Raw genomic sequence first — 57314 nt, 5'->3', positions numbered from 1 at the left:
CAGGTAGCCATCGCCCAGCTGCGCCTGCGTATGCCGGTTCCCAAGGTGAAAGGCACAGCGTAATAGAGTGTGGGCATCGGGGCAGCGCACCAGGTAAGTCGGTTCAGGCGCGGCCACGATCTGCACCACCTGTGCATCGGGTCCGGTCATCAGGTCGCCATGACGTAGCACCGTGCCGCGCACGGTAAAGATGGCTGCCTCTTCGCCGGTGGACAGGGTGGCGCGCAGCCGGCATTTTTCACGCTGGTCATAGGGCAGCACCAGTTGTGCGGCGATGGGGCGGCTATCGCCCGGCCCCAGTTTGGTATGCAAGGTCAGCACAGTGTCTCCTGCTTAAAATAGAAAATAGCGCTGCGCCATCGGCAGCACGGCAGCCGCTTCGCACACCAGCAGCTGGCCGTCGGCGCGCACGGCATAGGTTTCCGGGTCCACTTCCATCTGCGGCGTGGCGCCGTTATGCACCATGTCGCGCTTGCGCAAGCCGCGCATCTGGCGCACCGGGATCAATGTCTTGTTCAGCTTGAGCTGGTGGCCGATATCGAGGTCGTAGGCCGCCTGCGAGACAAAGGTAAACGACTTTTTCAGGCCGCCGCCAAACGCGCCGAACATCATGCGGTAGTGCACGGGCTGCGGCGTGGGAATCGAGGCGTTCGGGTCACCCATCTGCGCGGCGGCGATCATGCCGCCCTTTAAAATCAGCGAAGGCTTGACGCCGAAAAAGGCCGGCTTCCACAGCACCAGGTCGGCGATCTTGCCCGCTTCGATGGAGCCCACCACATGCGAGATGCCATGCGTGATGGCCGGATTGATCGTGTATTTGGCGATGTAGCGCTTGGCGCGGAAGTTGTCGCTGCGGGCCGTGTCGGGCGCCAGCGGGCCCCGCTGCACCTTCATCTTGTGCGCCGTCTGCCAGGTGCGCAGGATCACCTCGCCCACCCTGCCCATGGCTTGCGAATCTGACGACATCATGGAGATGGCGCCGATATCGTGCAGGATATCTTCGGCGGCGATGGTTTCGCGGCGGATGCGCGATTCGGCAAAGGCCACGTCTTCGGCGATCGCCGGGTCCAGGTGATGGCACACCATCAGCATGTCCAGGTGCTCGTCCAGCGTATTGACGGTGAACGGACGGGTCGGATTGGTCGACGACGGCAGCACATTCGATTGGCCCACGGCGGCGATGATGTCGGGCGCATGGCCGCCGCCCGCCCCTTCCGTATGAAAAGTGTGGATGGTGCGGTCCTTGAAGGCGGCCAGCGTATGTTCCAGGAAGCCGCCTTCGTTCAGGGTGTCGCTATGCAGCGCCACCTGGATATCCATGCGCTCGGCAACCGACAGGCAGTTGTCGATGGCGGCCGGCGTGCTGCCCCAGTCCTCGTGCAGCTTCAGGCCGATGGCGCCCGCGCGTATCTGTTCTTCCAGCGGTTCGGGCAGGCTGACATTGCCCTTGCCCATGAAGCCCAGGTTCATCGGAAACGCATCGGCCGCCGCCAGCATGGCGTGCAAGTGCCAGGGCCCCGGCGTGCAGGTGGTGGCGGCCGTGCCGGTGGCCGGCCCCGTGCCGCCACCCAGCATGGTGGTCACGCCGCTCATCAGGGCTTCCTCGATCTGTTGCGGGCAAATGAAGTGGATGTGCGTGTCGACCCCGCCTGCCGTGACGATCAGGCCTTCGCCGGCGATGATTTCGGTGGCGCCGCCGATGACCAGGGTTACGCCGGGCTGGATGTCCGGGTTGCCCGCCTTGCCGATACCGAAGATCAGGCCATTCTTCAAGCCGATATCGGCCTTTACGATGCCCCAGTGGTCGAGGATGACGGCGTTGGTGATGACGGTGTCCATGACGTCGGCGGCGCAGCGCTGCGACTGCCCCATGCCGTCGCGGATCACCTTGCCGCCGCCAAATTTCACTTCTTCGCCATAGGTGGCGTAATCATGCTCGATCTCGATGAACAGTTCCGTGTCGGCCAGGCGGATGCGGTCGCCTTTGGTGGGGCCAAACATTTCGGCATAGGCGCTGCGCGGTATGCTGGCCATTTCAAGCCTTCCCGGCCGGTTTTTCCTTCAGCTTGCCCATTACCTGGCCATTGAAGCCGTACACCTTGCGGTCGCCGGCCAGCGCCACCAGCTCCACCGTGCGCTGCTGGCCCGGTTCGAAGCGCACGGCGGTACCGGCCGCAATATTGAGGCGCATGCCATAGGCGCGCCAGCGCTCGAAGGACAGCGCCGGATTGACTTCGAAAAAGTGGAAATGCGAGCCGACCTGGATCGGGCGGTCGCCCCGGTTGGCCACCACCACCGTGGCCGTGGCGCGGTCACTATTGAGACCGATTTCGCCTTCTTCCAATTGATATTCACCGGGGATCATGCTGGCTCCTTTATTGTTGACTTGGTTGACATCAAACGCGTGCAAAGCATCACGGTATCGGCTGATGCACGGTCACCAGCTTGCTGCCATCGGGGAAGGTCGCCTCCACCTGGATATCGGGGATCATTTCGGCGACGCCCTCCATCACGTCCTCGCGCGACAGCATTTGCGCGCCGTCCGACATCAGCCGCGCTACCGACTTGCCATCGCGCGCCCCTTCCATGATGGCCGCGCTGATGAACGCCACCGCTTCCGGATAATTCAGTTTCAAGCCGCGCGCCAGGCGCCGCTCGGCCAGCAGCGCCGCCGTAAAAATGAGCAGCTTGTCTTTTTCGCGTGGACTCAGATCCATAGTTCGTCTTTCTTTTGTCAGGTATTCCAGATGCGGGGCACGACGGCCACGCGCCCCATGATGGCCGGCCGCAGCAACTGCCAGGCAGCCAGCATGGCGCGGCGCGCGGCCTCGCTATCGGTCCCCAGCAGGCGCACGGCCACCAGTGTTTTGATGTGCGTCACGCCCAGGCGCGCGCCGTCCGGCACGGCAATGGCGCGCAGCGCTTCGATCACGCTGTTTGGCACCGGTCCGCCAACGGCGATCAGGGTGGCGCAGACGCTGTACCCGTGCATGCCCAGCGGGCTGGCCATCAGCGGGCCGTCCGCCGCCAGCCGTCCCTGTTCCCACCACAGCAGCTTGCCGCCGCGGCGTATCTGCGTATGCTGGCTGATGCTGCCGCTAGTGAACGATTCGCCCGAAGCGCTGCGGCCCAGGCAAATAATGTCGCAGCCGATATAGCAGGCGTCCGGCGCCAGCTCGACCTCATGGCGCAGGCGCACGCAGGCCTGGTCAAAGAAGATGCTTTCTTGCGGCAGCCACTCGATGGCCGCCCCTGTCCCCGCGCGCAGCACGATGTGCTGGCCCGAGACATGGCCATTGGCGCGGTACCACTTGGCCGCGCCGGGCGACGTGAGGAAAGCATGGGCGCCCTCGCCCACGGTGGCCTGCACGGCCAGCTGGTCGCCGCCCACCACGCCGCCGGGCGGGTGGACGATGATGGCGTGGCACACGGCGCCGCCTTCCGGGTACAGGGCTTTTTGCACCCGCAAGGGACCGCTGTGACGCCGCTCGACCAGCCGGCTGACGCCACCATCCCGCAGCGCAAAGCCCAGGTGCAGGCGCGCCTGCCAGGCGCTGTGGGCGCTGGTCTCAGGCGGTACGGCAAGGCTGGCGGTAGAGCAGTCGGGCATGAAGTCCATCGCTAGATGACAAAGCAACAAACTAGCCTAAGCAGGATGCATGCCAGAGAGATGGCTGGGAATCAGCGGCGGGGCCGTGAGAATGCTGCACCGTGGCGTGGCAGGCGCACCCTATTGGTGCATTTGCCACGCCTCAGGGGCGAGGGATGATTCAGGGAGCCGCCAAAACCGCATCACGGTAAGGTCCCTTGCCGCCAGCGGCAATGAAACGGTCGATGCGGCGCGCCAGCACGGGCAGCGGCACCGAACCCAGCTCCAGCACCGTGTCGTGGAAGGCGCGGATATCGAAATGCTCGCCCAGCGCCGCTTCAGCCTTGCGCCGGCCTTCGAGGATGGCCATTTCGCCCAGGTAGTAAGACAGTGCCTGGCCCGGCCACGAGATATAGCGGTCGACTTCCGTCTCGATTTCATGCGGCGACAGCGCCGTATTATCGTGCAAATACGCCTGCGCCTGCGCGCGCGTCCAGCCTTGCGCATGGATGCCCGTATCGACCACCAGGCGCGCCGCGCGCCATGCCTGGTAACTCAGCATGCCGAAGGTTTCATAGGCAGTCTCATAGATGCCCATCTCGGCGCCCAGGCGTTCGCAGTACAGGGCCCAGCCTTCTCCATAGGCGGAAATATAGGCGCGGCGGAAAGCTGGCCGCCCCTGCTGTTCCAGCGCGATCGGCATCTGGAACGCGTGGCCGGGCGCCGATTCGTGCAGGGTCAGGGCGGGCATGCTGTACAGGGGCCGCGACGGCAAGTCGTAGGTATTCACCAGATAGATGCCGGGGCCGCCGCGGGCCGAGGTGTAATGGGGCGCCTGCTCGGGGGGCACGGGAACGATGGCGAAGCGCTGGCGCGGCAGATAGCCGAAATACTGCGCCGCCCTGGCGTCGAACTTCTTGGCGACCCAGGCCGAGCGCATCAGCAGCTCTTCCGGCGTGCGCGCATAAAACTGCGGATCGCTGCGCAGAAAGTGCAAAAAGGCGGCAAAGTCGCCCTGGAAGCCCGTCTGGACAATCGTCGCTTGCATTTCGGCGCGGATCTTGCGCATTTCCTGCAGGCCGATGGCGTGGATGTGCGCGGCGCTCAGGGTGGTGGTGGTAAATTCCGTGATCTTCGACTGGTAATACGCTTTGCCGTCCGGCAGGCTCTCGGCCGCCAGGGTCTGGTTCGCGCCCGGGATGTACACGTCGCGCATGAAGGCCAGCAGTTCGGCATAGGCCGGCATGACGGCCTCGCGTATGGCCTGCGTGGCGGCGGCCCGCAAGGCCGCCTGCTGCTGCGCCGGCATGGCAGCCGGCAGCTGGCGCAAGGGCTGGTAAAACAAGGTCGCTTGCGGATCCAGCGCCTGGGCCACCTGCGCCAAGGCCTGTTCGCGCCCGGCCAGGGTGACTTGCGGCGGCGTGAAACCACGCGCCAGGCCGGCGCGCAGATTGGCGATCTGTTCGCGGAAATAGCGCGGCACGTCGTTCAACTGCGCGATATAACTGCGGTACTGCGCCTCCGTGCGGCGCGGCTTGCGGGCAATGTACGCCAGGTCGTTCCAGAAGGCCGTATCGGCATTGAGCGGCTTCTGGTATTCGCGGAAGCGCTGCTCGGCCAGCAAGGCGCCCACCTGGGCATGTTACACCGCGTAGTTGATCCTCTCTTCCTCGCCCAGGCTGGCCACGTCGAGTGCATCGAGCCGCGCCAGCACATCGGCCCAATAGGCGCGCCGGGCTTCCTGGGTAGCCGGGTCCACATGCGGTAGCGAGGCGTCGTCATCGCTATCCTGCGCCTGGCGCCATGCCCATTCGGCGCTGTAGATGTGCCGGAACTGCGTTTCAGTGCTGGAAGATGCGGCTGTAGCGGCGCTGGCGGCGCCGCCCAGCAGAAGGCAGGCGCAGAACAAGGCAGGAGCGAGTCTTTTCACGGTTTATCTGTCGAGTCGAAAAGAGCCAGCATAGCCGTTCACGTCAAGGCCAGCATCCTTTTTTCGCGCAGCAGCGCCGTGAACGCTTGCGCCGCCAGGGGACGGCTGAAGTAATAGCCCTGCATTTCGTCGCAGCCATGCGCAGCCAGGAAATCGACCTGGGCCCGCGTTTCCACGCCTTCGGCGATCACCCGCATGTCGAGGTGGTGCGCCAGCGAAATGACGGACAGGGCGATGGCCGCGTCGCTGCTGCTGGTGGTGACGTCGTCGACAAACGACTTGTCGATCTTCAGCACGTCGATGGGAAAGCGCTTCAGGTAGCCAAGGCTGGAGTAGCCCGTGCCAAAGTCGTCGAGCGAAATGCTCACGCCGATATCCTTCAGGCGCCGCAAGGCCGCCACTGCCTTGTCCGGGTCGCCCATCACCGTGCTTTCCGTGATTTCGATCCCCAGGCAGGCGGGCGGTATGCCGTATTTGCGCAAGGTCGCCTCGACGAACGGCACCGTATGGTCTTGCGCGAACTGCTTGCCGGACAGGTTGACGGCCACCTTGATGCGGCCCAGGCCCGCATCGTGCCAGCTGCGGATTTGCGCGCACACGCTTTCCAGCACCCACTCGCCGATCGCGGTGATCAGGCAATACTCTTCGGCCAGTGCGATGAACAGGCCAGGCGGCACTTTGCCCAGCACCGGATTCTCCCAGCGCAGCAGGGCTTCCGCCCCCAGCATGGCCCCAGTACGCAGGCAGATCTGGGGCTGGTAGTGCACATCGAATTCATCGCGCGCGATGGCGCCGCGCAGCTGCTGCTGCATCGCCAGCCTGGCGCGGATATCGCTGCCCATGCGCTCGGTGAAGAAGGCGTAATGGTCGCGCCCCGTTTCCTTGACGCGCACCAGCGCCGTATCGGCGTGGCGCAGCAAGTCATCGAGGCTGTCGCCATCGGCCGGACACATGGCGATGCCGATGCTGGTGGTGAGCGCCAGGCGGTCGCCATTGACGCTCAGTTCACCACGCAAGCCGGCCAGGATGGTTTGCGCCAGGGCCAGCGTGCGCCCCAGCAGCGCATCGTCCTGCAGCAGTATCTGGAATTCATCGCCGCCCTGGCGCGACACGGTATCGCCGTCGCGCACGCAGCCGGTAAGAAAACGCGCCACTACCTGCAGGGCCTTGTCGCCCACGGCCTGGCCATGCGAATCGTTGATGTTCTTGAAGCGGTCCAGGTCCAGGCACATCAGCACCAGCTGCTGGCCATCGCGCCCGGCCTGCGCGTGCGCCTGCGTGAAACGCCGGGCCATCAGTGCGCGGTTGGGCAGGCCCGTCAGCGCATCGTGATAGGACAAAAAATCGATCAGGTGCTGTTCGGCCTTGCGCTCGCTGATATCGAGGAACACGCCCACGTAGTTGATGACGGCGCCCCCCACGTCAGGACCGTGGACCGTCGATACGCTGAGCAGGCAGGGATAGGTGTCGCCGCTCTTGCGCCGCGTCTGCACTTCGCCCGACCAGCCGCCGCTGACGCGCAAGCCCTGGCGCATGGCGTCCAGTACCGTGGACTGCGTATCGTCGGCATGCAGCGTCAGGATATCCAGGCCCCGCACTTCCTGCGCCGCATACCCGGTGATGCGCGTGAAGGCGGGATTGGAGGCGACGATGATACCGGCCGGATCGGTGATCAGGATGGCGTCCTGGGTGGCGTCGAACACTTGCGCGGACAGGCGCAGCAATTCTTCGTTGGCGCGGCGTATCTGCACTTCCTGGGCCAGTTCCGCCGTACGTTCAAGCACGCGCCGTTCCAGGCTGGCCCGTTCCTGCGCCAGCTGCTTTTGCGCCCGGCCCAGGCGCACGTGGGCGTCGGTGCGGGCCAGGATTTCCTCGGCCTGGAATGGTTTCGCGATAAAGTCGACGGCGCCCAGCGCAAAACCGCGCACCTTGTCGTCCGTGTCATGCTGGGCCGACAGGAAGATCACGGGCACCTGGCGCAATTCGGGCGATGCCTTCAGGCGGCGGCATACTTCAAAGCCATCGAGGCCGGGCATGCGCACGTCGAGCAGGATCAGTTCCGGCGGACGCGCCTGGGCCGTCCACAGGGCCAGCTCGCCGTTCGGCGCCTGCCGCACCGTATAGCCGGCGCCGCCCAGCAAGTCGCCGAGCAGTTTCAGCGACGCCGGCGTGTCTTCGACGACCAGTATTTCGCCCTTCGTGTTCGCTTCCGGAAAATCGCGATGCATGTAGCAGTTCTCTCCGCTTTGGATGGGGCGCAACGGCGGGCCGTCGGCCGGATAAGGCAGTACTTTGCAGTGAACTACATACCATCATCATAATCTTTATTGCAATAAAGCACCATCCATCCCTTGCATTTCAGGCAGCCTTTCCATCAATCCGATGTTGGCAGCCCACACTCCCGGCGTCTCGAGCAGGGTGCACAACTGGCGGTACTGATGCTGTTCCAGCATCGCCTGCAGCGGCGCCACCAGTGGCTGCGCCGGCGGCGGCAGGATTTCCAGCAAATGCGCCAGCTTGTCCAGGTTCAGTTCGCGCAAGGCCATCAGCAGCGCGCTGCGCTCGTCCGGCGTCAGCACGGCCAGCTCGTGCGCCTGCAGCGGCTGGCGGCTTTCCGCTGCCGTGGCAGGCGGCGTGGCGGCGGGCGCAGATGCAGAAGCCTCGGCCGCCTGCACGGGGATGCTGAAGCGGAAGGTGGCGCCCTGCCCCGGCGTCGATTCCAGGGTCAGCTCGCCTTTCATCAATTGCACGAATTCGCGCGAAATGGCCAGGCCCAGTCCCGTGCCGTCTTGCGGCCCGGCGCTGTCGGCTTGCACGAAGGGTTCGAAGATGCGTTGCTGGTCTTGCATGGCGATGCCGATGCCCGTGTCGGCGACGGCAAAGTGCAAGCGCCATGCGTCGCCATGCAGATGCTCCAGTTGCTCACCGCGCACGCGCAGGGTAACGGTGCCGCTGCCGGCGAACTTGACGGCGTTCGACATCAGGTTCAGCAGCACCTGGCGCAAGCGGGTGGCGTCCAGCCACGCGGCCGGCGGCACGCCAGCGCAATCGAGGCGCAAGGCCAGGCCCTGCTGCTCGGCGCGCATGCCCAGCATGTCCATCACTTCCTGCAGCAGCGGCGCCAGCGCGGCCACCTCGGCTTGCGTCGACAGCCGCCCTGCCTCGGCCTTCGACAGATCGAGTATCTGGTTAATCAAGGTCAGCAAATGATTGCCCGAACGGTGGATGATCTCGAGCTTGCGTTTTTCATCGGCCTGCATGTGGGGCGAGGCCGCCAGCAGGCCTGAAAAGCCGATCACGGAATTCAAGGGCGTGCGCAATTCATGGCTCATATTGGCCAGGAAGGTGCTCTTCGCGCGGTTCGCCGCCTGCGCCTGGCTGACAGCCACCGACAGCGCGCTGGTGCGCTCGGCCACCAGCTCCTCCAGGTGGTGGCGATGGCGCAGCAATTCCAGTTCCGCCTCGCGATGCGCCGTGATGTCGTAATTCGAGCCCACCAGGCGCATCGCCTGGCCCGCGCCGTCGCGGAAGATGACGGCGTCGATCCTGATGTAGCGGATGCTGGCGTCGGGCCACACGATGCGGTATTCATGCGCGAATACCTGGCCGGAGAGCAGCGCCGCAGCGATGGCTTTTTCCGTCGCCAGCACGTCTTCGGGCACCATGGTGGCGCGCCAGATCGCCGATGGCCGCATGCCGCTGGCCGGGTCAGCCTTGAACTGCGCATACATCTGCTCGTCCCATTGCAGCTCGTCGGCCGTCACATTCCAGTCCCAGATACCGATGCTGGCCGCGCCGGTCGCCATCTGCACCCGCTCTTCGCTGCGCTGCAAGGCCCGGTAGCGGCTGTCGAGCAGGGACACCATGTCGCGGATGGAGCGGTACAGGGCGCGCAGCTCGCCCAGGAACCAGGCCTTGGGCGGCGTGTCGGCCGCCTCGCCCTGCCCTGCCTTGACGCCGGCCGCGTACTGGCCGATGGCCTTCAAGGGCTTGAGCAGCAGCCGCCACATCAGCAGCCAGATGCTGGCCACCAGGATCACGTCCAGCGCCACGATCATGGCGCCGATGGCCAGCGCGCGCTGGCGCAGCTGTGCGTGCAGCAGGGCCGGCGACGCATACACGGCCACGCCGCCAATCACCTGCCCGCCCAACGTCACCATGCGCCGTTCGACCAGCAAACCGGGACCGTCGGGCGGCGCAGCCACGCTGTCAAAACCGCCATTGGGATTGCGGCGCAAGACCAGGGCTTCCTTGCCAAGCGCCGGCGTCAGCGCGCTGGCCACCAGTTCGCGGTTGCCCAGGGTGCTGCGCATGATCGCCAGCATCTGCCTGTCGTCCAGGTTCCACAGCGGCAGTTCCACGGCCACGGCCAGCTGGTCGGCGCTCACCGACAGGCTTTGGTACAACTGCTGCCAGCGCTGTTCGCGTTCGGACTGGTAAAACAGCACGGCAAACACCAGCAACAGCAGCGTGACGACAAACGTCAGCGCCACGCTGACAGCCAGCACGATGGATACACCACCGTAGCGCCCCTCTTTTTCCGCTGCCATGCCCATGCTGTCCTTTGCCTGTTGCCGCGCCTGTTATCCGTTCCACCGGCATGCAGCATGCACGGCACTGATAATTATCAACATAATAATGTCAATTCGATAGGCAAGTCCATGACTTCGGCATTTTCCCAGGTCAGATCTTCACTGATCAGCAGTCGCACTGATGCCAAACAATTCCAGCCTCAGGCCGTGGATGCCGGACGGCACATAGATTGCAATTGCCTGGGCCTTGATCATGGCATCGTAAATGCTGCCCTTGTTTTCAATCGAAAAATAATAGGTATTGGGCCGAACAGGCACTTCGGCCGGGACTTGTGCCATATGCCGCAGCTCGACACCGGGCAGCGCTCGCGCCAGTAGCAGCTCGATATTGTCTGGCGATGAAATCTTGAATTGCAGCGGTACCGTGGCGACCAGTTCCAGTGCCGGCATATCGGCGTTGACAGCAAGGCAAAGCTCGGTCTGCCGATCGATACGGCTAGCCTCGAGAAAACCATGATAGTGAGTGCTTTTCTGCGTATCGTTAGTCAGGGCGATCGGGAAATAGCGCGACAGCAGTACAGTATCGATCAAGTCCCGGATGATGGCGTCGAGTTTGCCAAAAGCTGGCGCCACATCTTCATGGCGATAGACAGGCAAGTCGCTCAAGCTGTATTTTTTCGAAAAGGTCATCAGGCCGCCAGCCAGTGTCATCAGTTGTTCAAACAAATGTAGAGGGTGATGGCGCCGATAAGCAGCGCAATGGCTCAGTATGGCGCTGGCGCTACTCAATGTGTTCAGCATCCAGAACGAGGAAATGTCGCCGCTATGGAATTCAACCGTGTTTTTACCGGGCTGCCGATGGCGGCTGTACAGCGCTTCTATTTTTGCGCCCATGCGCTCAAGCAAGGAATCGAGCATGGTCTGCAACGCCGGCTCCGCGCTGATGCTCAAACCAGGCGCAATGAAGGAAGTATCAATGTCGAAACTGCCGTTGCCGGCGCGACGCAAGCGTACCAAGGGAATCGCAAGATAATCCTGCAACGGGTCCAGTTGCGACAACAGGCGCACGCGTTTCTTCAGGTAGGCCACCTCGATGCTGACCGCTTCGCTATACAGATCAGGTGTCTCGATATCAGCCTGAACATAGCGCGCGCCAGAAGCGGACACGTTTCCGCCATGCGCCCGCATGGCGGGCAAGGCCGCATAAAAGGTAAAACCATGTTCGCTTGACGGCAAGGCGGACAGGTCGACTGCGCCGGGCAACACATCGCCGAGCGGCGCCTCGTACATCTCGCCATCCTGGAATACCAGTGACATCGTATCGGCACGCAAACTATTGTTGGCCAGGGCATCCATATTCCAGTTGATCGTTTGCACGCCCCACAGATGGGGATTAATCAGGGAGGCCAGGCGTTGCAACCGCGCTTCATGATAGCGATCCAGTTGCTGGAATTGCTGGGGGCCGATGGCCAGCCCTTCCGACCATAATAGTTTTGATGGCAAACTCATTGCACTCTCCGTTGTGGGCTGGGGTTTCGCTGCCTTGCCAGTCTGAAGTTGCCAGTTTAGAAGTCTTTGATATTGCGCAGCATCCCTATGCAATTATTTGCGCAACCGCAATTTACCGTGGCGCAGACGCTCCGATACTGGCCTCTTCGCAGCTTTACCCGCCAGGAGTAGACCATGACCCATTATTGCGCGCCAGAAACACGTGATGCCACGCAGCGTGGTAGCAAGCACTAAATGGACGACTTGCTGCCGTATTTCGAGCGGGAACTGGTCATGCTGCGGCGACACTGCCGGGAATTCGCCGACCGCTATCCCAGGATTGCAGGCAAACTGCAAATGTCCGGAGAGGCCTGCGAAGATCCGCATGTGGAGCACCTGATCGAATCAGTGGCCATGCTGGCGGCACGTATCTCGAAACGGCTGGACGACGATTACCCGCAATTTACCGAAGCCTTGTTCGAAGCCTTATTTCCGCATTATCTGCGGCCATTTCCCTCCTGCGCCATCGTGCACCAGGATATGCCAGCGCCTGGTGCGGGCGCACTCCACCTTCCGGCCAGTAGCGAACTGGACTCGGCTCCGGTGCACGGCGTACGCTGCCGCTTCAAGACGGTCTACGACATTGCAACAGGAACATCCATCCTCGAGCATGCGGGTTTCAACGCCATGCTCAAGGCGCCTGCTGGCGTGCGCCTGCCAACGGCGGTCAGTTCTTCGCTCAGCATTGTCATCCGGCATCTTGATGCGCCACCGGCATGCCTGCGCGTTTTCATCAATGGCGAACCATCATTTGCCGCCGCCCTGCGCGACGCCTTGTTCATGCGCACCACCTGCGCCTTCATGGAAGCTGAAGCAGGAGCGTGGATTGCCCTGCCGTCCGTACCGTTACAACCCGTCGGTTTTGCCGAGACAGAAGCCTTGCTACCATTTGGCGCGCGTTCGCAGCCCGCCTATCGCGTCCTCGGCGAATACTTTGCCTACCCGGAAAAATTCAATTTTTTTGATATCGATATCGCTGCGCTCAGCGCTTTCCTGCCTGCTGGCTGCCGGAGTTTCACATTGCATCTGGGCATGGCGGGCTTGCGCCCTGATTCCGATATTGCGCGCATGCTATCGAGTATTTCCAACGCGAATCTGCTACTCGGCTGCAGCCCGGTGGTGAACCTCTTCCGCCAGAGTAGCGTACCGATTGCCGTCACGCGTCAAAAGACCGACTACGCCGTGCTGGCCCATGCCACCCACGCACATGGCTACGAAGTTTTTGGCATCGATACCGTCCATCTGCTGCGCCAACGCGGAGGCGATAGCACGCTGACCGAATTTCGTCCGCTGTATAGCTTGCGCCATGGCGAAGGGACGGCACACCACTACTGGATATTACGCCACGACGGACATCTTGCCGAAAAAAGCCCTGGCCACGAGAAAAAGATCACGCTGGTCGATCGCGACTTCAATCCCCTCATACACGAAAAGGCCAGCCTGTCGCTTGAACTGACATGCAGCAACCGGGATTTACCGCTGGCACTCAAATATGGCCAGCCACAAGGAGATCTGCAACCCTGCAACGGCGGCACCGCATTGCGCCTGTTGCGCCGCCCCAGCCCACCGCGCCGTTTCGCACAAGGTTTTGGGCTGCACTGGCGCCTGATTTCCCATTTGACACTCAACCACCATGCGCTGACACAAGAAGGATTGCCTGCATTGCGCGAAATGCTGACGCTGTATGACCTGGCCCAGTCGGCTACATCACAAAGGCTGATCAACGGTATCGCCGCGCTGACACATGTGCCGACCACGACCTGGCTACGCCACCGGCGCGGCACCTCGCTGGTGCACGGCGTCGAATTGCGCATGACGCTGGACGAGGAAGCCTTTGTCGGCAGCAGCATGCATTTGTTTGTCCAGGTGATCGATCACTTTCTTGGACTGTATGTCCAAATCAACAGTTTTATCGAGTTAATCGTGCTGTCACTGCAAAGCGGAGAGGAATTGATCCGATGCAAGCCAAGAAGCGGACTGCAGAATCTGGTGTGATCCAGCACCTGCTCGCCGAACCATACCGCTATCAGTTTGTACAGGCGGTGCGTATTGTGCTGCGCTGGCTACGCCAGCATGATGTGGCCGCTGAACAAGCTTTTAGCCAGGTACTGCGTTTTGAAAACAGCTTGTCGCTGAGTTTCCCGGCCAGTGAAATCGCAGGCCTTTCCTATGCGGAAAATGGGCAGATCACCGTGACGCCAGCGTTCATCGGGCTTCTGGGCGTCAGCGGCAGCTTGCCCCTGCACCATTCAGAACGCATTGCAGCCTATCGGTATGTCACAAAAGATGATGGCGTATCGGCTTTCCTCGGTATCTTTTCGCACCGCATGGTAGTGCTGTTCTGCCAGGCCTGGGGCAAATACCGCCTGGAAGAGGCGCTCGACACCCAGGCCAGGGATGATCAGTTGCCATTGCTGATGGCGCTGGCCGGTGTCCAACGCCATGCCCTGCCAGTGACCAGCGAAGATGGCGCCGTAAGCCGGGACGTGGCGGCCTGGTATGCAGGACTGCTGCGCAGCCGCCCCGTCTCCGCGCAGGCAGTGGCGCGCGTGCTGGCCGAATACTGCGGGGTAGCAGTTGAACTGGAACAATTTGTTGGCGGCTGGGACACTCTGCCAGCAAACCGGCGCAGCCTGCTGGGCAGCAAAAATTTTACCCTGGCGCGCGGCGCCACCCTGGGCGTGCGGCTGTGGCGCCATGACATGCGGGTACGGCTCAACATCGGCCCCTTAAGCCCGGCCGAGTTGCAACGCTTCCTGCCGCGCGGCGCTGGCGCCATAGCACTGGCAAGAATGCTGGCCCTGTTTGGCCTGCCTGATTTGCAATATGAAGTGCGGCTGGCATTGCATGCCCCCTGCATCACCGCCATGGTCTTGCATCCCCGCCCGTCAGAACGCTATCGGCTGGGATGGACTACTTTCTTGCCGGACGCGCAAGGCCAGGTACGCAATGCCTGCGTGCGCTATCTGCTGCAGCACACTTGCACATCACCTAGCTGAAAACGAGGAAACCATGAAACATCAGGGACGCGGCGTGATCCGGCTCGGCGACCAGACCGATCACGGCGGTAAAGTCACCAGCGCATCGTCTGGCACGACCGTGATGGGGCTGACGGCGGCACTGTCAGATGACATGACCTTTTGCCCCAAGTGCAAAGGCAGTTTTGCCATCAAGCCTGACGGCGCCGGCGCAAAACATATGGGCAAGCCATACGCCTACGATGGCGACGCCACCGCTTGCGGCGCGCATCTGAAAACATCGCTGTAAGGGAGGCTGGCAATGACTGTCACCACGCCCGAAGCGCTATCCGTACTCAATTTCGCTACACAAGAGCAGCGTTTGCTGCGGCTGGACTTTCCGCGCGATGACGGCCCCGACGGCGCCATCCTGCTGGTCAATTCACTCACGGCCAGGGAAGACGTGTCGCGCGATTTCCGCTTCGAAGCCGAACTGCTGTCCGACAATGCGCATATCGCACTCAAGGCCATGATGGGACGCATGGTCACCATTTCCCTGGTGCGCGACGATGGAACGCTGCGCTACTTTAACGGTTATGTGGGCGAATTCAGCCTGCTGCGCGCCGACGGAGGTTTTGCCTGGTACCGCATGGTGCTGCAACCCTGGCTCGCCTTTGCCAGGCTACGCCAGGACAATGTTTCGTTCCATGGCCAAAGCGTGATGCAACTGACCGAAACGACTTTTGGCCACTATGAACAGCGCGACTGGAAAACCGCCATCTATGACGATGACCCGCAACTCACCTGCGCCAACCAGCACAACGAAACCGACTACAACCATCTGCACCGGCGCTGGGAGGCGCTGGGCCTGTATTACTGGTACGAACACCGTGCTGATGGGCATACCCTTTGGCTGGCAGACAACAGCACCCTGGCAGACGTGATCGAGACAGCGTCAGGCGACGGCGCCATCCACTTTCACTCCGAATCGGGTTCCATGGAAGACGATGGACTGAAACAATGGCAAGCCGTGCGGCGGCTGGGGTCCGGGCAGTTGACACTGGCCAGTTTCGACTACAAGAATCCGCAGCCACGCCTTGCCACCGGCCATAGCCTGAACCGCCAGGGCGACGTGTTTGGCCACGAATGGTATGAAAACACGGGCGCCTACGGTTATGCCAACCTGGATGAGGGCGAATCGCTGGCGCAGCGCCGCATGGAAGAAAGCGACCACCTGCGCCAGTACTTCGGGGCGGAAGGAAATCACCGCAGTATCCAGGCCGGACGCTGCTTCCGGCTCGACGGGCACTTCAGCGCCGAGGAAAAACGCTATCAAGCGGGACAGGAACGCCCGGAAAATATTGCCGAACGCGAGTATCTGATAGTGTCCGTCGAGCATATCGCCAGCAACAATTATCAGGCTGACCACAAAGCGGCATCGCATTACGCCAACACCTTGTGCTGCGTACGCAAGGATATACGCTGGCGCCCAGGCCGCCATTACAACAGTGCGCCGTGCATCGTCGCTGGCGTACAGACGGCGCTGGTAGTCGGGCCCGCTGGCGAGGAAATCCACACTGACGCACTGGGACGTATCCGGCTGCAATTTCACTGGGACCGGCTTGGTGAATTCGACGAGCGCAGCTCACCGTGGATACGGGTCATGATGCCGATGGCCGGCCCGCAAATGGGCCATGTCGCCCTGCCCCGCGTCGGCCAGGAAGTGGTCGTGCAATTCCAGGACGGCAATATCGATCACCCCATCGTGATCGGCGTGGTCTATAACAGCCGCAATATGCCGCCATGGCAATTGCCGCAGCAGCGCGCCCTGTCCGGCGTGCGCAGCCGCGAACTCGGCGCCCGCAGCGCCAATCACCTGGTACTCGACGATACCCGGGCGTCCATCCAGGCTCAGCTGCGCAGCGAGCACCAGGATAGCCGTCTCTCATTGGGCAACATCACGCGCATCGACGACAACGCCGGCCGCAAGGAGGCGCGTGGTGTCGGTTTTGAATTGGCCAGCAATGCCTGGGGTGCGCTGCGCGCCGCCAAAGGCATGCTGATCACGACGGAAACACAGGCCGACACCATCAAACAGTTGGCGGAAACCCTGGCGCGGCTGGCGCAGGCGCGCCAGTTACAAGAAGGGCTGGCCGCCATGGCCGTGAGCGCGGGCGCCCAGGACAGCGCCGAACAACAAGGCAGCGTCGCTGAAGCGATCAAGCATCAGAACGCCGCCATCAAAGGCAGCGGCAAGGAGTTTCCGGAATTGTCGGAGCCGCACCTGGTGCTGGCCAGCCCGGCCGGGATCGAACTGAGCACGGCGCAATCGGTGCACCTGGCCGCCAGCGAACATATAGCGCTCAGCAGCGGCAAGAGCATCTCGCTTGCCAGCGGCGACAGCGTCTTTGCCAGCATTGCCAAGACCTTCAGCCTGTTCGTGCACAAGGCTGGCATGAAACTGATCGCCGCCAGCGGCAAAGTCAGTATCGAAGCACACAGCGACGAGGTGGAAGTCATTGCCAAAAAAGTCTTATCACTCATCAGTGAAGCGGACTGGGTCAATATCAAAGGCAAGAAAGGCGTACGCCTGCACGGCGCCAGCCACATGCTGGAAATCAGCGACAAAGTGCAATTCTTCACCTCATCGCCCGTGCTCTTCAACGGCAACCTGGAAACCCTGGCGCCGAAAAGCGTGTCGCAGGAATTCAATGAACGGCCGCATAGCAGTTTTGACCAAGCCGTTCGCCTGCTACAAGTAGACGGCACTCCTGCAGCGGATATTGCTTTTGAACTGATACGTGAGGATGGCAACACGATCAGCGAAAAAAGTACGACTGCCGGTCTGACACCGATACAAAAAGGTGACGGAATGGACAGCTACACGATTCGTTATAAAGGAGAGTTGCCATGAAAGATGACGATAAAGACTTGAATGAGCACGACAACCATGAAGGGGAATTCCGGCAAACTGTTGGGGGCTGGGCCGAATATACCGTCAATTTAACGGAAATCTCCGATACGGCCCGACACGACGTCACCATTCCACCAGGAAAATTAATTCCGATCATCTTCCTACCGGGCGTGATGGGTAGCAATTTGCGCATGAGCAAGATAAGTCAAGATGAATTAAAAAGGCCAGATAACAGATCATGGAGACCTGACGATATGGTCGACAAATCCGGGAAGTTCAATGTCGCGACAGGAAATGGCTTAGGTGGCTGGTTTAGCAACGCCTCACCAAAAGAGCGTCAATTAATATTTAATCCAAATGAAACAGAAGTTGAATACTATCAATATACGAGCAACAATAATAAATTTTTCCCTGATGGTGATGTCAGCAAATATTCAAATACGCGACATGACAATATTCCCCATAATTTTCCAGGAGTGGAACCGCTAATATGTATTAGCAAAAAGAAAAATGCAATCGTTGATGCAAAAAAAAGACCCAACTCGACAGAACGGTTTGTTCCTCCAGAAATCCGTGAAACACCGGCGCATATTGCTCGATGGCGTGGGTGGAGTGAAGTTTTATTCGCGGGAGCATATGGAGATATGCTCATAAAAACAGAGTTCTTCATGAATAACATAGTAAAAAAAGGAAAAGTTCTTCCCCACTGGACATATGATAAATCTGACGATGATTATTACAGAAATTCATACAATGAACAGCCTTACCCCGATGTCGCCAGGCTAATCATTAAGAATCCTAAAGATTTTGGTGCCTCGTCAGGAGAGCCAATAAATGATGATGAAATGAAAAAAATTTCCCGGTGCTGGTATCCGGTTCACGCAATGGGCTACAACTTCGTACAGAGCAATGCCGTTTCAGCAAAAATCATCGCGGAACGCATACGCGGACTAGTAAAAGGATATCAAAAGTGTGGATTCAAATGTGATGAGGTGATTATCGTCACGCACAGCATGGGAGGACTTGTCGCTCGCGCACTTATCCATCCTGACTATGGAAATATGTTGAACGACAAAGACGTAAAAATATTGGGCATCTACCACAACGTCATGCCAACCATCGGCGCCGCCAGTGCCTATAAACGTATGCGTTTCGGTTTTCAAGAAAAAAGCGGCCCCATAAACACGCTGGCTGCAGAAGTGCTTGGCATTGATGGTAAACATGCCACCGCGATTCTGGCCAATGCTCCCGCCCCGCTGGAGATGATGCCGGGGGTGGCATATGGACAAGAATGGTTGAAGGTTGTCGATGCAAAGGATCAAGTACTGTGGAGTTGGCCACGCGGTAAAGAAACAGCACTGGACAGTATCTATTTACAACCAGCCCATGCCTGGTGGCGTTTGATTAACCCGGAATGGGTGAATCCGGGAAACGTATCAAATGAAAAAGGGGGAGGTTTGGAAAATGTAAAAATAAGACTAAAAGATTCTACCATTTTTCTTCAATCAATAGAAAAAACTTTTCACCCAAACACATACGCAAGTTATTGTGGTTCAAAAGAACATCTTAGCTATGGTGAAATTATATTTAAAGTCACTGAAGGTCTTTTCAGTACTTTCTACAATTCATTAAAAAAAACAGATATACCCTCACCGGAAAAATGGAAATTACTTAGTGATGACGCCAAAGGAATTATTTCAGTTCAGGCCGGAACAAAGATATTGAAATTAAAACTACAAGCTGCCAGTGCTCCTGGGGACGAAACCGTTCCTTCAACTCGTTCTGCTCAGCATATTATTGGGAAACTTTTTTTTCATGGTGATAAAAAAGGAAGCGGATATGAACATCAAAATAGTTACGCCGATCCGAAAGTTCTATCATCAATGCTATATTCGATTGTGCAAATTGCAAAAACAGCAAAATGGATATAGAAAAATAAAACCATATAAATCAATATTTCACATTTTAATATTTATTATTTCTACAATCGCATTGCAATCATGCAATAAACATTACGAGTATACGGAGAATGCCGTGCCAAAACCAGTAAAAATGAGTAAAAAACTGGAAATTTTATTTTCAAAAACGAAATTATTATGCTTTGGCCGTTACTCCTTAAATGTACCAGAAGAAACCCAATTAATTATTGGGAGCTCCACAATTGATACCATAAAAGGCAACAATGAAACAATAAAAAAACAAATTCAAAGAGATATTGAAAAAATAAAATTTGAAAATAATACTGCTGACATAGTATACAATGAAAAAGGGCCGGTTGAAAATAGCTGGCAATTTAGATATTACAGCAGTGAATCTGCCAAGGAATATAAGCTTCTCATCTTCCGAACTTTTATCAACAAGGGAGATTTTATATTTATAGTAGGTGATGCCCTTCGCGATGGAGAGAACGAGGCCATGACTGCCGCCAGACAGCTCTTTATAGCCAACAATCTCCGCTTGCGCGACCCGCAAGAGGTTCCCATCGAGCCAGGTTTATGCTTCGAACATGGCTTCATGAAAGAAAACTTATACCGCGATCAGGAAATAGACAACGCAGGTCTTTATTTGCCCAGCATGCCCGACGTGACTTTTTCCATCAGTTCAAACAAAGATGCCTATGGCGATTATCCACCGGCCCAGTTTGAGACAGAAATGCGCGAAGAGTTATCTTTGCTCAAGCGCATACAGGGTGCAAAAGACATACAAGGCAGCAGCTATCCCAAACGCACCCTGCTGCGCGAAGGCAAGCGCGATGTGCAGCATTGGCATGGCGAAGAATCGCTGATACGCCGCACCGACGGCGTGCATGATTTTGAGTGGGTACTGGTGGGCACGCCACGCGATATCGCCAATCCCTCCGCTTTGGAAGTCAAGATGTACACCAAGGTTGAACACAATACAGTCGGCGCCGCCCAGGCTGCATCGCTCAGCGATGACGAGGCGGTAGCCTTGTGGGACAAGCTGCTATCCGGCCTGAAATTCCGCGTCAAGGTGCCGGGCGCGCCACCGGGTTCCTACTACATCGATCCGGACAAGCCAGCACCGGCCCTGTAAAAGCGTTTTTCCCGTTATCTCTTGGCCAATATCAGCCAGTTGCGTTAGCATGACCTTTTGCTTGAAATAAAACGATGACCATCAGTTTGCGCCCCGCCCTTGTTTCTGACATCGATACCTTGTGGGCCTTGCGCACGGAGGCCGTGCGCTTCGGTTGCGCCACGCACTATGCGCCGGAACAGATCACCGTGTGGACAGCCTCGCCCGTGCCGGCCGCCTACGAAACCATGCTGGCCGAGGGTGGTGGCATCGTGGCCATGCGCGATGAGGTGATTGTGGGCTACGCCATGCTGGACCTACATAAACACGAGGTCGATGCGGTGTTTGTCGATCCTGCCCGAGCAGGGCTGGGCATCGGCAAGCGCCTGCTGGCGGCGCTGGAGGCCCTGGCGCGCGAGCGCGGCATAACGCGCCTGCATTTGTCTGCGTCGCTCAATGCCGTGCCGTTTTACCGGGCGGCCGGTTTTATTGCCTTGCGCGATGAAGCCTACGCGCATCCCAGCGGCATCAGTTTGGCCAGCGTAGTGATGGAGAAAATGTTAGTACCAAGCTGACAGTGCTCAGTCGGGTTCCCAGTCGATCACATCCGGCCTGGCGCCGCCCGTTTCAAAAAACTTCAGCAGCGCCAGCTGTGCCAGTTCCACCTCGATGCACCAGGCAGACGGATATTCATCGACTTGTCCATTGGCCAGCCAGTAGCTGCACACGCCGTCGTCCTCATCATCGCCGAGCGAGTGAAAACTGCTCTCGTCCTGGCCGCACAGATACATCAGCCAGGCATTGCCGCCATTGCGCAGCAGGCACAGGGCCGGGCCTTGTTCGGGATTCACTGCCATGGTCAGCCACAGTTCGCATTGCGCCAGGTTGCACGCCGCTGCCAGCGCCTGCTGTAAATCGGCAAGATTCACCACGGCATGCGCCTCGCCGTGCAGATTGAGTTCCATCATCATGCCTTGCCACCACTCAAGTCCGCCGTTGCTAACGCCGTACTCAGATACAGCTTGCCGCTGAGTTCCTTCAGCAGGCTGCTCTGGCGCAAGCGGTCCATCACGGGGCCTTTCACTTCGGCAAGATTGAAGCTGATGCCGCGCTGGGCCAGGGTCTTGTTCAGCTCGCCCAGGCCCAGCAAGGCCGTGCTGTCGATCTGGTTCACGGCCGACAGCACCAGCACCAGGTGGCGCGCCGTCGGATGGCCGCGCAACTCTTCTTCGATGCGTTCCGTCACGGCTTCGACATTGCCAAAGAACAGGCCGGCGTCTATGCGCAGCAGTAACAGATCAGGCAAGGTGTGCGCTTCGTAGCGTTCCACGTTACGGAAATGTTCGCTGTTCGGGATACGGCCCAGCACCGCGATATGCGGACGGCTGGCGCGCCAGATCAGGGTGCCCATCGACAGCAATACGCCGATCACCACGCCCGCTTCCACGCCTAGGACCAGCACGCCGGCCGTGGTGGCCAGCAGCGCCAGCGCGTCGCTGCGGTCGTAGCGCCAGGCCAGTTTCAAGGTGCCCCAGTCCAGCAGGCCGGCCACGGCAAAGATGATGGTGGCGGCCAGCACGGGCAGCGGCATCAGGGCAAGCCAGCCGGTAGGCGCCACCAGCGCCAGGGCCAGCAAGGACGCCGTGATGATGCTGGCCAGCGGCGTGTTGGCGCCCGCCTGGAAGTTGACGGCCGAGCGCGAAATGGAACCCGTCACAGGAAAACCGCCGGACAGCGCGCTGGCCACGTTGGCCGCGCCCAAGCCCAGCAGTTCGCGGTTGGTCTGCAGCTTTTCACCGCGCTTTTGCGCCAGCGTCTGCGCGGCGGACATGCTCATCAGGAAGACGATGAAGGCGATCAGCAAGGCGGGCGACAGCAAGGTACGCCAGTGCGCGCCAGAGGTGGCCAGGTTCAGCGACGGCAAGCCGTTGGGCACGTGGCCCGTGGTTTGCACGCCCATATGGTCGAGACCGCAATAACGCACCAGCACGATGCCGGCGATCACCAGCAGCATCGGCGCCAGGCGCGCACCCACGTCGGACGCCGTCGCCCCCAGGCCGCAGCGGCGCAAGACTGCCGACAGATAGCGCTTGGCCAGCCACAGGAAAACCAGGCTGCACAGTCCCAGCACCAGGCTGGGCAGATGCCAGTGCGGCACGGTGGCGCCCAGCAGCGGCGTCAGCTGGCCCCAGATAATCAGGATGGCGGCGCCATTGCTGAAACCGCTGATCACGGGGCGCGACAGGAAACTGGCCATGAAGCCCAGGCGCAGCAGACCGCACAGCAGCAACACCAGGCCGCTGATGAAGGCCAGTTGCGCGGCCAGCACCACATGCAGGGAAGAGCCGGGATCGGCCAGCGGCGCCAGCGCGGCGGCTGTCATCAGGGAAACGATGGCCATCGGGCCCACCGATTGCGTCATGCTGCTGCCGAACACGGCATACAGCACGGGCGGCAAGATACTGGCATAAATACCCACCACGGGCGGCAGGCCTGCGACCAGCGCATAGGCCATGCCCTGCGGCACCATCATCATGGCCACCACGATACCGGCGGTGATATCCCCCGCCAACAGAGGACGCCGGTATTGCCTGAGCCAGAGCAGCATGATGTGATCCCAAAATCTGAAAACCGAAGCCTATCATGCGCGGCGTCCGGCTGACAGGGTAATCAGCTTGCCAACAGTTGCGTGCGCACCGCTTCCATGATTTCTTCCGAAAAAGCGGCGTCGTCCGTCGAGCGGGCCAGCACCATGGCGCCCACCAGCGCGGAAAAGGTGGTGATCGCTTGCCGGCGTTTTTCTTCGGGCGAGCCTTCCGGCATCAGCCCTGCCAGCAAGTCGAATTGCTGGCGCGTGGTGGCCGTAAAGGCTGGCCGCGCGCTGGGCGAGCTGCGCGCCACATCGACGCCCATGGTGGGCGCCGGGCAAGCCACGCCGGGAGTATCGCGCGATTGTGCACTCAGATAATGGTTGACCAGCTTGGGCAAGGCTTGTTGCGGGTCTTGCTCGATTCTAACTTTCCAGCTTTCCAGGGATTTCTTCAAGGCAAGCTCGCACGCCTCGATCATCAAGTCTTCCTTGGAGGCGAAATGGCCATAGAAGCCGCCATGCGTCAGACCCGCGTTTTTCATCAGGTCGGCCACGCCGATGCCGTCATAGCCTTTTTCGCGGAATAACTTCGCCGCCACCTCGACGATGCGCTCGCGGTTGAGCGCCGCCTGTTCCCTGCTCACTTTCATGACTGCCTCCTGCAATAATGTCACTCATCATATATCTTTTCCGCTGATTTTTCCACTCTGTTAGCAGGCGCACCGTAGACCAGCCACCCCGCCGCGATACTGACCGTTCGTATTCAGGGAGGCCAGCATGAGTGAAAACAAATCCATCGGCAATCTGCAGCGCAGCATCCAGCAGGAACAGGACCGCAAGGACCAGCACGATGCAGGTAGCAGGCACGAGGACAAGGCAGCCGTGCAAACCAGCGCGCGCAGCCAGCCCGGCACACCGCTGCCGAAGCAGCAACTGGCCAAGCCGGGCATCGAGGCGCAGATGTCCCTGAAGCCGCGCTTCCTGGCGCCCGACTACAGCGGCAGCGGCAAGCTGGCCGGCATGGTGGCCATCGTCACGGGCGGCGATTCGGGTATCGGCCGCGCCGTGGCCGTGCTGTATGCGCGCGAAGGCGCCGACGTGGCCATCATTTACCTCAATGAGCATGAGGACGCCAATGAAACCAGGCGCTACGTGGAAGCGGAAGGCCAGAGCTGTTTGCTGATCCCCGGCGATGTGCGCGAGCAGCGTTTTTGCGAGCAGGCCGTCAGCCAGGTGATGACCCGGTTCAGCCATATCGATGTGCTGGTGAATAACGCGGCCTTCCAGGAACATGCCGAATCCCTGCTGGACTTGAGCGAGGAACGCTTCGACCTGACCATGAAAACCAATGTGTATGGCTATTTTCATATGGCCAAGGCCGCATTGCCACACTTGCAACGTGGCGCGTCCATCATCAACGCGGGTTCCGTGACGGGCTTGAAAGGCTCGAAAAACTTGCTCGACTATTCCACCACCAAGGGCGCCATCCACGCGTTTACCATGGCCCTGTCCGCCAACCTGCTGGAAAAGGGCATCCGCGTGAACGCCATCGCGCCCGGCCCCGTCTGGACGCCACTCAACCCGGCCGACAAGCCGCCCGAGGACATCCGCAGCTTCGGCCAGGACACCAGCATGCACCGCCCGGCCCAGCCCGAGGAATTGTCGCCCGCCTATGTTTTCCTGGCCTCGCCCGCCTGTTCCAGCTATATCACGGGCATCGTGCTGCCCGTCACCGGCAGCGTGGGGGAATAAGCCATGGCGCGGGCATTGTGGAAAGGCGCGATCAGCTTTGGCCTGGTGCACATCCCCGTCGAGCTGATTTCTGCCAGCCTCGACCATGAGCTGGAACTGTCGATGCTGGACCGGCGCGACTTTGCGCCCATCGGCTACCAGCGCTACAACAAGCAGACAGGCAAGGAAGTGGCCTGGGACGACATCATCAAGGGCTACGAATACAAGAGCGGCCAATACGTGGTGCTGTCCGACGAAGACTTGAAACAGGCCAACGTCAAAGCCACGCAGACCATCGACATCCTCACCTTTGTCGACGCCAGCGAAGTGCCGCTGACTTTTTACGAGCATCCGTATTATCTGCTGCCCGCCAAAGGCGGCGACAAAGTCTATGCGCTGCTGCGCGAAACCCTGCGCAAGGCGGGCAAGGTGGGCGTGGCCACCGTGGTGATGCGCACCAAGCAGCACCTGTGCGCGCTGGTCTGCATCGGCGACGCCATCGTGCTCAATACCTTGCGTTATGCCGATGAAATCCGCGCCACCGATGACCTGGACTTGCCCGGTAGCACCTTGAAAGCAGCTGGCATTTCAGACAAGGAACTGAAAATGGCCCTGTCGCTGGTGGAAGGGATGAGCGAGGCATGGCAGCCCCGGCAATACCACGACAGCTACCGCGAAGACGTGCTGGCGCTGGCGAAAAAGAAAATCAAGGCGAAACAAACCAAAACCATTACGGCGCCGGAACCGGACAGCGAACAGCCGGCGCCAGCCAGCAACGTGATCGACCTGGTAGCCCTGCTGCAGCAAAGCCTGGGCAAGAAGGCGGCGGTCCCGGCCGAAAAGACCAAGACGGCAGCCAAACCTGCGGCGCGCAAGGCGGCCGCGCCCCGGCGCAAGAGCGCCTGATCCATTCATCAATCAGCCTGCAGCCTCTTCCGCGATCAGGGCATGGTGCACGCCCACGGCCGCCATCACGCCATCGCCCATGGCAAACGTGATATTAGCCATGGCGCGGGCCGCGTCACCGGCTGCATACACGCCCGGCACGGACGTCATCTTCATGGCGTCAGCCTGCAGCACCGGCCCCATCATGCCTTCTTCAAAAACACAGCCCAGCTGCGCCGCCAGCGGACTGGCCTGTTCCGTAGGCGCGGCCAGGAACAGCGCGCGCAGTGGCAGCAGGCGTCCATCGGCCAGCCGCGCGCCGTCGATGGCGGGCACGGCGCCTTCGATGGCCGTCACGGCCACGGCTTCTATTGTCACCTTGCGCCGCGCCAGCAGTTGCCGGGCATCCTCGTCGAGCGGCGGCATGCCATGGGTAAACAAGGTGACGTCGCCCCAGTCGGCGATCAGGCTGGCCTGGTGCACGGAGGCGGGTAACCTGCCCAGCACGCCTATGGGTTGACCACCTGTCCCGTCGCCGATTTCATAGCCATGGCAATACGGGCAATGCAAGACCGTCTGGCCCCAGCGCTCGGCCACGCCCGGCAAGGCGGGCAGCACGTCGCGCACGCCGGTGGCCAGCAGCAAACGCCGGCCCTGCGCCTGGCGGCCATCGTCCAGGCTGACTTCGAAGGCAATCTTCGCCGATACCAAGGGTTGCGCCTGGCTTACCTTACCCTGCCATAAGCTCACATTCGGGTAGCGGGCCAGCTGCGCGCGCGCATGGGCCAGGATGGCACTGCCGGGGCGGCCATCCTGCGCCAGCACGCCATGCGCGTGCGATGCAAAACGGTTGCGCGGCGAACCGGCATCGATCACGAGGACGGGGCGCCGCGTGCGGGCCAGCTGCAAGGCGGCGGACAGGCCGGCAAAGCTGCCGCCGATAACGATCAGGTCAAACATGGTGGAGTCCTTCGACAAGTTTTCATGTAACTATTGTAGTTACATATGTGAGTTAACGCAAATTCTTTGCATTAACGAAGGCCCCACCGCCAGACAATCAAGCCAGGTAGCCGCCATCGATGGTCAGTGCTGCGCCATTGATGAAGGCCGCCTGCGGCCCCGCCAAAAAGGCCACCAGGCTGGCGATTTCGCTGTCCTGGCCCATGCGGCCCACGGGTATCATGGTGCGCAGAAACGCTTTCGTTGCTTCATCGCTGACGATTTCCGTCTCGGTCGGGCCCGGCTGCACCGTATTGGCCGTGATGCCACGCGGCCCCAGGTCGCGCGCCATGCCGCGCATCAAGCCAGCCACTGCCGACTTCGTCATGCTGTACAGGGCCGCGCCTTCGAAACCGGCCCGGTCGCCATTCACGCTGCCAATCGTGATCACGCGCCCGCCCTGCCCCATATGCTGCACGGCCGCCTGCGAAGCGACGAACACGCCGCGCACGTTGACGCCGACGATGCGGTCGAAGTCGGCCACGCTGGCGTCGGCCCCGCGTATCAAAATACCGGCGTTATTGACGAGGATATCGATGCGGCCATGCTGCGCGGCGCAGGCGGCGATGGCGGCGTTCAAGGCGGGCGCATCGGCGTTGTCGGCCTGTACGGCTTGCGCCACGCCGCCAGCAGCGGCCACTTCCGCCACCAGCGCCAGCGCCCGCGCTTGCGAGGCCGCATACGTAAATACGACCACGGCGCCATCGGCCGCCAGGCGGCGCACGATGGCGGCGCCGATACCGCGCGAACCACCGGTAACAAAAGCAATTTTCTTATCCAACAACATGATGAAAACCTTTCTGGATCATTTAGTCCAAAATACTGCAAAAAAAGCGCCGGATCGCCGGCGCAGCGTAAAACATTAGCGTAATGCGCGCAGGGCCAGGGCGGCGATGCCGCGCAAGGTGGCTTCGGGCGCGCCGCTGCGGGCTGCCAGCTTGATGCCCGACAAGCTGGCGCGCAGGTATTGCGACGCCATCACGATATCGGTGTCGGCGGCGATGGCGCCAAGCTCTCTCGCCTGGAGCAGGCTGCGTTCGAGCGCCGCCCCCAGCGCTGCGCCCGCCCGTTCCGTCAGCACGGTAATTTCCGGGTCAGAACGGCCGAATTCGCAAATGGCGCTGACGCCCAGGCAGCGGGGATGCGGTTCGGCCAGCGCTTGCGCTATCGCCGCATCCAACAAGCTCTCCAGCGCCACGGCCGGCGACGATGCCTCGGCCAGCGCGCGCGCCAGGGCGCCCACGTTGTCGGTGGTATAACGCTGCAACGCTTCCAGGTAGAGCTGGCGCTTGTCGCCAAAGGTGTCGTACAGGCTTTGGCGGCTGATGCCCATGCCTTCGAGCAAGGCGCCCGTCGACGAGCCTTCATAGCCATGCTCTGAAAAAATGCCGATCGCTTGCTGCAAGGCTTGCTCGCGTTCAAATTGTTTTGGTCGTCCCATGCCCGCAGTGTAGCATTCCGGACTGATCTGTCAAATACCTTATGGAACAAAACCCAGCTTTTTCATGGCCTGGGCCAGCCCCCTGGCGCTGCGCGCATAACCGTCCCAGGGCGTATTGCCCACATCCAGGCGGCTGTGGACGTTGCTGACGTTCCAGGCGTCGCCCGATTTCAGCTTGTCCAGTTCTTCCCACGCCAGCGGCACGGAAATGCCCAGCCCCGAGCGCGTGCGGGCCGACCACGCGCACACCGTGGTGGCGCCCCGCCCATTGCGCAGATAATCGATATAAATCTTGCCGACCCGGTTCGCGGGGCCGCTCTTGAGCACGAAACGCTGCGGTATCAACTCTGCCATATGGGCCACGATGGCTTGTGAAAACGCTTTCACCGTATCCCAGTCATAGTGCGGGCGGATCGCCACCACCACGTGCAAGCCCTTGCCGCCGCTGGTTTTCAGCCAGGCGGGCAAGCCCAGTTCCGTCAAAAAGGCGCGTAGCAGCACGGCCGCTTCCTGGATGGCGGGCCATCCCACGCCCTTGCCTGGGTCCAGGTCGAAGACCAGCCGGTTGGGCGTGCCGTAGGCGCTGGCCAAGGCATTTTGCGTATGGAATTCCACTACATTCCATTGGGCGGCAGACAATAAACCTTGCGCCGTCGCCACTTCCAGCATGGGCGGGTGGTCCGGGTCCAGGTCTGCCGATAATTGTTTGACGCCGGGCATCTTCGACGTATCGGCATGCTTCTGGAAAAACAGTTCGCCGCCCACGCCGGACGGCGCGCGTACCAGCGATACGGGCCGGCCCCGCAAATGCACCAGCATCAGCTTGCTGACCAGCGCGTAATACCGCACCAGGTCGATCTTGGTGGTCCCGCTTTCCTGGTCGATCACGCGCTCTGCATGGCTGACCTTGAAACTGGCTGGCAAGCTGCTTTTCATCGGCGATGGCACTGTCTTCTCCTGGTTGATTTCCCCTGCCCGCTCGCGCACGACAGCCTTGACCCGCTTGTCGCTGCGCAAGCCGTGAAACACCGCATGGCGCACGGCGCCGCCGCTGGTCCACTGCGCAAAGCCCACTTCCGCCACCAGCCTGGGCTGGACCCAGATGGGCTGGCGTACGCCGCCTGCCTTGCCCGCAAACGGACTGTTGTCAACCCGCAGGGCATCGAGCTGGCGCCGCAGCGCCAGCAATGTTTGCTGGTCAAAACCGCTGCCGACCTTGCCTGCATAACGCAGCGCACCGTGTTCGTCATACACACCCAGCAAGAGCGAACCGACGCCCTCGCGCGCGCCCTGCGGCTCCGTATAGCCGCCGATCACGAATTCCTGGCGCTTGCCACACTTGAGCTTGATCCAGTCGCCGGAACGCCGCGTGACATACGGCGAGCCGCGCCGCTTGCCGATCACGCCTTCCAGCCCCAGCTTGCAGGCGGCTGCAATAATTTTCTGCGGTGCAGCATCCAGTTCAGCGCTAAAACGTACGATGGGTGACGCAGGCAAGCTGGCCAGCAACTGCTCCAGCAGCGCGCGCCGCGCCTCGACCGGCTGGCTGCGCAAATCGTGGCCATCGAAATACGGCACGTCGAACAGGTAATACACGATCTGGCTGGTGGCTTCCTGCTCGAAGGCCAGTTGCAAGGCCCCAAAATCTGGGTGACCCTGCTTATCGTTGACGACGATCTCGCCGTCATACCAGCCCGGCGGCAAGCCTATCTCCTGCAGCGCCTGCTGCAACCTGGGCAGTTTATGCGTCCAATCCTTGCCATTGCGGGTGATCAATGCGACGTGTTTTCCATCGCAGCGGGCCAGGATGCGGTAACCGTCGAATTTCAGCTCGAATATCCATTGCTGCGCGTCCGGAGGCGGAGCATCGGCCAGGGTCGCCAGCTGGGGCGACAGCTGTTCCGGCAAAGCTGCCGTGGGCGGCGCTGGCCGAGGCGTAGCACGAGCCTGCTTCGGCATGGGCTTGCCCTTGACGCTGTCAGGCATTTCGTCCACCACGGAAAACTCGCTGGCAGGCCGCGCAAAGCCGTCTTTTTCCTTGATCAGCAGCCAGGCCGGCTGCTTTTCGCCTTTATCCTTCATGCGCACCAGCACCCAGTTGCCCTGCAGCTTGTGGCCAAACAAGGTGAATTTCAGGTTGCCATCGGCCAAGGCCTTGGCCGGATCAGGGGTGGCTGGCTGCGGCTGCCAGCTTCCCTGGTCCCAGATAATCACCTTGCCCGCCCCATATTGCTTGGCGGGAATCGTGCCTTCAAAGCTGGAATAGGCAATCGGGTGGTCCTCGACCTGCACCGCCATGCGCTTGTCTTTGGTATCGTAGCTGGGGCCTTTCGGCACGGCCCAGCTCTTCATCGTGCCATCGACTTCCAGCCGAAAATCGTAGTGCAGCCGGCTGGCCCAGTGTTTCTGGACCACGAAGGTGAGCACCTCGCCCGCCGCTTCGCCGCCACCGGCCGGCTCGGGCGTGACGGCAAAGTTGCGCTTGGCCCGGTAAGTTTTCAGGGCAGCCTTCATGGCGGGCTCATGTAGTAACGATGCCGCCAGTCTAGGCCGCCGCTGTGGTGCGCGCGGTACGCCAGCTAACAGAGCGGACATAGGGCAAGCAATGTCCGGCAAAAAAATAATCAAAACTAAATGTAAATATTTGTGATTTGCTGTCAACGCAAGTGGTTCGGGCCACGTTTTGGACTCAGTGACAGGGGAAAAATCTCCTGAACTACAACCCACTTCTTGAGGAACTGCACCATGAAAAAACGCATTTTCAACGTTACTGCCACGCTGATCGCCGGCTTGTTCGCTACCGCAGCCTTTGCTCAAACTCCAGCCACGGTCGATGCGGCCAAGGCAGATGCCAAACACACGAAAGAAGTGGCGAAAGCAACCGCAAAAGAAACCAAGACTGTCGCCAAAGCCGACGCCAAAGAAGCAGCCGCTACCGCCGATGCCAAAGCCGACGTAGCGAGCGCCAAGGCTGACGCTGCCGCCACCAAGGCCAAAGCCCATCACAAGGCGAAAAAAGCCAAGGCCAAGGCCGACGAAGCCAAAGCTGAAGCAACCCCAGCCGCTCCAGCCAAGTAAGCAGCTGGTAGCACGTTCAGCGCCATCAAAAAGACAGCCTCGGCTGTCTTTTTGTTTTTTGCCGCCTGCCCTGGGCGCTGGCGAACCCACGTTCAACTTGTCGTGTCTGAGAAAAATACAGTCATGTGTAAGCGAATGTAATCGCCGTCAACGCCATGCTGCCGGGCCGCGTTTTCTGCTCAGTGACACGGCAAACATGCCGACACACACAGCATTACCAGACAAACCACCACTGAGGACTGCACCATGAAGAAAGTAATCGCTACCCTGATCGCCGGCCTGTTCGCTACCGCTGCTTTTGCTCAAACGCCTGCAGCTCCTGCTACACCTGCATCGGCTCCTGCCGCAGCGTCGGCACCAGCAGCATCGGCTGCTGCAAAATCGGAAGCAACTGCCCCGAAAGCCAAAAAACATCACAAGGCCAAGAAAGCCAAGGCCGCTGAAAAAGCAGCATCGGCCAGCGCTGAAGCAGCACCAGCGAAATAAGCAGTCAAGTCATTACGTAAAACAACACACTGTATATCTCATCACCGAGGACTGAAAAATGAAGAAACTTATCGCTACCCTGATCGCCGGCCTGTTCGCTACCGCTGCCTTTGCTCAAACGCCTGCCGCTCCTGCCCCGGCAGCGGCTCCTGCAGCAGCATCGGCTACCGCCTCGGCGCCAGCCAAGGCAGATGCCAAAGTCGTTAAAAAGCATCACAAGGCACACAAGGCCAACAAGCTGAAAGCCGATGAAACGAAAGCGGCCGATGCGACCCCGGCAACGCCAGCACCAGCGAAGTAAGCAGCACAGCAAGCAGTAAGTAGCAAGCAACACCCGTAACGTCAGCAATACCAGCAACACTAAAAGACAGCTCCGGCTGTCTTTTTGCATTTTCAGTCACCGCAAACCTCAGCCAGATCCGCCGCAGGCTCCATGTAAAACGCGGTAAAAATCACGCCAAGCACGCTTGTTGGTCACAGAAAGATTTGCCTGTTCACTCCACCATCAAATACAATTGAGAATTATTCTCATTCTCAGCCATATACCTTCAGGAGTGTTTCAATGCCCGGCCGTTCCCGTTCCGTCTCCCCATCCCTTTCGACACCCGCACTGCGCCCACTGGCCCTGGCCATCTCGCTGGCGCTCGGCGCGGGCCTGGCCCATGCCGCCGATGCACTGCCTGATGCACCGGCCGGCAATGACGATGAGGCCGTAATGCAAACCATCACGGTCACGGGCCAGAACGACGATGCGGCGTACACGGCGCGCAAGAGCGCTTCGGCCAGCAAGTTTGACTTGTCCTTGCGCGACACGCCGCAGTCGGTGTCGGTCGTCACGCGCGCGCAAATGGATGACTTCAGGCTCGACAACGCCAGCAAGGTGCTGGCGCAAACCACGGGCGTGACGGTGGAAGCGGTGGAAACGGACCGCTCGTATTACACGGCGCGCGGCTACGACATCACCAATTTCCAGTATGACGGCGTGGGCATCCCCTTCGTCTTCGGTAACGTCATGGGCGACCTCGATACGGCCGTGTTTGAGCGCGTCGACGTGGTGCGCGGCGCGAATGGCCTGATTTCATCGACCGGCAACCCGTCGGCCACCATCAACTTCGTGCGCAAGCGCCCCGTCGCCGGCCTGACTGCGTCGGCCGCCGTCACGCTGGGTTCGTGGGATACGCGCCGTTTCGACGCCGATGTCTCGACCCCGCTCAGCGCCGATGGCAAGGTGGCGGCGCGCTTCGTCGTCGTGCACCAGGAAGGCAATTCCTACCTGGACCGCTACTCGCCGCAAAAAGATGTCGTCTACGGTGTGGTGGAAGCGAAGCTGACGCCGGACACCACCCTCACCGTCGGCAACACCTACCAGAAAAACCAGGAACGGGGCGGCATGTGGGGCGCCCTGCCCTTGTCGTACACGGACGGCACGCCGACCAATTACCCGATTTCCACCTCCACCTCGGCCAACTGGTCGCGCTGGAATATCAAGACCAATAACACCTTTGCCGAACTGGCCCACCAGTTCAATCAGGACTGGAGCCTGAAATCAACCCTGAGCTATACGCGCGCCACCTCGGACTCGACACTGCTGTACGTGTATGGCACGCCGGACCGGGCCACCGGCGATGGCTTGTTCAGCTACCCGTCGGCCTATAACTCGAACAATGGCCAGGTCCTGGCCGATATTTCAGCCAATGGCAAATTCATGCTGGGCGGGCGCAAGCACGACATCACCCTGGGGCTGGGCTGGTCGAAATCCACCCTGAGCGATACCTCGCATTATGGCCGCGGCATCGGCACCCCGCTGCCGAACGGCACGGCCTTCGACGGTTCCTACCCCGAACCGGTGTTCGACGCCTCGACCGATGGCAGTTCCTACACCGACAAGCGCAAGAACGCCTTCGTGGCCGCCCGCTTCAACCTGGCCGACAATACCAAGCTGCTGGCCGGCTTCAATACCGTCAAGGCTGACAGCAGCGGCACGGCCTACGGCGTCAGCCAGGCCAAGTCGCAAAGCGACACCACGCCCTACGCGGGCCTGGTGTACGACATCAACCGCCATGTATCGGCCTACGGCAGCTACACGGGCATCTTCAACCCGCAAAGCAGCATCGACGCACGCGGCCAGACTTTGGCCGCCGCCACCGGCAAGAGCCTGGAAGCGGGCTTGAAAAGCGAGTGGTTCGATGGCAAGCTGAACCTGTCGGGCGCCGTGTTCAAGACGCGCCAGGACAATGCAGCCGAAGTGGCAGGCACCACGGCCGACTTCAAGACCTTTTACAAGGGCGTCAATTCGGAGTCGAAAGGCGTGGAATTCGACGTGGCCGGTGAACTGGCCAGGGGCTGGCAGGCCAACGCCGGCTACTCGCAGCTGCGCATCACGGGCGACGACGGCCAGGATGCCCGCACCTTCATCCCGCGCAAGCAGTTCCACCTGGCCAGCACCTACCGCGTGGCCGGCTTGCCGGCGCTGAAAGTGGGCGCCAGCCTGAGCTGGCAAGACGCCATCTATAACAAGGTGAGCGACGCCCTCACCCTGCGCCAGGGTTCGTATGCACAACTGGGCCTGCTGGCCAGCTACGACATCAGCCGCAATGTCAGCCTGTCGCTGAACCTGAACAATGTGACGGACAACAAGCACTTGACCAGTTTGTACTGGACCCAGGCGCTGTATGCGCCCGGCCGCAATGGCAGCGCGACCCTGAGCTGGAAGTACTGATCCATGCCTAAGCGCCTGCGCCCTGCCCTGGTTCTGCTGCACCGCTGGTTCGGACTGGCGGCGGCCCTGTTCCTGTTTATCTCCGGCCTGACGGGCGCCGTCATTTCGTGGGACCACGAACTCGACGCCTGGCTCAATCCGCAGCTGTTTCATGCGCAGAGTCAAACGGGAGCGGCGCAATCGGGGCTGGCGCTGGCCCGGCAGCTGGAAGCGCACAACCCGCGCCTGCGCGTCAACTACCTGCTGACGGCACTGGAGCCTGGCCACACGGCGCTGATGTCGGTCGAAGGCAGGATCGACCCTGCCACCGGCAAGCCGTATGACTTGGGCTACAACCAGGTGGCGCTGGACCCCGTCAGCGGCAAGATCCAGGGCACGCGCGCGTGGGGCGCCGTCTCGCTGACGCGCGAAAACCTGCTGCCCTTCCTGTACAAGCTGCACTACACCATGCATATCCCCGATGGCTGGGGCATAGAACTGGGCCTGTGGTTCATGGGTATCATCGGCATGGTGTGGTTTCTCGATTGCTTTATCGCGCTCTACCTGTCCTTCCCGAACTGGCGCAGCTGGCGCAAGTCGCTGGCCTTCCGCTGGCGCCAGGGCAGCCATAAGCTGAACTTCGACCTGCACCGCTCGGGCGGCGTGTGGGTCTGGCTGCTGTTGCTGATACTGGCGCTGACGTCGGTGTCGATGAATCTGCAAACCCAGGTGATGCGCCCGCTGGTAGCGAAGTTTTCCACCCTCAGCCCGAACGCCTTCGACAGCCGCACGCCGCGCACGCCCGCGCAGCAAAGCGAACCGCGCATCACGCGCGAACAGGTGGTGGTCCTGGCAAAAACGGAAGCGGCCAAGCGGGGCTGGCTGCTGCCGGCCGGCGGCGTGTTTTATTCATCCGCCTACGGCCTGTATGGCGTGGGCTTCTTCAATGCGGACAATGACCACGGCGATGGCGGCTTGGGTAATGCGTGGCTGTATTTCGACAGCAGCGACGGCAGCCCCGCCGGCGGCGTGATCCCCGGCACGGGCAGCGCCGGCGATATCTTCCTGCAGGCGCAGTTCCCCCTGCACTCAGGCCGCATCATCGGGCTGGCGGGACGCATATTCATTTCCATCATGGGCCTGGTGGTGGCGATGCTGAGCGCCACGGGCCTGATCATCTGGGTGCGCAAGCGCCGTGCGCGCTTCATGCAAACTTCAGGCAAGCGGCGATTTAGTTAGCGACAAGGCGGGGCATTTGGGCGACACTCTCCATCCGATGATCATGATGGATAGCCACCCATGCCACGCCTTGTTCCTGCCCTGCTGTTATTGCCGCTGTTCGTCTCCTGCACCGCACTGGCACAAACGCAAGCGAACGCCCTCCTCTCCACCGTCCTGCAAACCTACGACAGCGACCCGCACGGCGACTTGCGCGCCGTGGTGGTGCTGCGTGACGGCGCCGTAGTCGCCGAACGCTATTACAACGGCGAGACAACCGACACCCTGCACGATATCCGCTCGGCGGGCAAAAGCATCACGGCCCTGCTGGCGGGGGCCGCCGTAGCGCGCGGCCAGTTGCAGATCACGGGCACCGTGGGTCAATACTGGCCTGAAGTGGCCAGCAGCCCGGCCGGCAAGGTGGTGCTGGACGACGTGCTGACGATGCGCTCCGGCCTGGCCGCGTTTGACGAAGACGCTGATTCGCCCGGCAATGAAGACAAGCTAGATGACGCGCCCGACCCCACCGCTTTCGTGCGCGGCGTGCCATCGAACGCCACGCCCGGCAGCATCTACCGCTATAACTCGCTGACCGCCTATATCGCCGGGCGCGTGGTGGAAAGCGCCAGCGGCACAGACCTGGAAACCTTTGCGGCCAAAAACCTGTTTGCGCCGCTGGGCATCACGCGGTGGAGCTGGGGCCGCGATGCCGCCGGCCACGCCAAAGGCCAGGGCAACCTGTCCCTGCGCGCGCGCGACACGGCCAAGATCGGCCAGATGGTGCTCGATCAGGGGGTATTCGACGGCCGGAGGATCATCGAGGCCAGCTGGATCAAGGCGGCGCTGGCGCCCCGCGTGGCCACCGGCACGGCAGACCCGTATGCCGATCATTATGGCTATTTCTGGTATGCGAAGACGCAGGAGATCGCCGGTGAAAAGATCCCCGTCTTTTTCGCTTCCGGTAATGGTGGCAACAAGATCTATGTGATTCCAGCGCGCCGCATGGTGATCAGCGTGGCGTCCAGCGCGTATGGCAAGGGCTATGGCCAGCGGCGCTCGGAAGCGATTCTGAAGGCGCTGCTGCAGGCAGACAAATCCCGCTAGGCCAGGAAAAAAACACGTAGATGTAAGCGTTTGTAATCGCCGTCAACGCAGCCTCGGCGGGACGCGTTTTCTGCTCAGTGACACGGCAAACGTGCCGGCACCAACAGACACACCAGACAAACCACCACTGAGGACTGCACCATGAAAAAAGTAATTGGAACCCTGATCGCCGGCCTGTTCGCTACCGCTGCTTTTGCTCAAACGCCTGCAGCGCCTGCGGCAGCAACGCCAGCAGCCTCGGTACCGGCCAAAACCGAAGCGGCCAAGCCTGAAGCTAAGGTGAAAGCACACCACACAGCGAAAAAAGCCAAAGCCAAGGCAGCTGAGAAATCGGCTGAAAAAAAAGCTGAAGGCACGACACCGGCAAGCGCCGCTGCTGCACCAGCGCCAGCAGCAGCCAAGTAATTGACGCACGATTTATCGGCATCACCTGATTGTTCACCATTCGCTTAGACATAGAGGCCTCACCATGAAGAAAATCATCGCCAGCTTGATCGCTACCCTGTTCGCCACCGCCGCTTTCGCGCAAACGCCAGCCGCAGCGCCAGCGGCACCAGCAGCATCGGCCACCGCAGCAGCGCCAGCCGCCAAGGCTGAAACCCCGGCACCGGCCGCCAAGGCTGCGCACACCAAGCATCACAAGGCAAAGAAAGCGAAGAAAGCCACGCCAGCAGATGCAGCCGCTCCGGCAGCACAGGCAGCGCCAGCAACGCCAGCAACGCCAGCCAAGTAATCAGGCTGCAGCACTCAAAAAGACAGGGCGCGCCCTGTCTTTTTTTTCGCCCGCTTGTTTCTACTTACTTCGGCATCAGTACGGTATCGATCACATTGATCACGCCATTCGACTGGTACACGTCATAGGTGCTGATATTGGCGCTATTGCCGCTTTCATCCATCACCACGATGTTGTGCATGCCGTTCATGGCGAACGTCAGCTTGCCGCCGCTGGCCGTGGCCAGGGTCGCTTTACCGTCATGCATCTTGATTTCATGGGCCAGGGCCTTGAAGTCGTATTTGCCGGGAACCACGTGGTAGGTGAGGATTTTGGTCAAGGTAGCCTTGTTTTCCGGCTTGACCAGGGTCTCCACGGTGCCGGCCGGCAGCTTGCCAAACGCCGCATTGGTGGGCGCGAAGACCGTGAACGGGCCCTTGCCTTTCAGGGTATCGACCAGGCCTGCCGCCTTGACGGCAGCGACCAGGGTGGTGTGATCGGCCGAATTGACGGCGTTATCGACGATGTCCTTGCTGGGGTACATGCTTTGACCGCCGACCATGGTGCTCATCTCGGCAGCGAAACTGGCGCCGGTGGCCAGCATGGAAGTGGCGAACAAGACTGCGGGAATAAAGGTGCGCATGGTGATCTCCTGGTGACTGTCTGAAGGCTGGCTAAACAAGCCTGTGCGTGATTGCACAGTCATTTACGCCGTCATGCAGGGATCGGATTCAGTTATTTTTGCTGCATTAAAAACAAGTCGTCAAAAAAAAATACGGCGCAGCGCCAACTGCGCATACACCGTATTCAGTATTGCTTCATCAATTCCCAAGGCGCGGGCCGGGGTGATCCAGCCCGCGCTGCCGGGATCAGTTGGCCGCGACTTGCTGCTCAGGCTCGCCCCAGCCACCGCCCAGGGCGCGGATCAGCGCCACGGTGGTGACGGCGCGGTTGCCACGCAATTGCACGGCGTTGCGCTCGATGGTCGCCAGGTTGCGCTGTGCGTCAAGCAGGTCCAGGTAGCTGGAACGGCCGGCCGCGTACAGCTTCTGCGCCAGGTCGGCAGAACGACGGGCCGATACGACGGCTTCATCGATCTGCTGCGTCTGGCCCGACAAGATGCGCAGGCCGGCCAGGTTGTCTTCCACCTCGGCGAACGCCACCAGCACGCTCTGGCGATAGGTCGCCACCGATTCTTCCAGCTGCGCTTCGCTGCGCGTGACAGCGGCCTTGTTGCGGCCGCCGTCGATGACCGGCATCGACATCAGGGCGCCCAGCAGCCAGGAGCGGCTGCTCCACTTGAAGATATCCGCGACAGTGTCGCCCGTGCCGCCAGCCTGTGCATTCAGGGTCAGGGCCGGGAACATGGCCGATTTCGCCACGCCGATGCGTGCATTCGACGCTTCCATGGTGCGCTGTGCCGACGCGATGTCGGGACGGCGCTCCAGCAGCGACGATGGCAAGCCAGCCGGGATCACGGGCAGGAAAGCGCTGTCTTGCAGCGGGTTGACGGACGCCGTGAAACTGGCGGCCGGTTTGCCCAGCAAGACGGCCAGCGCATGCTCGTTGGTGGTGCGCTGACGCTGCAAGCCGATGGCTTCGGCGCGCGCCGTCGACAACTCGGTGCGGGCACGGGCCAGGTCGAACTCGCCGATGTCGCCCAGGTCGTAGCGGCGCTGGTTCACATGCACGCTTTCCTCGCGCAGGCGCACCGTCTGTTCCAGGGTCGCCAGTTCGGCATCCGTTTCACGCAGCATGAAGTAGGTCTGCGCCACGTCTGCCTGCAAGGACAGCAGCACCGAGCGGTAAGTCGCTTCCACCGCCAGCGCATCGCTGCGCGCTGCACTGACGTTGGACGATACGCGGCCGAACAGGTCGACTTCGTAGCTGGCCGTCAGGTTGGCCTGGTACACATTGCCCGGCGCGACCGGGGTGCCTTCCGGCAGCGACAGCGACAGTGCGGAAGCGCGGTTGCGCTGCGCGCCCACGTTCACGCCCACTTGCGGGATGCGGTCCGCTTCGGCGATACCGGCAATCGCCCTCGCCTGCTTGACCCTGGCGGCGGCCACGGCCAGGTTGGCGTTGGCCTTGGTCGCTTCGCCGATCAACTCGGTCAAGGCTGGATCATTGAAAGCCAGCCACCATTCGCCACGCGCCTGGCGCTCGGCCGGCACGCCCTGCTTCCAGCGCGTGCCATCGGCTGCCGTCTGCACGGCAGGCGGCGTTTGATCTTCCTTGAACGCGGCCGGCGTATCGATCTGCGGCTGCTTGAATTCAGGCGCCGCGCACGCCGCCAGCAGCACGGCTGCGGCCATGGCCGTCAGGGTCGTGCGCAAAGCTGGTGTAGCCATGCGTGTCATGATATTGTTTTTCAAGATACATCTCCTTCCAGATCCAGCACAGGCGCTACAGGATGCTTGGCAACCGTCACCACCGGCTTTTTCTCAAAACGCTGCGCCAGGGTGCGCAGCAATACATAGAACACAGGCGTCAGGAACAGGCCGAAGAAGGTCACGCCCAGCATGCCGGCAAACACCGCCACACCCATCGCATGACGCATTTCCGAACCGGCGCCGTGCGAGAACACCAGAGGCACCACGCCCATGATGAAGGCGATCGACGTCATCAGGATCGGACGCAGGCGCAGGCGGCAAGCTTCCAGCGCCGCTTGCACGATGCTGCGGCCATGGTCTTCCAGTTCACGCGCAAACTCCACGATCAGAATCGCATTCTTCGACGCCAGGCCCACCAGCACGAACAGGGCGATCTGCGTAAACACGTTGTTGTCGCCACCGGTCAGCTTGACGCCGAGCAGCGCGCACAGAATCGACATCGGCACGATCAGGATCACGGCCAGCGGCAGGGTCCAGCTTTCGTACTGGGCGGCCAGCACCAGGAAGACCAGCAGCACGCACAGCGGGAACACATAGATCATCGTGTTACCGGACAGGATGTCCTGATAGGTCAGCTCGGTCCATTCAAACGAAATCCCTTGCGGCAGCACTTCCTTGGCGATGCGTTCCAGCGCGGCTTGCGCCTGGCCACTCGATACACCCGCCGCGGCGCCACCGTTGAAGTCGGCTGCGGCGTAGGCGTTGTAGCGCTGTACGCGGTCCGGACCATAGGTATCCTTGACGCGCATCAGGGAGGACAGCGGGATCATCTCGCCCTTGTCGCTGCGTACCTTCAGCTGCGCGATATCCTGCGCATGCGAACGGAAGGACGCATCGGCTTGCACGCGGACCTGGTAGGTACGGCCAAACTGGTTGAAGTCATTCACGTACAGCGAACCGAGGTTGATCTGCAAGGTCTGGTAAATCGTTTGCAGCTGCACGCCCATCTGCTTGGCTTTCACGCGGTCGACATCGGCAAACAGCTGTGGCACGTTGATCTGGTAGCCCGAGAACACGCCCGCCAGTTCCGGCGTCTGATACGCCTTGGCGGCCAGTGCCTGCGTGGCGTTGTACAGCGCGTCGTAACCGAGGTTGCCACGGTCTTCGATCATCATCTTGAAGCCGCCGATGGTACCCAGGCCGTTGACCGGCGGTGGCGGGAAGACCATGATGAAGGCGTCCTGGATACCGCCCAGGCGCTTGTTGATCTCGGCCGCGATGGCGCCGCCCGACAATTCCTTGGTGGTGCGCTGGTCAAACGGTTTCAGGGTCGCAAACACGATGCCCGAGTTAGGCGCATTGGTGAAGTCGTTGATCGACAGGCCAGGGAAGGCAATCGTCGATTCGACGCCAGGCACCGACTTGATCACGTCGGACATGCGGCGCACCACATCTTCCGTGCGGTCCAGCGAGGCGGCGTCAGGCAATTGCGCGAAACCGACCAGATACTGCTTGTCCTGGCCAGGCACGAAACCGGCCGGCACTGCCTTGAAGGTGAAGATGGCGGCAACCACCAGCAGCGCGTACACGCCCAGCGACGCGCTCTTGCGGCCCAACACGCCTTTGACGCCCGCTTCGTAGCGGTGCGAAGCACGGCCGAAGAAACGGTTGAACCAGGCGAAGAAGCGGCCGAACAGTTTGTCCATCACGCGGGTCAGCGCATCTTTCGGTGCATCGTGCGGTTTCAGCAGCGCGGCCGAGAGGGCTGGCGCCAGGGTCAGCGAGCTGAATGCGGAGATCACGGTCGAAATCGCGATGGTTAGCGCAAACTGGCGATAGAACTCGCCCGACAGGCCGGGAACAAACGCGATCGGCACGAACACGGCGCACAGCACCAGGGCGATAGCGATAATCGGACCGCTCACCTCTTTCATGGCCTGGATGGTCGCGTCGCGCGGCGACAGGCCTTCTTCGATATTACGCTCGACGTTTTCCACCACCACGATGGCGTCATCGACCACGATACCGATCGCCAGCACCAGGCCGAACAGCGACAGGGTGTTGATCGAGAAGCCAAAGCCCAGCATCACGGCAAACGTGCCGACGATGGAAACCGGTACGGCCAGCAGCGGAATGATCGATGCGCGCCAGGTTTGCAGGAAGATGATCACCACCAGTACCACCAGCGCGATCGCTTCGAGCAGGGTGTGGATGACGGCTTCGATCGAGGAACGCACGAACTGGGTCGGGTCGTACTCGATGCGGTATTCCACGCCTTGCGGGAAGTCTTTTTTCAGTTCGTCCATCTTGGCGCGCACATCGCTGGACAATTGCAGCGCGTTGGCGTTCGGGGCTTCGAAAATACCCATGCCGACGGCTGGATTATTGTTCAGCAGCGAACGCAGCGAGTAGCTGTTGGCGCCCATTTCCACCCGCGCCACGTCGCGCAGGTGCGTGACGGCGCCATCGGCGTTGGTGCGCACGATGATGTCGCCAAACTGCTCTGGCGTTTGCAGACGGCCCTGGGTGTTGACGGTCAGCTGGAAGTCCGCGTTTTTCGCTGGCGACGCGCCGATCACACCGGCGGCGACCTGCACGTTCTGCTCGCGGATGGCGTCGACGACGTCATTGGCGGTCATGTTGCGGGCAGCGACTTTTTGCGGATCGAGCCAGATGCGCATGGCGTAGTCGCCGGCGCCGAAGATCTGGATATCACCCATGCCAGGCAGGCGGGCCAGCTGGTCCTTGACGTTCAGCACGGCGTAGTTACGCAGATACATATCGTCATAGCGCTTGTTCGGCGAGACCAGATGCACCACCATGGTCAGGTTGGGCGACGACTTGACGGTCGTCACGCCGATCTGGCGCACTTCTTCCGGCAGGCGCGGCAAGGCGCGCTGCACGCGGTTCTGCACCTGCGTTTCAGCCTGCTCGACGTTGGTGCCGATCTTGAAGGTCACGGTCAGCATCATCGCGCCGTCGGAGGTGTTTTGCGAAGACATGTACAACATGTTTTCAACACCGTTGATCTGCTCTTCGAGCGGTGCTGCCACCGTCTCGGCGATCACTTTCGGGTTCGCGCCCGGATACTGCGCGCGCACCACCACCGACGGCGGCACGACGTCAGGGTATTCGGAGATGGGCAGGCCGAAAATCGACAATAGCCCCGCTACGAATATGATGATCGACAAGACCGCCGCAAAAATCGGCTTGTCGATGAAAAAGCGTGAAAAATTCATGTTTTATTCCTTGGTAGTCGATGCCGCTTTTGCGGCGATCTTGGCGTCTTTTGCTGCAGGTTTCGCGGGTGCAGCCGGTGCGGTCGGATCAAAGTCCATCGCCACCAGTTGCGGCGTCACCGCTGCGCCAGGGCGCACGCGCTGCAAGCCGTTCACGACGATTTTTTCGCCTGCCTTCAAGCCATCGCGCACCACGCGCAAGCCATCGGCCGCAGGGCCCAGCTTGACGGCGCGGTATTCGGCCTTGTTGTCGGCGCCGATCACGTAGACGAATTTGCGGCTTTGGTCGGTGCCCACGGCGCGGTCGCTGATCAGCAGTGCCGTGCTTTGCGCCTTCGGACCGTTGCCGCCATCGAGCTGGACGCGTGCAAACAGGCCAGGCACCAGTTCGCGGTCGGTATTGGCGAAGGTGGCGCGCATGCGCACGCTGCCGGTCGCCGGATCGAGCCGGTTGTCGACGAATTCGAGCTTGCCTTCATGCGGGAAACCCGTTTCATTGGCCAGGCCGATTTTCACGGTGACGGGCGTACCTTTTTGCGCCGTGCCAGCCACGCGCAGATAGGTGTCTTCATCGCCATCGAAGCTGGCGTAGATGCGGTCGGTCGACACCACGGAGGTCAGAATGGCGGAAGCATCGATCAGGTTGCCGACGGTGATTTCAGCCTTGCTGACGCGGCCGCTGATAGGCGACTCGACGCGGGTATAGGACAGATTCAGCTTGGCCGCGTCATACGAGGCTTGCGCCGCGCGGGCATCGGCTTCCAGCCCTTTCATATCGGCCGCTTTTTCATCGTATTCGCGCTGGGCGATGGCTTTTTCAGCCAGCAGCTTTTCAGAGCGCGTCAACTCCAGCTTGGCCAGGCCGGCCTTGGCGCGGGCCGAGGCGGCAGCGCCTTCGGTGCGTTCCACTTCCGCCTGGTAGGGACGCGGGTCGATGACGAACAGCACATCTCCTTTTTTCACTTCGCTGCCTGGCTTGAAGTTCACGGACGTGATGAAGCCGTTGACGCGCGAGCGGATTTCCACGCGGTCGATCGCTTCCAGGCGGCCCGAGAATTCCTGGGTTTCCGTAATCTGCTTTTCCACCACGGCAGCAGTGGAGACCGGCGGACCGCCGGCTGCGGGCGCGTCGGGCACCTTGCTATTTGCCGAATCGCAGCCAGCCAGGCTCACGGCAACCAGTCCGGCCAGCGCGAGCGATGCGGCCAGGGGCTTGAGCAGCGTCGAAAATTGTTGAACGTTTTTCATTTTATTTCCCTGTCTTATGAAAATTTCTAATGGTATGGGCGGCAGGAAGCAACCCAGCTAAAAAAGGTACTGTTGCTGCATGGCGCCCGACGGCGCTCGATCAAAGGTAAACAGGCCGCCTGCGGCTTAAAAGCAGACGGGGACGACGAAGCTGGCTGTGCGAGTGCACAACGCAGGCAGAAAGGGAGTTACACCAAGAACTACACTACATAGTGTAACAACCAAAACTCAAAAAGTAAACTACTTAGTGTAATTTTTTTGTGGTGCCGTGAAGATCGGCGTCATGACTCGGGTTCTTGTCCCAATCCCGTCACAAAACTGGCAATTTCACCCAATACGTGCACTCTGCACGCGCATTCATTGCGGGCGCCCGCTTCATTGAGGGGCGCGGCAGGCATGCGCCGCACGGTCGTCTTGATGCCGCAAGCGATCAGCTTGCTGCCGTATTGTTCAGCCTCATCGCGTAATGGGTCATCTTCGCTGGACAGGATGAGCGCTGGCGGCAAATTCTTCAGCCGGCTCGACTGCAGCGGCGACGCGTACGGATGGGCGCGGTCAGCGGCGTTCGGCAAATAGCCACGGTAGGCGGCGGCGCATTTATCGGCCACTTCCACCAGCTCCGGGCACGCCGGCAAGGCGCGCATCGAGCACGACGACAGGCCGGGGTCCAGCATCGGCATGATCAAGACCTGGCCAGCCAGCGGCGGACCGCCACGGTCGCGCGACATCATGGCGCACACGGCAGCCAGGTTGGCGCCCGCTTCAATCCCGGACACCACCATCTGCTTGCCCGTCCAGCCCAGCTTGGCCTTGTTCTTTTTCGCCCATAGCAGCACCGCATGCGCGTCTTCGACGGCGGCGGGAAATGGGCGCACCTTGGCCAGGGTGTAGTTCGATGCCAGCACCACGTGATCGGGGTTGCTCAGCACCAGGCAACGCAGGAAGTCGTCCGAATCGTCCAGGTCGCCATCGACAAAGCCGCCGCCGTGGAAAAACACGATCAGGCTCGGTTGTTTGGCGCCCGGCACGCCGGCCGTGTAGAGCCGCGCAGCGAGCGGCTCTTGCGCGCCCTGCACTTGTATATCGCGTATCTTCAACGCCTGTCCAGGCGCCAATTCGGCGACCAGTGCACTGGCCTGGCTCATTGCGCCACCACCGGCTGCACTGCAGCATCGACCACGGTATCATTCAGGCACAGCAGCGCGGCGCGGCCGACTTCATGGGTCAGGGCGTTATAGCCGCTGGCTTCGGATTGCGCCGCCTGCGAATACGCGTCCGTATATACCATCGCGGACAAGGCAAGCGCGCTCAACACTAACGCGAACACTGCAAAGCTTCCATTCCGATGACCCATGATCTTTCTCCTGATGACTATCTGCAGACACTTCTTTATGCTGCAGTACAACAACTATAGACTTGTTCTACAATCTGATAAAGAGTGCAATGACGAATTGATTGTTCAGAATCTCGAACAATAAGGAAGAAGATGAATAAACTGCAGGCAATGGAAGTATTCATACAGGTAGTCGATGCGGGCGGCTTTACGCGCGCTGCCGAAAACATGCAGTTACCCAAGGCCACCGTCTCGACCCTGATCCAGTCGCTGGAAACGAGCTTGTCCGTGAAACTGCTGAACCGCACCACGCGCCACGTCAGCATCACCTCGGACGGCGCCGCCTACTACGAGCGCTGCGTGCGCATCCTGTCGGACGTGCGCGAAGCAGAGGAGTCGCTGTCGCGCACCCGGCTGAGTCCCAGCGGACGCCTGCGCGTGGATGCACCCACGGCGCTGGCCAGCGAATTGCTGATCCCTGCCCTGCCTGACTTTTTTGCGCGCTACCCCGACATCGTGCTCGAACTCGGTTGCAGCGACCGCCCGGTGGACTTGATCGAGGAAGGCGTCGATTGCGCCGTGCGCGGCGGTGAGTTGGGCGACTTGAACCTGATCGCCCGACGCGTCGGCCAGCTGCATTTCATGACGTGCGCCTCGCCCGCCTACCTGGCGCAGCATGGCACGCCGACGCACCCGAATGATTTGACGGCCCACCACGGCGTGAATTTTTTCTCGGCCAAGACGGGCAAGACCTTCGAATGGGATTTTACGCGCGACGGCGAACGCATACAGATCGCCATGAATTGCCATATCGCCCTGAACGATTCGAACGCCTACACGGCGGCCGGGCTGGCAGGGCTGGGGGTCATCCAGATGACCCACTTCATGCTGGAACCCCTGAAACAGCAGGGCAAAATGATCGAATTGCTGGAAGACTGGCATTCGGACCCGCTGCCCATCCACGTGATCTATCCACCGAACCGCCACCTGTCCGCCAAGGTGCGCGTGTTCGTCGAATGGGTCGCCGACATGTTTTCCACCCACCCGGCCACGCAGCTCAAGAACAAGCATGCGCACATCAACCCGACAGAGGCACAACCATGAGCACAGCATCGCCCCACCATATCGTCTTTCTCGACCGCGACAGCCTGATCGCCACCGTTCGCGCACCGGCGTTTGCCCATACGTGGCAAGAATACCCACACACCAAGGGCAGCGAACAGACGGTGGAACGCTTGAAAGACGCTACCATCGCCATCACCAATAAAGTGCCGCTGCGCGCAGCCGAACTGGCGCAACTGCCCCAGTTGAAGATGATCGCCGTGGCCGCCACCGGCACGGATATCATCGACCTGGCCGCCTGCCGCGAACGCGGCATTATCGTCGCCAATATCCGCGACTACGCGCGCGCCACCGTGCCCGAGCACACGCTGGCGCTGATGCTGGCCCTGCGCCGCCAGCTGATCGCCTACCGGGCCGACGTGGAAGCGGGGCTGTGGCAAGCGTCCGAACGCTTCTGCCTGTTCGGCCACCCGATCCGCGACCTGGCCGGCAGCCGCCTGGGCTTGCTGGGCTACGGCGCGCTGGGCAAGGCCGTGGCCCACCTGGCGCGCGCTTTCGGCATGGAAGTTGCCGTACACAATCGTTCGCCGATCAACGAGGCCGATGTGCTGGAAGTGTCGAAAGAGGAATTGCTGGCCACCTCCGATATTCTCAGCCTGCACCTGCCCTTGACCGACAAGACGCGCAATATCATCGGCGCGCCTGAACTGGCCAGCATGAAGCCGACCGCCCTCTTGATCAACACGGCGCGCGGCGGCCTGGTCGACGAAGCTGCGCTGGCCCATGCCCTGACGACCGGCGTGATCGCCGGCGCCGGCTTCGATGTATTGAGCCAGGAACCGCCGCCACCGGACAACGTGCTGCTGAACTTGCGCCTGCCCAACTTTATCCTCACCCCGCACACGGCCTGGGCCAGCGGCGAGGCCATGCAAAAGCTGGCCGACCAGCTGATCGCCAACGTGGAAGCGTTTGCACAGGGCGCGCCGACGAATGTCGTGGGCTGAACGCCGCCTATAATTTCTGGTTGCCCCGGTACCAGTCGTTGCCGACCCGGCGCAAGTCCGCCTGCTGCACCGCACCGAGCGCGCCCGAGCCTGAACGGCTGGCGTCGATGTAAGTGATCTGGTCGATACGCACCGTCAAGTCCTTGTTATAGACGGTGCTATGCAGCTTCACCGTGCCCGCCTTGTCATCGATGCCGACCAGCTTGCCCTGCTCGATGGTCGCATTGATGGCGTTGCCATAGTGGCCGTGCAACATCAGATAGGTGCCGGGCGCGATGCCGGCCAATTCTTGCCGGATGCGCTCGGCCTGCGACAAGGGCGGGCTGCTGTCGCGCTCGTCTTCCTCTTGCGTCGCACCGGCCGCAAGCGCGTCGGCGCGGAATTGCTCATATTTATCGGGATCTTCCAGGCTCAGATCCTCGATCACTTGCCAGGCAATATCGACCTGGTCCGAATATTGAACATAGGCAGGAATATTGAGCGCGTTACGCCATTTTTCATTTTTCGCCGCGTAATCCGCAAAAGTGTCGTGTTCAGCCATGATGTGTACTCCCGTTCATCTGTTTAGCCGCAAAGTGCCCCGCGCAGCGCAGCGTCTGGCCCGCCTTGCGGGAGCCCTGGTTCTTGCAATCACTGTGGTGAGAATCGTGCCGGGTTCAGCTATTCCGGTGATGCCCTGGCTGTAGGCATCCCCTGGCACAAGGAAGGGTCGGCAGGCGCGGACATGTCGCGCGGATGGAGGGCTTGCTGCGAATACCTTGAGAAGAAAACTACGCCTGATTTGAGCGGTACGCAAGCGCGCACCGCAAACCAACCGGCTTATGCCTGCGGAAGACGCCGCGCCTGCCACTCGCGCCGCAGCAAGCCGTACAGGGCAGAGTCGCTGACGTGGCCGCCGACGATCCAGCGTTCGGGCAAGAAACCTTCCTGCTTGAACCCCTGGCGTTCCAGGGCGCTGGCCGACCCCTTGTTCAGCGGGTCGATGTCCGCTTCCAGGCGGTTCAAGTCCCGTTCGATAAAAGCGTATTCCAGCAGCGCATCCAGCGCCTCCTGCATATAGCCTTTGCCCCAGTGCTGACGACCCAGCACGTAGCCAATCTCGGCGCGGCGGTTTTGCTGATGCAGCGCAAACAGGGTGCAGCTACCCAGGTATTCGCCGGTTTCTGCCAGTTCGATGGCGAAGCGAAAATACTCTTCCTTCTCAAACGCGGCCGCATCTTCGGCGATCTTGGCGATGGCGCGTTCGCGCTCGGTCCAGGGTGGTTCGCTGAAATAGCGCATGACTTCAGGGTCGGCATGCATCGCAAACAAGGCGGCGGCATCGGAGGGCTGCGTCTTGCGCAGGGTCAGGCGGGCGGTGGTCATCGTTTTCGAATAAGCCATGTCATTCCTTTGTATCAAATCGGCGATTCTTATTATTTCATGCAACTATAATGGGATGGCAAGATTTCCCCATCTCAATTACTTTTCCAACGCATTTCAATTTTTATGACCGAAGCAGACAGCAATATTGCAATACAACCGTTCAAGCCTCTGATCAATAAAAAGCGGCCCGTGATTGCCTGGGCCAGCATGGCTTTTTTCTGCATGTGCGCCATGCTGATCGGCTTGACGGCCTGGATCGTCTGGTCCTCGCACGAGGCGCGTTTGCGGGAGGCGCAAGCGACGACTGACAGCATGGCGCGCACCCTGGCTGCCCAGGCGTATATGGAACTGGAACTGGCCGATGTGATGCTGGAAGATGTCGCCGAACAAATCCGCCATACAGGAAACAATGACGCCACCGGCGAGCGGCTGCAGTCCCACCTGCAGCAGCTATCCCATAACATCAGCGAAATCGAAGGCCTCTTTATTTTCGATCAACACGGCGACTGGCTGGCCAGCTCTATCCCCGGCCAGCAAGACGGCAATAATGCGGACCGCGATTACTTTGCTTTCCATAAAGCACATATGCAGCTGGGCAGCCATATCGGCCTGCCGGTGCAAAGCAAAACCAGCGGGCGATGGATACTGCCGGTGTCGCGCCGGGTCGAATCGAGCGATGGTGCTTTTGCCGGTGTCGTGCTGGTCACGCTGGGACTCGATTCCTTCGAGCGCGCATATAACAGCCTGAACCTGGGCCATGCCGGCACCGCCTTCCTGGCCCTCGATAATGGCACACTGATCTACAGGCAGCCATTCCAGGCCGAAGTGATCGGCATGGATATTGCCGATGGTCCCATCTTGCAGGCCTACCGCAAGATGGGACCGGCAGGCACCGCCGTCATGACGGCCAAAGTGGACAGGGTTGAACGGCTGTACAGCTACCGCCACCTGGAGCGCTTCCCCGTCATCGTTGCTGCGGGACTATCCAAACAAGATATTTTCTCCGAGTGGCAACGCCTGAGTACGCAAATCGTGCTCGGTTCGCTGATTGCCGGCGCCGCACTGATTTATTTATTCCGCAAACTGATGGCGCAGATTGCCTTGCGCGATCAGATCGAAGCGGCATTGCGCGTGGCCAGTAGCGAACTGCAAAAGCTCAATGCCGACCTGGCGTCGCAGGCTTCCAGGGATGGCTTGACGGGGCTGGCCAACCGCCGCTGCTTCGATGACACGCTGACACAGGAATTAAAGCGCGCCCAGCGCCATGCCCACCCGGTTTCGCTGATCATGATGGATGTCGATTTCTTTAAAAAGTTTAACGACAGTTATGGCCACGTGGCCGGCGATGGCTGCCTGCAGGCAGTCGCGGGCGCCGTATCGCGCTGCGTGGGCCGCCCCGGCGACCTGGCGGCGCGTTACGGCGGCGAAGAGTTTGCCGTGATCATGCCCAATACCGATACGGCAGGCGCACTGGAAGTCGCCGAAACGATACGGGCCGCCGTGGTGGCGCTGCAGATACCGCACGCAGCGAGCGCCATCGATGTCGTGACGCTGAGCCTCGGCGTTGCCACGGTCTATCCGGATCAGCAAGCTGGCGCCGGCAACGCCGATCTGATACGCCAGGCAGATGCCTGTTTATACCAATCGAAAAACAGCGGACGCAACCGGGCCAGCAGCCAGCCCGCCGCAGCGTAAGGCACGATGGCATCGTGGGTGCTGGGGCGCCTGCTGTGCGCCAGCGCCACGGCTCTGGGGCCGCGCCACCCATGGCGGCTTTTCGGGCGCCATCCAGGATATGCTGCTGAGCGGCCTGTTCCAGCCGGGCATTGACAAGCAGAAAAGCGCGTGGCATCGTTAGGCCATGCACACCACATCCGCTCTGCTGTCATCGATTATTGCCACCATTACACACCGGGTGGCTTAGCAGAGTATTGACCCACTAAGCCGCCTGCGGGGCGGCTTGGCTACAGCAGTCGTCTCGCAGGTTTGATTTCCACCTTGAGCGAGCGACCATGCCATCTACTTCCAAGCAACCATTTTCAACGCCCACCCTGCACCTGGTGTGCGGCAAGATTGCCTCGGGCAAATCCACCTTGACCAGCAACCTGGCTGCGGCGCCACACACGGTGCGCATCAGCGAAGATACTTTACTTGCCCAGCTGTATCCGGGCCAGATCAGCAGCCTGGCCGATTACGTGGCCCACGCAGCGCGCTTGCGTTCGGCCATGCAGCCGCTGTGCCTGAAGATGCTGCAAGCCGGCGTCTCCGTGGTGCTTGATTTCCCGGCCAACACGCCGGCCAGCCGCGCCTGGATGCGCGAGCTGGCCGAACACAGCGGCGCGCCGCATGTGCTGCACTTTCTCGATGTGCCCGATGAGGTCTGCAAGGCGCGCTTGCGCCAGCGCAATGCCGATGGCAAGCATCCCTTCCAGACCAGCGAGGAACAGTTCGACGCCATCACGCGCCATTTCGTGCCGCCGTCCACCGAGGAAGGATTTGTGATCGTGCGCGCGGACAATTAATACAGCACCAGCTCGCGCGCCGGTGTGAGCGGGGCACGGCGCGGTGGCGTCACGGCGTGCACCGGTGCGACGTCCTCGAGTGCAAAACGCGACACCAGCTGCGCCAGGTTGGCCGCCTGGTCTTGCAGGCTGCCGGCCGCCGCGGCCGCCTGCTCCACCAGCGCCGCGTTCTGCTGGGTAACGCCATCCATTTCCGTGATGGCCTGGTTGACGTGGCTGATGCCGGTGCTTTGCTCTTGCGAGGCGGCCGTGATGTCCGCCATGATGTCGGTGACCCGCGACACGCTGGCCACCACCTGGTCCATGGTGGCGCCGGCCTGCGCCACCAGGGTGCTGCCGGCGTTGATGCTGTCGACCGAATCGCCGATCAGCACCTTGATTTCCTTGGCCGCCGCGCTGCGGTGCGCCAGGTTGCGCACTTCGGTCGCCACCACCGCAAAGCCGTGCCCCTGCTCGCCGGCCTGTGCCGCTTCCACCGCCGCGTTCAGGGCCAGGATATTGGTCTGGAAGGCGATGCCGTCGATGACGCTGATGATATCGACGATGCGGGTCGCCGAATTGTTGATGGTCTGCATGGTGGCGATAACCCTGGCCACCACCGCGCCGCCCTGCTGCGCCACGTCGGACGCGGCCCTGGCCAGCTGGTTGGCCTGCAAGGCGTTTTGCACGTTGTTGCTGACGGTCGAGGTCAGCTCTTCCATCGAGGCGGCCGTTTCTTCCAGCGCACTGGCTTGCATTTCCGTGCGCGCCGACAAATCCATATTGCCGCTGGCAATGTCACGCGAGGCGGTGGCGATGGTGTCGGCGCTCTGGCGGATTTCCGCGATGGTGCTGGCCAGGTTGCCTTGCATGGTTTTCATGGCGAACAGCACGCTGCCCTTGTCATCGGCACCGGCGACGACGACGACGACGACGCTCAAATCGTTCTGCGCGATTTTTTCGGCGACCTGCGCCGCGTACGCCGGTTCGCCGCCCAGCGCATGGCGCAGGTTGCGGTTAATTGCCAGCACGATGGCCGACAAGGCCCCGCACAGGATGGCCAGCAAACCCAGCGATTTCCACAGCGCCGACTGGAAAGCCGCGTCGATATCGTCCATGTACACGCCAACCATCACATTCCAGCGCCACGGCTTGTAGCCAGCCACCCGGCTCAGCTTCGGCACGGCGTTGCTCTGTCCCGGCCGTGGCCACACATAACGCACAAAACCGGCGCCGGCTTCGCTCATGCCGGCCGCCACGATGTCGTGGTACATATAACTGCCATTGGCATCCTGGAAATTGATCATGTTCTTGCCATTGTTTTCAGGCTTGAACGGATTCATCAGGGCATAACCGTCGAAGTTGCTGATCGTCAGGTAACCCTCTTTGCCGAAACGCATGTTCTTGATGATCTCGGTGGCCTGCTTTTGCGCTTCTTCCTTGCTGATCTTGCCCGCCGCGGCCTGGTCGCCAAACAGTTTGATGGTGCTCAAGCCCAGGTCGGCGATATTGCTGAGGTCAGCGCTGCGTTCCTCGATGCGTATCTTGCGCACTTCGTAGGCGTCATACACGAAGATACCGGACATGCACAGCAGGCTGCACAACAGCGGTATCCATAATTTTTGCTGAAAGGAAAGCTTGTTCATGCGGGCTCCAACGCAGGTGGCGGTCACGGACAAGACCACAATACGTTGGAAGCAGGCCCAATTTCATGCGAATAAACAATGTTTTAGCTACATACTCGTTAATGTGTTGCAACTTGTTTGCAGCCGCAACACGCGCTGCAGAGGCTGCTTTTAAAACGTCCCCGGCAGCAGAATCTTCTGGTCCACCTGCTGTAAATCTCGCAAGCCGCAGAAGGCCATCGTCAGGTCGAGTTCGTTGCGGATGATGTCCAGGCATTTCGTGACGCCCGCCTCGCCCATGGCGCCCAGGCCATACAGGAATGGGCGGCCGATATACACGCCCCTGGCGCCCAGGGCCACCGCCTTGAGCACGTCCTGGCCCGAGCGGATGCCGCCATCCATATGCACTTCGATGTGGGTACCGACAGCATCGACGATGGCGGGCAGCGCTTCGATTGACGATGGCGCTCCATCGAGCTGGCGGCCGCCATGGTTGGAAACGATCAGCGCATCGGCGCCGCTGGCCACGGCCAGGCGCGCGTCTTCGGGGTCCATGATGCCCTTGATGATGAGCTTGCCGCCCCAGCGCTGCTTGATCCATTCCACGTCTGCCCAGGACAGGCTCAGGTCGAACTGCTGCTGGGTCCAGGCCGACAGCGAAGACATGTCCGACACCGAAGTGGCGTGGCCGACGATATTGCCAAAACCGCGCCGTTTAGTCGCCAGCATGCCCATCACCCAGCGCGGCCTGGTGGCCATGTTGAGGATATTCGGTAGCGTCAGCCTGGGCGGCGCCGACAAGCCATTGCGCAAATCCTTGTGGCGCTGGCCCAGCACCTGCAAGTCCAGGGTCAGCACCAGCGCGCTGCAGTTGGCCGCCCTGGCGCGGTCGATCAGGCGGTTGATGAATTCGCGGTCCTTCATCACATACAGCTGGAACCAGAACGGTTTGGTCGTGTGCGCAGCCACGTCTTCGATCGAGCAGATGCTCATGGTCGACAAGGTGAACGGCACGCCAAAGCGTTCCGCCGCCCTGGCCGCCAGGATTTCGCCATCGGCATGCTGCATGCCCGTCAAGCCCGTGGGCGACAGGGCCACCGGCATGGCCACCTGCTGGCCCACCATGGTCGAGGCCAGGCTGCGGTTTTCCAGGTTGACGGCCACCCGCTGGCGAAATTTGATTTTGGCGAAATCGCTGCTGTTGGCACGGTAGGTCGATTCCGTCCAGGAACCGGAATCGGCATAATCGTAAAACATGCGCGGTACCCGTTGTTGGGCCAATACACGCAAATCTTCGATGCAGGTGATCATATTCGTGCCCATGCTCATGTGTTTCCTTGATCGATGACAAGTCAGGCCATGATCCTGCATTTGCCGGGAATTGTCTATCCGTCACAGGATTTGCCCAAGCGGGACTGCGGCAGGCATAAAAAAAGACAGGCGAACCTGTCTTTTTGTGGGCACAGCAGGCGTTTATTTCGCTGCTGGCGCTGGCGTTGCCGGTGCGCTGGCGACTTTGCTGTCTGCCGCTTTGGCTTCGGTTTTTTTCACGCTTTTATGCGCTTTTTTCTTGGCAACCTTGGCTTCGGCGCCCGCTGCCGGGGTAGCTTCCTTGGCTTGCGTTTTCACGGCTTCCTTGCCTGGCTTGACCTGGGCCTTCATGGCCACGGGTGCGGAAGCGGCTGGAGTAGTGGCGGAAGCGGCTGGGGCTGGTGCTTGAGCGAATGCAGCGGAAGCGAACAGGCCGGCGATCAGGGTAGCGCTCAGTTTGGCAAAAACGTTTTTCATGGTGCAATCCTCAAGTCTAGTGGTGGGTGTATCTGTCTGTGTGTGACGCGGTGTTTTGCGTGTCACTGAGCAAAAAACGCGGTGGCAGGCACGAGCGTTGACGGTCATTACAAACACTTACAATCACTGAACGATGAGGCCTGTTACCAATCACGCATTCCCAATATTTTCTCACCGAGCGCGCTCAGCTGCGCCTGCGAATACAGGCGCTTTTCCTGTTCCAGAGGGTCTCCGGGAAAAGCATACCCTTGCGGCGCGCTGCGCTCGCGCCAGCTTTGCACGCGCCAGTCGCGCAGGGTTTGATGCTCTTGCTGGGCGGGGGTAAAAGAAATATATTGCGCCAGCCGCACCTGGTCGGTCGAGGTATTCGGGCGGATGCCGTGCGCCAGCAAGCTGTTAAAGATCAATAACTCGCCTTTTTTCATGGCAATGAATTCCATCGGGTACGGCACCGTCGCCAGGTCGGGCTGCCATGGATTGCGGTCCTGGGGCGCCTGCGCGCGCCAGGTCGCAAAATGCTGGAACAGTTGCGGATAACATTGAAAGCCGCCGCTTTCCGGCGTCGTGTCGGACAGGGCCAGCACGCCCTGCACGTTGACGGGCAGCGGCTCCAGGGTCGTGTCCGCGTCCCAGTGGATGAAACCGCCAAACTTGCGCTTGCCCAGATTCGGCGTATTCAGGTTGGCGCGGTCTATCGTCACCCACAAATCTTCGCGGTCCCAGATATCGACAAAGGCGTCGTAGACTCTGGGCGTCTGGCGGTTATCCCACAGTGTCTGGTTGTGATAAGCCTCCACCATGCCGGAACCGTTGAGCTCCTGCATCGCATGGTCGCGCAATTGAGCACGGTTCCAGCTGGCGGGATCGTGCGGGTCCAGCCCCTGGAATTGCCACAAAAAATCCGCGGTGCGCCGTACCTGTTCCGGCGTGACGGCGTCACTGACGATCACATAGCCATAGGTTTGCCAATGCGCAAAATCGCTGTCGGACAGCACGCGCAGCGGCAACTGTTTTTGCAGCTCGCGCAACTGGGTTTGCGCCGTGTAGGCCACGGACGGATTGCCGGGGCGCTGGTCGCCATATTGATATCTGTCTTGCATCGCTGTCTCCTTGTTGTGTGTGAGACAGATTGTGCAGCGCCGATAGCAGTCAAAATGCGCGCAAAGTCGCCAATACTGATACGATCCTGACCATCTCAACCGGAAAAACGTCACGATGACACCGCTATTCGAACAAGTCACGATACCGCCAGGTCATTCCTGGGGCTTGTTGTGGCGCGAACTGGAGACGATTCCCTTCATCTGGCATTACCACCCACAGTTCGAGCTGACCCTGACGGTCAATGCGCGCGGCCAGCGCTATATCGGCGACCATCTGGGCGATTTCGAGCCTGGCGACCTGGTGCTGGTGGGGCCGAACTTGCCGCACACCTGGTCGGCGCATGAGCGCATAACGGACACGCAGCCGATGCTGGCGGTGGTGGTATGGTTTGCGCCCGAGTGGATCACGCAACTGGCGGCCGCGTTTCCCGAGCTGCACGGCTTGCGGCAGTTGGCCGTGCGCGCCGGCCCTGCCCTGCATTTTTCGCCAGGCACCAGCGCGCGCTGCGCCGAACGGCTGTTGCAGCTGCAAGCCTTGCCGGTGCCGCAGCGGCTACCGCTGCTGCTCGAGGTGCTGCTGATGCTGGCCGGCGACGGCCGCGCACGGACGCTGGCCTCGATGGCGCAAACGCCTGTCGAGGGTGACGGCCAGCAACAACGCATGGAAAAAGTGCTGGACCATATGCATGCGCATTTTCGCGACGAGATCGCGCTGGCAACCCTGGCGCAGCAGGCGGCGCTGTCGCTGGGCGCTTTTCACCGCCTGTTCAAGCGCCATGCGCATTGCACGCCGGGCGCCTACCTGGCGCGGCTGCGCATCGGCCGCGCCTGCCAGCAATTGATCGAAAGTGAATTGAGCATCGCCGTGATCGCGCAGGAAGCCGGTTATCGCAACCTGGCCCATTTCAACCGCCAGTTCCTGGCGGCCAAACGGGTGACGCCACGCACATTTCGCCGGCAATATCGGCACGATTAAATCAAGGAAGGGAAAAACGAAAAAAGGGACCAGATTTTTCAATCTGATCCCTCTTATTCTGGTGCGGCTGGCAGGAATTGAACCCACGACCCCTTGGTTCGTAGCCAAGTACTCTATCCAGCTGAGCTACAGCCGCAAAACTTCCACATCACTTCACCGACCTGCATGAAGCTTGAAACTTGCATCAATCCCCGGCGAATCCGGTGTTGATGATCATACTGGTGCGGCTGGCAGGAATTGAACCCACGACCCCTTGGTTCGTAGCCAAGTACTCTATCCAGCTGAGCTACAGCCG

The 57314-nt window shown here is 60.8% G+C and carries 51 protein-coding genes and 1 tRNA gene (1 of these 52 running past the window's edge); 22 read left to right on the top strand and 30 right to left on the bottom strand.

Translation table 11 applies throughout. From position 1 onward, the window contains the following. The 10 genes from ureE to tssK form a co-directional block, all read right to left on the bottom strand. Positions 1-321: the 5' portion of an urease accessory protein UreE gene (ureE, locus tag ACL9RI_RS03555; RefSeq protein ID WP_422725213.1), read on the bottom strand. The gene continues 189 nt to the left of window position 1, outside the view; 321 of the gene's 510 nt are visible here — the first part of the coding sequence; the start codon lies at positions 319-321; the stop codon falls past the left edge of the window. Positions 322-333: 12 nt separating this feature from the next. Beyond that, positions 334-2034, bottom strand: coding sequence for an urease subunit alpha (gene ureC, locus ACL9RI_RS03550; RefSeq protein WP_422725212.1), 1701 nt, complete (start codon positions 2032-2034; stop codon positions 334-336). Between the two features lies 1 nt (position 2035). Further along, the gene (locus ACL9RI_RS03545) at positions 2036-2365 is read right to left on the bottom strand and encodes an urease subunit beta (RefSeq protein WP_422725211.1); all 330 of its coding nucleotides are present in this window, start codon (positions 2363-2365) and stop codon (positions 2036-2038) included. 49 nt (positions 2366-2414) lie between these two features. Then, positions 2415-2717: an urease subunit gamma gene (locus ACL9RI_RS03540; RefSeq protein WP_183677269.1), complete on the bottom strand. Its 303-nt coding sequence runs from the start codon at positions 2715-2717 to the stop codon at positions 2415-2417. Between the two features lie 17 nt (positions 2718-2734). Further along, positions 2735-3610, bottom strand: coding sequence for an urease accessory protein UreD (locus ACL9RI_RS03535; protein WP_422725210.1), 876 nt, complete (start codon positions 3608-3610; stop codon positions 2735-2737). A 160-nt stretch (positions 3611-3770) separates the two neighbouring features. Next, positions 3771-5222, bottom strand: a complete 1452-nt coding sequence (locus tag ACL9RI_RS03530) for a DUF885 domain-containing protein (RefSeq protein WP_422725209.1) — start codon at positions 5220-5222, stop codon at positions 3771-3773. A 9-nt stretch (positions 5223-5231) separates the two neighbouring features. After that, positions 5232-5519 carry a hypothetical protein gene (locus ACL9RI_RS03525; protein ID WP_422725208.1) on the bottom strand — a complete coding sequence of 96 codons (288 nt, stop codon included), beginning with the start codon at positions 5517-5519 and terminating at the stop codon, positions 5232-5234. 38 nt (positions 5520-5557) lie between these two features. Then, the gene (locus tag ACL9RI_RS03520) at positions 5558-7747 is read right to left on the bottom strand and encodes an EAL domain-containing response regulator (protein ID WP_422725207.1); all 2190 of its coding nucleotides are present in this window, start codon (positions 7745-7747) and stop codon (positions 5558-5560) included. A 96-nt stretch (positions 7748-7843) separates the two neighbouring features. Then, complete coding sequence (locus ACL9RI_RS03515; protein ID WP_422725206.1) at positions 7844-10069, bottom strand: ATP-binding protein; 2226 nt, start codon at positions 10067-10069, stop codon at positions 7844-7846. Between the two features lie 141 nt (positions 10070-10210). After that, positions 10211-11653, bottom strand: coding sequence for a type VI secretion system baseplate subunit TssK (tssK, locus tag ACL9RI_RS03510; RefSeq protein WP_422725205.1), 1443 nt, complete (start codon positions 11651-11653; stop codon positions 10211-10213). Between the two features lie 141 nt (positions 11654-11794). On the opposite strand from tssK, the gene tssF reads away from it, so the two are divergent. From tssF to ACL9RI_RS03475, 7 genes are all read left to right on the top strand, one after another. Then, on the top strand, positions 11795-13594 hold the full coding sequence (tssF, locus tag ACL9RI_RS03505; RefSeq protein WP_422725204.1) for a type VI secretion system baseplate subunit TssF: 1800 nt from the start codon (positions 11795-11797) through the stop codon (positions 13592-13594). Beyond that, on the top strand, positions 13591-14598 hold the full coding sequence (gene tssG / locus ACL9RI_RS03500) for a type VI secretion system baseplate subunit TssG (protein WP_422725203.1): 1008 nt from the start codon (positions 13591-13593) through the stop codon (positions 14596-14598). The genes tssF and tssG overlap by 4 nt, the downstream gene beginning before the upstream one ends. Positions 14599-14611: 13 nt before the next feature. Further along, positions 14612-14866 (top strand): PAAR domain-containing protein, encoded by a 255-nt coding sequence (locus ACL9RI_RS03495; RefSeq protein WP_300758730.1) that lies wholly within the window; start codon positions 14612-14614, stop codon positions 14864-14866. 12 nt (positions 14867-14878) lie between these two features. Further along, positions 14879-17470, top strand: a complete 2592-nt coding sequence (locus tag ACL9RI_RS03490; RefSeq protein ID WP_422725202.1) for a type VI secretion system Vgr family protein — start codon at positions 14879-14881, stop codon at positions 17468-17470. Then, positions 17467-19401, top strand: coding sequence for an esterase/lipase family protein (locus ACL9RI_RS03485; RefSeq protein WP_422725201.1), 1935 nt, complete (start codon positions 17467-17469; stop codon positions 19399-19401). Before ACL9RI_RS03490 ends, ACL9RI_RS03485 begins: the two co-directional genes overlap by 4 nt. Continuing rightward, complete coding sequence (locus ACL9RI_RS03480) at positions 19310-20524, top strand: T6SS immunity protein Tli4 family protein (protein ID WP_422725200.1); 1215 nt, start codon at positions 19310-19312, stop codon at positions 20522-20524. The genes ACL9RI_RS03485 and ACL9RI_RS03480 overlap by 92 nt, the downstream gene beginning before the upstream one ends. A 74-nt stretch (positions 20525-20598) precedes the next feature. After that, entirely contained in the window at positions 20599-21078 is a 480-nt protein-coding gene (locus tag ACL9RI_RS03475) for a GNAT family N-acetyltransferase (RefSeq protein WP_422725199.1), read from the top strand. 6 nt (positions 21079-21084) lie between these two features. On the opposite strand, the gene ACL9RI_RS03470 is transcribed toward ACL9RI_RS03475, so the two are convergent. The 3 genes from ACL9RI_RS03470 to ACL9RI_RS03460 form a co-directional block, all read right to left on the bottom strand. Next, entirely contained in the window at positions 21085-21474 is a 390-nt protein-coding gene (locus tag ACL9RI_RS03470; protein WP_422725198.1) for an Imm1 family immunity protein, read from the bottom strand. Then, positions 21471-23111: a SulP family inorganic anion transporter gene (locus ACL9RI_RS03465; protein ID WP_422725197.1), complete on the bottom strand. Its 1641-nt coding sequence runs from the start codon at positions 23109-23111 to the stop codon at positions 21471-21473. Before ACL9RI_RS03465 ends, ACL9RI_RS03470 begins: the two co-directional genes overlap by 4 nt. A 62-nt stretch (positions 23112-23173) precedes the next feature. After that, positions 23174-23743, bottom strand: a complete 570-nt coding sequence (locus ACL9RI_RS03460) for a TetR/AcrR family transcriptional regulator (RefSeq protein ID WP_422725196.1) — start codon at positions 23741-23743, stop codon at positions 23174-23176. A 127-nt stretch (positions 23744-23870) separates the two neighbouring features. On the opposite strand from ACL9RI_RS03460, the gene ACL9RI_RS03455 reads away from it, so the two are divergent. Then, positions 23871-24845 (top strand): SDR family oxidoreductase, encoded by a 975-nt coding sequence (locus tag ACL9RI_RS03455; RefSeq protein ID WP_422725195.1) that lies wholly within the window; start codon positions 23871-23873, stop codon positions 24843-24845. 3 nt (positions 24846-24848) lie between these two features. Further along, on the top strand, positions 24849-25730 hold the full coding sequence (locus ACL9RI_RS03450) for a Ku protein (protein ID WP_422725194.1): 882 nt from the start codon (positions 24849-24851) through the stop codon (positions 25728-25730). A 12-nt stretch (positions 25731-25742) separates the two neighbouring features. On the opposite strand, the gene ACL9RI_RS03445 is transcribed toward ACL9RI_RS03450, so the two are convergent. From ACL9RI_RS03445 to ligD, 4 genes are all read right to left on the bottom strand, one after another. Continuing rightward, entirely contained in the window at positions 25743-26669 is a 927-nt protein-coding gene (locus ACL9RI_RS03445) for an NAD(P)/FAD-dependent oxidoreductase (protein ID WP_422725193.1), read from the bottom strand. Between the two features lie 97 nt (positions 26670-26766). Continuing rightward, entirely contained in the window at positions 26767-27495 is a 729-nt protein-coding gene (locus tag ACL9RI_RS03440; RefSeq protein ID WP_422725192.1) for an SDR family oxidoreductase, read from the bottom strand. Positions 27496-27570: 75 nt separating this feature from the next. Continuing rightward, positions 27571-28149: a TetR/AcrR family transcriptional regulator gene (locus tag ACL9RI_RS03435; protein WP_422725191.1), complete on the bottom strand. Its 579-nt coding sequence runs from the start codon at positions 28147-28149 to the stop codon at positions 27571-27573. Between the two features lie 39 nt (positions 28150-28188). Beyond that, positions 28189-30663, bottom strand: coding sequence for a DNA ligase D (gene ligD, locus ACL9RI_RS03430; protein ID WP_422725190.1), 2475 nt, complete (start codon positions 30661-30663; stop codon positions 28189-28191). A gap of 231 nt (positions 30664-30894) precedes the next feature. On the opposite strand from ligD, the gene ACL9RI_RS03425 reads away from it, so the two are divergent. From ACL9RI_RS03425 to ACL9RI_RS03390, 8 genes are all read left to right on the top strand, one after another. Continuing rightward, on the top strand, positions 30895-31227 hold the full coding sequence (locus ACL9RI_RS03425) for a hypothetical protein (protein ID WP_422725189.1): 333 nt from the start codon (positions 30895-30897) through the stop codon (positions 31225-31227). 246 nt (positions 31228-31473) lie between these two features. Then, on the top strand, positions 31474-31713 hold the full coding sequence (locus ACL9RI_RS03420; protein WP_422725188.1) for a hypothetical protein: 240 nt from the start codon (positions 31474-31476) through the stop codon (positions 31711-31713). Between the two features lie 58 nt (positions 31714-31771). Then, positions 31772-32014 (top strand): hypothetical protein, encoded by a 243-nt coding sequence (locus tag ACL9RI_RS03415; RefSeq protein WP_422725187.1) that lies wholly within the window; start codon positions 31772-31774, stop codon positions 32012-32014. Between the two features lie 261 nt (positions 32015-32275). Further along, positions 32276-34432 (top strand): TonB-dependent siderophore receptor, encoded by a 2157-nt coding sequence (locus tag ACL9RI_RS03410; protein WP_422725186.1) that lies wholly within the window; start codon positions 32276-32278, stop codon positions 34430-34432. Between the two features lie 15 nt (positions 34433-34447). Then, positions 34448-35650 carry a PepSY-associated TM helix domain-containing protein gene (locus ACL9RI_RS03405; protein WP_422725724.1) on the top strand — a complete coding sequence of 401 codons (1203 nt, stop codon included), beginning with the start codon at positions 34448-34450 and terminating at the stop codon, positions 35648-35650. Positions 35651-35710: 60 nt separating this feature from the next. Next, the gene (locus tag ACL9RI_RS03400) at positions 35711-36733 is read left to right on the top strand and encodes a serine hydrolase domain-containing protein (protein WP_422725185.1); all 1023 of its coding nucleotides are present in this window, start codon (positions 35711-35713) and stop codon (positions 36731-36733) included. A gap of 141 nt (positions 36734-36874) precedes the next feature. Then, positions 36875-37138, top strand: a complete 264-nt coding sequence (locus tag ACL9RI_RS03395; RefSeq protein ID WP_422725184.1) for a hypothetical protein — start codon at positions 36875-36877, stop codon at positions 37136-37138. A 64-nt stretch (positions 37139-37202) separates the two neighbouring features. Continuing rightward, positions 37203-37466: a hypothetical protein gene (locus ACL9RI_RS03390; RefSeq protein WP_422725183.1), complete on the top strand. Its 264-nt coding sequence runs from the start codon at positions 37203-37205 to the stop codon at positions 37464-37466. Positions 37467-37530: 64 nt separating this feature from the next. On the opposite strand, the gene ACL9RI_RS03385 is transcribed toward ACL9RI_RS03390, so the two are convergent. The 6 genes from ACL9RI_RS03385 to ACL9RI_RS03360 form a co-directional block, all read right to left on the bottom strand. Then, a complete protein-coding gene (locus ACL9RI_RS03385) occupies positions 37531-38049 on the bottom strand; it encodes a fasciclin domain-containing protein (protein ID WP_422725723.1) in 519 nt (172 codons plus the stop codon). Between the two features lie 265 nt (positions 38050-38314). After that, entirely contained in the window at positions 38315-39796 is a 1482-nt protein-coding gene (locus ACL9RI_RS03380; protein WP_422725722.1) for an efflux transporter outer membrane subunit, read from the bottom strand. Between the two features lie 20 nt (positions 39797-39816). Next, on the bottom strand, positions 39817-43017 hold the full coding sequence (locus tag ACL9RI_RS03375) for an efflux RND transporter permease subunit (RefSeq protein WP_422725182.1): 3201 nt from the start codon (positions 43015-43017) through the stop codon (positions 39817-39819). Between the two features lie 3 nt (positions 43018-43020). Continuing rightward, positions 43021-44265, bottom strand: a complete 1245-nt coding sequence (locus ACL9RI_RS03370) for an efflux RND transporter periplasmic adaptor subunit (protein ID WP_422725181.1) — start codon at positions 44263-44265, stop codon at positions 43021-43023. A gap of 281 nt (positions 44266-44546) precedes the next feature. After that, positions 44547-45410: an alpha/beta hydrolase gene (locus ACL9RI_RS03365; protein ID WP_422725180.1), complete on the bottom strand. Its 864-nt coding sequence runs from the start codon at positions 45408-45410 to the stop codon at positions 44547-44549. Then, a complete protein-coding gene (locus tag ACL9RI_RS03360) occupies positions 45407-45562 on the bottom strand; it encodes a hypothetical protein (protein WP_422725179.1) in 156 nt (51 codons plus the stop codon). Before ACL9RI_RS03360 ends, ACL9RI_RS03365 begins: the two co-directional genes overlap by 4 nt. 189 nt (positions 45563-45751) lie before the next feature. On the opposite strand from ACL9RI_RS03360, the gene ACL9RI_RS03355 reads away from it, so the two are divergent. Together ACL9RI_RS03355 and ACL9RI_RS03350 are read left to right on the top strand one after the other, a co-directional pair. Then, positions 45752-46702: a LysR substrate-binding domain-containing protein gene (locus ACL9RI_RS03355; protein ID WP_422725178.1), complete on the top strand. Its 951-nt coding sequence runs from the start codon at positions 45752-45754 to the stop codon at positions 46700-46702. Next, positions 46699-47664, top strand: coding sequence for a D-2-hydroxyacid dehydrogenase (locus tag ACL9RI_RS03350; RefSeq protein ID WP_422725177.1), 966 nt, complete (start codon positions 46699-46701; stop codon positions 47662-47664). Before ACL9RI_RS03355 ends, ACL9RI_RS03350 begins: the two co-directional genes overlap by 4 nt. 7 nt (positions 47665-47671) lie before the next feature. On the opposite strand, the gene ACL9RI_RS03345 is transcribed toward ACL9RI_RS03350, so the two are convergent. Together ACL9RI_RS03345 and ACL9RI_RS03340 are read right to left on the bottom strand one after the other, a co-directional pair. After that, positions 47672-48205: a hypothetical protein gene (locus ACL9RI_RS03345; RefSeq protein ID WP_422725176.1), complete on the bottom strand. Its 534-nt coding sequence runs from the start codon at positions 48203-48205 to the stop codon at positions 47672-47674. 278 nt (positions 48206-48483) lie between these two features. Next, on the bottom strand, positions 48484-49047 hold the full coding sequence (locus ACL9RI_RS03340) for a GNAT family N-acetyltransferase (protein ID WP_422725175.1): 564 nt from the start codon (positions 49045-49047) through the stop codon (positions 48484-48486). 105 nt (positions 49048-49152) lie between these two features. Between ACL9RI_RS03340 and ACL9RI_RS03335 the strand changes: the two genes are divergently transcribed. Further along, complete coding sequence (locus ACL9RI_RS03335; RefSeq protein ID WP_422725174.1) at positions 49153-50724, top strand: diguanylate cyclase; 1572 nt, start codon at positions 49153-49155, stop codon at positions 50722-50724. A 317-nt stretch (positions 50725-51041) separates the two neighbouring features. After that, entirely contained in the window at positions 51042-51551 is a 510-nt protein-coding gene (locus tag ACL9RI_RS03330; RefSeq protein WP_422725173.1) for an AAA family ATPase, read from the top strand. On the opposite strand, the gene ACL9RI_RS03325 is transcribed toward ACL9RI_RS03330, so the two are convergent. The 4 genes from ACL9RI_RS03325 to ACL9RI_RS03310 all read right to left on the bottom strand — a co-directional run bounded on the left by ACL9RI_RS03325 (position 51548) and on the right by ACL9RI_RS03310 (position 56043). Next, positions 51548-53176 (bottom strand): methyl-accepting chemotaxis protein, encoded by a 1629-nt coding sequence (locus ACL9RI_RS03325; protein ID WP_422725172.1) that lies wholly within the window; start codon positions 53174-53176, stop codon positions 51548-51550. The two genes, ACL9RI_RS03330 and ACL9RI_RS03325, sit on opposite strands and share 4 nt — an antisense overlap. A gap of 150 nt (positions 53177-53326) precedes the next feature. Beyond that, entirely contained in the window at positions 53327-54478 is a 1152-nt protein-coding gene (locus ACL9RI_RS03320; RefSeq protein WP_422725171.1) for an alpha-hydroxy acid oxidase, read from the bottom strand. 150 nt (positions 54479-54628) lie between these two features. After that, entirely contained in the window at positions 54629-54943 is a 315-nt protein-coding gene (locus tag ACL9RI_RS03315) for a hypothetical protein (protein ID WP_422725170.1), read from the bottom strand. 143 nt (positions 54944-55086) lie between these two features. Then, positions 55087-56043 (bottom strand): phytanoyl-CoA dioxygenase family protein, encoded by a 957-nt coding sequence (locus ACL9RI_RS03310; protein ID WP_422725169.1) that lies wholly within the window; start codon positions 56041-56043, stop codon positions 55087-55089. A 115-nt stretch (positions 56044-56158) separates the two neighbouring features. Between ACL9RI_RS03310 and ACL9RI_RS03305 the strand changes: the two genes are divergently transcribed. Further along, entirely contained in the window at positions 56159-57019 is an 861-nt protein-coding gene (locus ACL9RI_RS03305) for a helix-turn-helix domain-containing protein (RefSeq protein ID WP_422725168.1), read from the top strand. Positions 57020-57078: 59 nt separating this feature from the next. On the opposite strand, the gene ACL9RI_RS03300 is transcribed toward ACL9RI_RS03305, so the two are convergent. Next, positions 57079-57155 (bottom strand) — tRNA-Arg (locus ACL9RI_RS03300). Between the last annotated feature and the right edge of the window lie 159 nt (positions 57156-57314).

Source organism: Janthinobacterium sp. Mn2066, assembly GCF_049319705.1.
GTDB lineage: Bacteria > Pseudomonadota > Gammaproteobacteria > Burkholderiales > Burkholderiaceae_D > Janthinobacterium.
Note: the sequence above shows the minus strand (reverse complement) of the source record. Positions and strands in the feature narration are given on the sequence as shown.

Excerpts from the sequence above, each read along its gene's own strand:
- ureC (WP_422725212.1), bottom strand. The coding sequence starts at position 2,034 with ATGGCCAGCATACCGCGCAGCGCCTATGCCGAAATGTTTGGCCCCACC.
- ACL9RI_RS03545 (WP_422725211.1), bottom strand. The coding sequence starts at position 2,365 with ATGATCCCCGGTGAATATCAATTGGAAGAAGGCGAAATCGGTCTCAAT.
- ACL9RI_RS03540 (WP_183677269.1), bottom strand. The coding sequence starts at position 2,717 with ATGGATCTGAGTCCACGCGAAAAAGACAAGCTGCTCATTTTTACGGCG.
- ACL9RI_RS03535 (WP_422725210.1), bottom strand. The coding sequence starts at position 3,610 with ATGCCCGACTGCTCTACCGCCAGCCTTGCCGTACCGCCTGAGACCAGC.
- ACL9RI_RS03520 (WP_422725207.1), bottom strand. The coding sequence starts at position 7,747 with ATGCATCGCGATTTTCCGGAAGCGAACACGAAGGGCGAAATACTGGTC.
- ACL9RI_RS03515 (WP_422725206.1), bottom strand. The coding sequence starts at position 10,069 with ATGGCAGCGGAAAAAGAGGGGCGCTACGGTGGTGTATCCATCGTGCTG.
- tssF (WP_422725204.1), top strand. The coding sequence starts at position 11,795 with ATGGACGACTTGCTGCCGTATTTCGAGCGGGAACTGGTCATGCTGCGG.
- ACL9RI_RS03495 (WP_300758730.1), top strand. The coding sequence starts at position 14,612 with ATGAAACATCAGGGACGCGGCGTGATCCGGCTCGGCGACCAGACCGAT.
- ACL9RI_RS03490 (WP_422725202.1), top strand. The coding sequence starts at position 14,879 with ATGACTGTCACCACGCCCGAAGCGCTATCCGTACTCAATTTCGCTACA.
- ACL9RI_RS03485 (WP_422725201.1), top strand. The coding sequence starts at position 17,467 with ATGAAAGATGACGATAAAGACTTGAATGAGCACGACAACCATGAAGGG.
- ACL9RI_RS03480 (WP_422725200.1), top strand. The coding sequence starts at position 19,310 with ATGAACATCAAAATAGTTACGCCGATCCGAAAGTTCTATCATCAATGC.
- ACL9RI_RS03475 (WP_422725199.1), top strand. The coding sequence starts at position 20,599 with ATGACCATCAGTTTGCGCCCCGCCCTTGTTTCTGACATCGATACCTTG.
- ACL9RI_RS03470 (WP_422725198.1), bottom strand. The coding sequence starts at position 21,474 with ATGATGATGGAACTCAATCTGCACGGCGAGGCGCATGCCGTGGTGAAT.
- ACL9RI_RS03465 (WP_422725197.1), bottom strand. The coding sequence starts at position 23,111 with ATGCTGCTCTGGCTCAGGCAATACCGGCGTCCTCTGTTGGCGGGGGAT.
- ACL9RI_RS03460 (WP_422725196.1), bottom strand. The coding sequence starts at position 23,743 with ATGAAAGTGAGCAGGGAACAGGCGGCGCTCAACCGCGAGCGCATCGTC.
- ACL9RI_RS03455 (WP_422725195.1), top strand. The coding sequence starts at position 23,871 with ATGAGTGAAAACAAATCCATCGGCAATCTGCAGCGCAGCATCCAGCAG.
- ACL9RI_RS03450 (WP_422725194.1), top strand. The coding sequence starts at position 24,849 with ATGGCGCGGGCATTGTGGAAAGGCGCGATCAGCTTTGGCCTGGTGCAC.
- ACL9RI_RS03445 (WP_422725193.1), bottom strand. The coding sequence starts at position 26,669 with ATGTTTGACCTGATCGTTATCGGCGGCAGCTTTGCCGGCCTGTCCGCC.
- ACL9RI_RS03440 (WP_422725192.1), bottom strand. The coding sequence starts at position 27,495 with ATGTTGTTGGATAAGAAAATTGCTTTTGTTACCGGTGGTTCGCGCGGT.
- ACL9RI_RS03435 (WP_422725191.1), bottom strand. The coding sequence starts at position 28,149 with ATGGGACGACCAAAACAATTTGAACGCGAGCAAGCCTTGCAGCAAGCG.
- ligD (WP_422725190.1), bottom strand. The coding sequence starts at position 30,663 with ATGAAGGCTGCCCTGAAAACTTACCGGGCCAAGCGCAACTTTGCCGTC.
- ACL9RI_RS03425 (WP_422725189.1), top strand. The coding sequence starts at position 30,895 with ATGAAAAAACGCATTTTCAACGTTACTGCCACGCTGATCGCCGGCTTG.
- ACL9RI_RS03420 (WP_422725188.1), top strand. The coding sequence starts at position 31,474 with ATGAAGAAAGTAATCGCTACCCTGATCGCCGGCCTGTTCGCTACCGCT.
- ACL9RI_RS03415 (WP_422725187.1), top strand. The coding sequence starts at position 31,772 with ATGAAGAAACTTATCGCTACCCTGATCGCCGGCCTGTTCGCTACCGCT.
- ACL9RI_RS03410 (WP_422725186.1), top strand. The coding sequence starts at position 32,276 with ATGCCCGGCCGTTCCCGTTCCGTCTCCCCATCCCTTTCGACACCCGCA.
- ACL9RI_RS03400 (WP_422725185.1), top strand. The coding sequence starts at position 35,711 with ATGCCACGCCTTGTTCCTGCCCTGCTGTTATTGCCGCTGTTCGTCTCC.
- ACL9RI_RS03395 (WP_422725184.1), top strand. The coding sequence starts at position 36,875 with ATGAAAAAAGTAATTGGAACCCTGATCGCCGGCCTGTTCGCTACCGCT.
- ACL9RI_RS03390 (WP_422725183.1), top strand. The coding sequence starts at position 37,203 with ATGAAGAAAATCATCGCCAGCTTGATCGCTACCCTGTTCGCCACCGCC.
- ACL9RI_RS03385 (WP_422725723.1), bottom strand. The coding sequence starts at position 38,049 with ATGCTGGCCACCGGCGCCAGTTTCGCTGCCGAGATGAGCACCATGGTC.
- ACL9RI_RS03380 (WP_422725722.1), bottom strand. The coding sequence starts at position 39,796 with ATGGCTACACCAGCTTTGCGCACGACCCTGACGGCCATGGCCGCAGCC.
- ACL9RI_RS03375 (WP_422725182.1), bottom strand. The coding sequence starts at position 43,017 with ATGAATTTTTCACGCTTTTTCATCGACAAGCCGATTTTTGCGGCGGTC.
- ACL9RI_RS03370 (WP_422725181.1), bottom strand. The coding sequence starts at position 44,265 with ATGAAAAACGTTCAACAATTTTCGACGCTGCTCAAGCCCCTGGCCGCA.
- ACL9RI_RS03365 (WP_422725180.1), bottom strand. The coding sequence starts at position 45,410 with ATGAGCCAGGCCAGTGCACTGGTCGCCGAATTGGCGCCTGGACAGGCG.
- ACL9RI_RS03355 (WP_422725178.1), top strand. The coding sequence starts at position 45,752 with ATGAATAAACTGCAGGCAATGGAAGTATTCATACAGGTAGTCGATGCG.
- ACL9RI_RS03350 (WP_422725177.1), top strand. The coding sequence starts at position 46,699 with ATGAGCACAGCATCGCCCCACCATATCGTCTTTCTCGACCGCGACAGC.
- ACL9RI_RS03345 (WP_422725176.1), bottom strand. The coding sequence starts at position 48,205 with ATGGCTGAACACGACACTTTTGCGGATTACGCGGCGAAAAATGAAAAA.
- ACL9RI_RS03340 (WP_422725175.1), bottom strand. The coding sequence starts at position 49,047 with ATGGCTTATTCGAAAACGATGACCACCGCCCGCCTGACCCTGCGCAAG.
- ACL9RI_RS03335 (WP_422725174.1), top strand. The coding sequence starts at position 49,153 with ATGACCGAAGCAGACAGCAATATTGCAATACAACCGTTCAAGCCTCTG.
- ACL9RI_RS03330 (WP_422725173.1), top strand. The coding sequence starts at position 51,042 with ATGCCATCTACTTCCAAGCAACCATTTTCAACGCCCACCCTGCACCTG.
- ACL9RI_RS03325 (WP_422725172.1), bottom strand. The coding sequence starts at position 53,176 with ATGAACAAGCTTTCCTTTCAGCAAAAATTATGGATACCGCTGTTGTGC.
- ACL9RI_RS03320 (WP_422725171.1), bottom strand. The coding sequence starts at position 54,478 with ATGGGCACGAATATGATCACCTGCATCGAAGATTTGCGTGTATTGGCC.
- ACL9RI_RS03315 (WP_422725170.1), bottom strand. The coding sequence starts at position 54,943 with ATGAAAAACGTTTTTGCCAAACTGAGCGCTACCCTGATCGCCGGCCTG.
- ACL9RI_RS03310 (WP_422725169.1), bottom strand. The coding sequence starts at position 56,043 with ATGCAAGACAGATATCAATATGGCGACCAGCGCCCCGGCAATCCGTCC.
- ACL9RI_RS03305 (WP_422725168.1), top strand. The coding sequence starts at position 56,159 with ATGACACCGCTATTCGAACAAGTCACGATACCGCCAGGTCATTCCTGG.